Origin of the sequence: Alloyangia mangrovi (assembly GCF_002300555.2) — a bacterium.
In the GTDB taxonomy this organism is placed as follows: Bacteria; Pseudomonadota; Alphaproteobacteria; order Rhodobacterales; family Rhodobacteraceae; genus Salipiger; species Salipiger mangrovi.
In genome coordinates this window covers 53,716-110,614 of record NZ_NTHN02000005.1, presented here as the reverse complement: position 1 = coordinate 110,614, position 56,899 = coordinate 53,716, and the positions used below count along the sequence as shown (strand labels likewise).

48 protein-coding genes and 4 pseudogenes (2 of these 52 running past the window's edge) are annotated in these 56,899 nt (G+C 66.8%); 42 read left to right on the top strand and 10 right to left on the bottom strand.

Translation table 11 applies throughout. From position 1 onward, the window contains the following. Positions 1-573, bottom strand: the start of a protein-coding gene (locus CLG85_RS04540; protein ID WP_260348499.1) for a bifunctional 2-C-methyl-D-erythritol 4-phosphate cytidylyltransferase/2-C-methyl-D-erythritol 2,4-cyclodiphosphate synthase. It extends 585 nt beyond the left edge of the window; 573 of the gene's 1,158 nt are visible here — the first part of the coding sequence; its start codon is at positions 571-573; the stop codon falls past the left edge of the window. A gap of 175 nt (positions 574-748) precedes the next feature. On the opposite strand from CLG85_RS04540, the pseudogene dusB reads away from it, so the two are divergent. From dusB to hflX, 9 genes and pseudogenes are all read left to right on the top strand, one after another. Further along, a pseudogene (gene dusB / locus CLG85_RS04535) lies at positions 749-1,733 on the top strand (tRNA dihydrouridine synthase DusB). Beyond that, on the top strand, positions 1,730-2,821 hold the full coding sequence (locus CLG85_RS04530) for a two-component system sensor histidine kinase NtrB (RefSeq protein ID WP_095882713.1): 1,092 nt from the start codon (positions 1,730-1,732) through the stop codon (positions 2,819-2,821). Before dusB ends, CLG85_RS04530 begins: the two are co-directional and overlap by 4 nt. After that, positions 2,822-4,195: a response regulator gene (locus tag CLG85_RS04525; protein ID WP_095882714.1), complete on the top strand. Its 1,374-nt coding sequence runs from the start codon at positions 2,822-2,824 to the stop codon at positions 4,193-4,195. Between the two features lie 148 nt (positions 4,196-4,343). After that, a complete protein-coding gene (locus CLG85_RS04520; RefSeq protein ID WP_095882715.1) occupies positions 4,344-6,593 on the top strand; it encodes a sensor histidine kinase NtrY-like in 2,250 nt (749 codons plus the stop codon). After that, positions 6,590-8,008: a nitrogen assimilation response regulator NtrX gene (gene ntrX, locus CLG85_RS04515; RefSeq protein ID WP_095882716.1), complete on the top strand. Its 1,419-nt coding sequence runs from the start codon at positions 6,590-6,592 to the stop codon at positions 8,006-8,008. Before CLG85_RS04520 ends, ntrX begins: the two co-directional genes overlap by 4 nt. A gap of 154 nt (positions 8,009-8,162) precedes the next feature. Further along, on the top strand, positions 8,163-9,539 hold the full coding sequence (gene trkA, locus CLG85_RS04510) for a Trk system potassium transporter TrkA (RefSeq protein ID WP_095882717.1): 1,377 nt from the start codon (positions 8,163-8,165) through the stop codon (positions 9,537-9,539). Between the two features lie 3 nt (positions 9,540-9,542). Next, a complete protein-coding gene (locus CLG85_RS04505) occupies positions 9,543-11,057 on the top strand; it encodes a TrkH family potassium uptake protein (RefSeq protein ID WP_095882718.1) in 1,515 nt (504 codons plus the stop codon). Positions 11,058-11,210: 153 nt separating this feature from the next. Further along, positions 11,211-11,450 carry an RNA chaperone Hfq gene (hfq, locus tag CLG85_RS04500; protein WP_066100377.1) on the top strand — a complete coding sequence of 80 codons (240 nt, stop codon included), beginning with the start codon at positions 11,211-11,213 and terminating at the stop codon, positions 11,448-11,450. A gap of 17 nt (positions 11,451-11,467) precedes the next feature. Next, positions 11,468-12,721 carry a GTPase HflX gene (hflX, locus tag CLG85_RS04495; RefSeq protein WP_095882720.1) on the top strand — a complete coding sequence of 418 codons (1,254 nt, stop codon included), beginning with the start codon at positions 11,468-11,470 and terminating at the stop codon, positions 12,719-12,721. A gap of 49 nt (positions 12,722-12,770) precedes the next feature. On the opposite strand, the gene CLG85_RS04490 is transcribed toward hflX, so the two are convergent. After that, entirely contained in the window at positions 12,771-13,709 is a 939-nt protein-coding gene (locus CLG85_RS04490; protein WP_095882719.1) for a phosphotransferase family protein, read from the bottom strand. Continuing rightward, positions 13,706-16,172, bottom strand: a pseudogene (locus CLG85_RS04485) (penicillin acylase family protein). The gene CLG85_RS04490 and the pseudogene CLG85_RS04485 overlap by 4 nt, the downstream one beginning before the upstream one ends. A 128-nt stretch (positions 16,173-16,300) precedes the next feature. Here CLG85_RS04485 and CLG85_RS04480 point away from each other — a divergent pair. Next, complete coding sequence (locus CLG85_RS04480) at positions 16,301-17,173, top strand: NAD(P)-dependent oxidoreductase (RefSeq protein WP_095882756.1); 873 nt, start codon at positions 16,301-16,303, stop codon at positions 17,171-17,173. A gap of 3 nt (positions 17,174-17,176) precedes the next feature. Here the strand turns inward: CLG85_RS04480 and CLG85_RS04475 are convergent, their stop codons facing one another. Then, a complete protein-coding gene (locus CLG85_RS04475; protein WP_095882757.1) occupies positions 17,177-17,995 on the bottom strand; it encodes an HpcH/HpaI aldolase family protein in 819 nt (272 codons plus the stop codon). A gap of 606 nt (positions 17,996-18,601) precedes the next feature. Here CLG85_RS04475 and CLG85_RS04470 point away from each other — a divergent pair. The 6 genes from CLG85_RS04470 to CLG85_RS04445 all read left to right on the top strand — a co-directional run bounded on the left by CLG85_RS04470 (position 18,602) and on the right by CLG85_RS04445 (position 26,686). Beyond that, positions 18,602-21,427 carry an Rne/Rng family ribonuclease gene (locus tag CLG85_RS04470; RefSeq protein WP_260348497.1) on the top strand — a complete coding sequence of 942 codons (2,826 nt, stop codon included), beginning with the start codon at positions 18,602-18,604 and terminating at the stop codon, positions 21,425-21,427. A gap of 182 nt (positions 21,428-21,609) precedes the next feature. After that, on the top strand, positions 21,610-22,362 hold the full coding sequence (locus tag CLG85_RS04465; protein WP_260348496.1) for a cytochrome c biogenesis CcdA family protein: 753 nt from the start codon (positions 21,610-21,612) through the stop codon (positions 22,360-22,362). 94 nt (positions 22,363-22,456) lie between these two features. Further along, positions 22,457-23,701 carry a hypothetical protein gene (locus tag CLG85_RS04460; protein ID WP_095884021.1) on the top strand — a complete coding sequence of 415 codons (1,245 nt, stop codon included), beginning with the start codon at positions 22,457-22,459 and terminating at the stop codon, positions 23,699-23,701. 111 nt (positions 23,702-23,812) lie between these two features. Beyond that, positions 23,813-25,057: a cytochrome P450 gene (locus CLG85_RS04455; RefSeq protein WP_260348495.1), complete on the top strand. Its 1,245-nt coding sequence runs from the start codon at positions 23,813-23,815 to the stop codon at positions 25,055-25,057. 101 nt (positions 25,058-25,158) lie between these two features. Beyond that, complete coding sequence (locus CLG85_RS04450; RefSeq protein WP_095884023.1) at positions 25,159-26,064, top strand: fructose bisphosphate aldolase; 906 nt, start codon at positions 25,159-25,161, stop codon at positions 26,062-26,064. 166 nt (positions 26,065-26,230) lie between these two features. Further along, entirely contained in the window at positions 26,231-26,686 is a 456-nt protein-coding gene (locus CLG85_RS04445) for a baeRF12 domain-containing protein (RefSeq protein WP_095884024.1), read from the top strand. A gap of 93 nt (positions 26,687-26,779) precedes the next feature. Here CLG85_RS04445 and CLG85_RS04440 read toward each other — a convergent pair whose 3' ends face one another. Beyond that, positions 26,780-27,331 (bottom strand): LOG family protein, encoded by a 552-nt coding sequence (locus tag CLG85_RS04440; RefSeq protein WP_095884025.1) that lies wholly within the window; start codon positions 27,329-27,331, stop codon positions 26,780-26,782. A gap of 107 nt (positions 27,332-27,438) precedes the next feature. Here CLG85_RS04440 and CLG85_RS04435 point away from each other — a divergent pair, with 107 nt between their 5' ends. The 5 genes from CLG85_RS04435 to CLG85_RS04415 all read left to right on the top strand — a co-directional run bounded on the left by CLG85_RS04435 (position 27,439) and on the right by CLG85_RS04415 (position 34,590). After that, positions 27,439-28,716 (top strand): LysM peptidoglycan-binding domain-containing protein, encoded by a 1,278-nt coding sequence (locus CLG85_RS04435; protein ID WP_260348493.1) that lies wholly within the window; start codon positions 27,439-27,441, stop codon positions 28,714-28,716. 176 nt (positions 28,717-28,892) lie between these two features. Further along, positions 28,893-30,704 (top strand): ABCB family ABC transporter ATP-binding protein/permease, encoded by a 1,812-nt coding sequence (locus tag CLG85_RS04430; RefSeq protein ID WP_095882145.1) that lies wholly within the window; start codon positions 28,893-28,895, stop codon positions 30,702-30,704. Positions 30,705-30,996: 292 nt separating this feature from the next. Then, complete coding sequence (locus CLG85_RS04425) at positions 30,997-33,150, top strand: malate synthase G (protein WP_095882146.1); 2,154 nt, start codon at positions 30,997-30,999, stop codon at positions 33,148-33,150. 141 nt (positions 33,151-33,291) lie between these two features. Next, positions 33,292-33,720, top strand: coding sequence for a GlcG/HbpS family heme-binding protein (locus tag CLG85_RS04420; protein ID WP_095882147.1), 429 nt, complete (start codon positions 33,292-33,294; stop codon positions 33,718-33,720). Between the two features lie 75 nt (positions 33,721-33,795). After that, a complete protein-coding gene (locus tag CLG85_RS04415; protein WP_260348492.1) occupies positions 33,796-34,590 on the top strand; it encodes a gamma-glutamyl-gamma-aminobutyrate hydrolase family protein in 795 nt (264 codons plus the stop codon). Here CLG85_RS04415 and kynU read toward each other — a convergent pair. Further along, positions 34,583-35,791, bottom strand: coding sequence for a kynureninase (gene kynU, locus CLG85_RS04410; RefSeq protein WP_260348491.1), 1,209 nt, complete (start codon positions 35,789-35,791; stop codon positions 34,583-34,585). The two genes, CLG85_RS04415 and kynU, sit on opposite strands and share 8 nt — an antisense overlap. A gap of 238 nt (positions 35,792-36,029) precedes the next feature. On the opposite strand from kynU, the gene CLG85_RS04405 reads away from it, so the two are divergent. The 5 genes from CLG85_RS04405 to CLG85_RS04385 all read left to right on the top strand — a co-directional run bounded on the left by CLG85_RS04405 (position 36,030) and on the right by CLG85_RS04385 (position 42,212). Next, on the top strand, positions 36,030-36,482 hold the full coding sequence (locus CLG85_RS04405) for a methyltransferase family protein (RefSeq protein WP_095882150.1): 453 nt from the start codon (positions 36,030-36,032) through the stop codon (positions 36,480-36,482). Positions 36,483-36,618: 136 nt separating this feature from the next. After that, positions 36,619-38,196: a Re/Si-specific NAD(P)(+) transhydrogenase subunit alpha gene (locus CLG85_RS04400; protein ID WP_095882151.1), complete on the top strand. Its 1,578-nt coding sequence runs from the start codon at positions 36,619-36,621 to the stop codon at positions 38,194-38,196. A 15-nt stretch (positions 38,197-38,211) separates the two neighbouring features. Beyond that, positions 38,212-39,645 carry an NAD(P)(+) transhydrogenase (Re/Si-specific) subunit beta gene (locus tag CLG85_RS04395; protein ID WP_095882152.1) on the top strand — a complete coding sequence of 478 codons (1,434 nt, stop codon included), beginning with the start codon at positions 38,212-38,214 and terminating at the stop codon, positions 39,643-39,645. Positions 39,646-40,041: 396 nt separating this feature from the next. Further along, positions 40,042-41,373, top strand: coding sequence for a trigger factor (gene tig / locus CLG85_RS04390; protein ID WP_095882153.1), 1,332 nt, complete (start codon positions 40,042-40,044; stop codon positions 41,371-41,373). A gap of 155 nt (positions 41,374-41,528) precedes the next feature. Beyond that, positions 41,529-42,212 (top strand): DUF2270 domain-containing protein, encoded by a 684-nt coding sequence (locus CLG85_RS04385; RefSeq protein ID WP_095882154.1) that lies wholly within the window; start codon positions 41,529-41,531, stop codon positions 42,210-42,212. Between the two features lie 85 nt (positions 42,213-42,297). On the opposite strand, the gene rplI is transcribed toward CLG85_RS04385, so the two are convergent. Genes rplI through rpsF form a run of 3 tightly spaced genes read right to left on the bottom strand, consistent with a single transcriptional unit; the run spans position 42,298 to position 43,529 of the window. Then, positions 42,298-42,903 carry a 50S ribosomal protein L9 gene (gene rplI / locus CLG85_RS04380; RefSeq protein ID WP_095882155.1) on the bottom strand — a complete coding sequence of 202 codons (606 nt, stop codon included), beginning with the start codon at positions 42,901-42,903 and terminating at the stop codon, positions 42,298-42,300. A gap of 12 nt (positions 42,904-42,915) precedes the next feature. After that, positions 42,916-43,143, bottom strand: a complete 228-nt coding sequence (gene rpsR / locus CLG85_RS04375; RefSeq protein WP_089844216.1) for a 30S ribosomal protein S18 — start codon at positions 43,141-43,143, stop codon at positions 42,916-42,918. Between the two features lie 23 nt (positions 43,144-43,166). Then, positions 43,167-43,529: a 30S ribosomal protein S6 gene (gene rpsF, locus CLG85_RS04370; RefSeq protein ID WP_092420916.1), complete on the bottom strand. Its 363-nt coding sequence runs from the start codon at positions 43,527-43,529 to the stop codon at positions 43,167-43,169. 306 nt (positions 43,530-43,835) lie between these two features. Between rpsF and CLG85_RS04365 the strand changes: the two genes are divergently transcribed. From CLG85_RS04365 to CLG85_RS04350, 4 genes are all read left to right on the top strand, one after another. Then, entirely contained in the window at positions 43,836-44,054 is a 219-nt protein-coding gene (locus CLG85_RS04365; RefSeq protein ID WP_095882156.1) for a hypothetical protein, read from the top strand. Positions 44,055-44,338: 284 nt separating this feature from the next. Next, complete coding sequence (locus tag CLG85_RS04360) at positions 44,339-44,911, top strand: YceI family protein (protein WP_095882157.1); 573 nt, start codon at positions 44,339-44,341, stop codon at positions 44,909-44,911. 189 nt (positions 44,912-45,100) lie between these two features. Then, on the top strand, positions 45,101-45,442 hold the full coding sequence (locus CLG85_RS04355; protein WP_095882158.1) for an ArsR/SmtB family transcription factor: 342 nt from the start codon (positions 45,101-45,103) through the stop codon (positions 45,440-45,442). Next, positions 45,439-45,906, top strand: coding sequence for an SRPBCC family protein (locus CLG85_RS04350; RefSeq protein ID WP_095882159.1), 468 nt, complete (start codon positions 45,439-45,441; stop codon positions 45,904-45,906). Before CLG85_RS04355 ends, CLG85_RS04350 begins: the two co-directional genes overlap by 4 nt. 6 nt (positions 45,907-45,912) lie before the next feature. On the opposite strand, the gene CLG85_RS04345 is transcribed toward CLG85_RS04350, so the two are convergent. After that, entirely contained in the window at positions 45,913-46,575 is a 663-nt protein-coding gene (locus CLG85_RS04345) for a helix-turn-helix transcriptional regulator (protein ID WP_095882160.1), read from the bottom strand. A 248-nt stretch (positions 46,576-46,823) separates the two neighbouring features. On the opposite strand from CLG85_RS04345, the gene tatA reads away from it, so the two are divergent. The 12 genes and pseudogenes from tatA to CLG85_RS04285 form a co-directional block, all read left to right on the top strand. Next, on the top strand, positions 46,824-47,039 hold the full coding sequence (tatA, locus tag CLG85_RS04340; RefSeq protein WP_095882161.1) for a twin-arginine translocase TatA/TatE family subunit: 216 nt from the start codon (positions 46,824-46,826) through the stop codon (positions 47,037-47,039). Positions 47,040-47,043: 4 nt separating this feature from the next. Continuing rightward, positions 47,044-47,528, top strand: a pseudogene (tatB, locus tag CLG85_RS04335) (Sec-independent protein translocase protein TatB). Next, on the top strand, positions 47,525-48,451 hold the full coding sequence (gene tatC / locus CLG85_RS04330) for a twin-arginine translocase subunit TatC (RefSeq protein WP_095882163.1): 927 nt from the start codon (positions 47,525-47,527) through the stop codon (positions 48,449-48,451). Before tatB ends, tatC begins: the two are co-directional and overlap by 4 nt. A gap of 41 nt (positions 48,452-48,492) precedes the next feature. After that, complete coding sequence (locus CLG85_RS04325) at positions 48,493-49,290, top strand: ATP-binding protein (RefSeq protein WP_263619904.1); 798 nt, start codon at positions 48,493-48,495, stop codon at positions 49,288-49,290. 158 nt (positions 49,291-49,448) lie between these two features. Then, positions 49,449-50,132 carry an HAD family hydrolase gene (locus CLG85_RS04320; protein ID WP_260348489.1) on the top strand — a complete coding sequence of 228 codons (684 nt, stop codon included), beginning with the start codon at positions 49,449-49,451 and terminating at the stop codon, positions 50,130-50,132. A gap of 2 nt (positions 50,133-50,134) precedes the next feature. After that, the gene (locus CLG85_RS04315; protein ID WP_095883941.1) at positions 50,135-51,097 is read left to right on the top strand and encodes a sugar-binding transcriptional regulator; all 963 of its coding nucleotides are present in this window, start codon (positions 50,135-50,137) and stop codon (positions 51,095-51,097) included. A 131-nt stretch (positions 51,098-51,228) separates the two neighbouring features. Further along, positions 51,229-52,545: an ABC transporter substrate-binding protein gene (locus CLG85_RS04310; RefSeq protein WP_095883942.1), complete on the top strand. Its 1,317-nt coding sequence runs from the start codon at positions 51,229-51,231 to the stop codon at positions 52,543-52,545. Between the two features lie 295 nt (positions 52,546-52,840). Continuing rightward, a pseudogene (locus CLG85_RS04305) lies at positions 52,841-53,714 on the top strand (carbohydrate ABC transporter permease). Positions 53,715-53,799: 85 nt separating this feature from the next. Next, positions 53,800-54,630: a carbohydrate ABC transporter permease gene (locus tag CLG85_RS04300; protein WP_095883944.1), complete on the top strand. Its 831-nt coding sequence runs from the start codon at positions 53,800-53,802 to the stop codon at positions 54,628-54,630. 14 nt (positions 54,631-54,644) lie between these two features. Next, the gene (locus tag CLG85_RS04295; protein WP_095883945.1) at positions 54,645-55,649 is read left to right on the top strand and encodes an ABC transporter ATP-binding protein; all 1,005 of its coding nucleotides are present in this window, start codon (positions 54,645-54,647) and stop codon (positions 55,647-55,649) included. Then, complete coding sequence (locus tag CLG85_RS04290) at positions 55,646-56,422, top strand: L-iditol 2-dehydrogenase (RefSeq protein ID WP_095883946.1); 777 nt, start codon at positions 55,646-55,648, stop codon at positions 56,420-56,422. Before CLG85_RS04295 ends, CLG85_RS04290 begins: the two co-directional genes overlap by 4 nt. Before the next feature lie 11 nt (positions 56,423-56,433). After that, positions 56,434-56,899, top strand: partial view of a mannitol dehydrogenase family protein gene (locus tag CLG85_RS04285; protein WP_260348488.1) — the start only. The gene runs 1,001 nt beyond the window's last position; the window shows 466 of its 1,467 coding nt (coding positions 1-466); it begins with the start codon at positions 56,434-56,436; its stop codon lies beyond the right edge, outside the window.

Below are 56,899 nucleotides of genomic sequence, written 5' to 3'. Positions count from 1 at the left end.
GAGACCCGCGGCGCGGGCCACCTCGACATCATCGGCGGCACCGCCGGGATGGGCGGCATGGGCGGCGCGGATCTCTGCATAGCGGAACCCCTGCGGGGTCTGGGCGCGATAAAGGCCGGTGCGGTCCTGCGTGCCGGTCACCTGCGCCTCGGCGCCGGTCCAGAGCGCATCGGTCACGGTCAGCGCGGGCGCCGCGCCGGGAGCGGTGTCGAGCGCGGCCAGAACCGCCTCAATGGTGGCCCGCGAGACGCAGGGGCGGGCCACATCGTGGATCAGCACCTTGGCAGGCGGATTGCCCGCCAGCGCGTCGAGCCCCGCGCGGACCGAACCCGCGCGATCGGCGGCCCCCTCCACCAATGTCACCGGCAGGCCCTCGGCCACCGACTCGGCAATCGCCCGATCCTCGGGGTGAATCACCAGCACAATGGGGCAGAGCGGCGCGAAGGCCTCGAGCGTCCAGCGCGCCACCGGTCGTGCCGCCACGTCGCGCCACTGCTTCGGATACCCGCCACCCGCGCGGGTGCCGCGCCCTGCAGCGACGATGATTGCGGCTGTTTCCGCGGCTGTTTCCATGGTGTTGACCTCCGGCGCCCCTCTCTAGGCGCTGCTGCGAAGCGGTGCAATCACCGGTGGGGTGTTGCTTAATTTTTCAGCACTCGCGCATTGCGTGCGCCCGTAACGCTCCCAAATGATTGAACACGCGCCGCGCGCACGTTAACTCCCAAGCATCTGCACAAGGAATAGGCGCTTGAACTTCTCGCTGGGTGACAGACTCATCGACCCTCCGGTCTTGCTGGCCCCGCTCGCGGGAATCACGGATTTGCCCTTCCGCAGCCTCGTGTCGCGCTTTGGCGCGGGGCTCGTGGTGTCCGAGATGATCGCCAGCGGCGAGTTCCTCACCGCGCGTCCCGGGACGCGCGAGAAGGCGGAGCTGGGCGCCGGGATCGAGAACACCTCGGTGCAGCTTGCGGGGCGCGCTCCCGAGCCCATGGCCGAGACGGCCCGGCATGTCGCCGGCATGGGCGCGAAGGTCATCGACATCAACATGGGCTGCCCGGCCAAGAAGGTCACAGGCGGCTGGTCGGGCTCGGCGCTGATGCGCGAGCCGGACCACGCGCTGCGGCTGATCGAGGCGGTCGTCGAGGCCGTCGATCTGCCGGTGACGCTGAAGACGCGGCTTGGCTGGGACGGCGATTGCCTCAACGCCGCGCATATCGCGAAACGGGCGGAAGAGGCAGGGGTGCGGATGATCGTCATCCACGGGCGCACCCGCTGCCAGTTCTACAAGGGCGCCGCCGACTGGGCGGCGATCCGCGAGGTGGTCGAGGCCGTGTCGATCCCGGTGGTCGCCAATGGCGATATCGTGGACGCGACCAGCGCGCGGGCGGCCCTGAAGGCCTCAGGCGCGGCGGGGGTCATGGTCGGTCGGGGGGGCGCAGGGCGCGCCCTGGAAGCTGGCTCAGATCGCCGCCGAGCTTTACGGAACACCGGCACCCGACGTGCCGACAGGAAAGGCGTTTTATCAAATGGTCGCAGAGCATTACGAGGCAATGCTTTCGTTTTACGGCAAGGAGCTAGGAGGTCGTGTTTCGCGCAAGCACCTGGGTTGGTACATGGATCACGCCGCTCCCACGGCGGAGCTGCGCAAACGCGTTCTGACCACCCGCGAGCCGGCCGAGACGCTGCACCTGCTGGACGAGGCGCTGTCCTGCGATCTGAAGGTCGCCGCATGAGCACGAATACCGAACTGCTGACCCAGCTGTGGTCGTCGCTGCCCGTGCCTGCCGTGCTGCTCGACGCCGAGGAGCGCATCGCCGACATGAACCCCGCCGCCGAGGGCTTCATGAACAACTCGGCGAAATGGCTTGTCGGCCAGCCGATCTGGGACCGGCTCGCGGTGGATGCGCCGATCGAGGAAAGCCTCGCCCGCGCCCGCGAGCACGGCACGCCGCTCTTCGTCAACGACGTCGACGTCGGCACCGGCAACCGCCCGCCGCTGGTGTGCAACCTTCAGCTTGCGCCCGTGCAGAACTACCCGGGATGGTTCATCATGCTGATCAGCCCCCGCGAGCTGGCCGGACGCATGACCCAGAGCCATTCGGTAAAATCCGCCGCCAAGTCCGCCATCGGCATGGCCGAGATGCTGGCGCATGAGATCAAGAACCCGCTCGCCGGCATCACCGGCGCGGCGCAGCTCTTGTCGATGAACCTCACCAAGGACGATCTCGAGCTGACCGACCTCATCGTCGCCGAGACCCGCCGCATCGTGAAGCTGCTGGAGCAGGTCGAGCAGTTCGGCAACCTCTCGGCGCCCGAGCGCAAGCCGGTGAACCTGCACGACGTGCTCGACCGCGCGCGACGCTCGACCCAGCTCGGCGCCGGCGCCCACATGAAGTTCATCGAGGATTACGACCCCTCGCTGCCGCTGGCCTACGGTGACCCCGACCAACTGCTGCAGGTGGTGCTGAACCTGCTGAAGAACGCCGCCGAGGCCGCCGACCCCAAGGAGGGCGGCACGATCCGCCTGCACACCTTCTTCGAGCACAGCTTCCGCATGCGCCGCCCGGACGGCTCGACCCAGAAGCTGCCGCTGCAGATCGAGGTCATCGACGACGGCCCGGGCCTGCCCGAGGACATCAAGGGTGACGTCTTCGATCCCTTCGTGTCGGGCCGCGAGAACGGCACCGGGCTCGGCCTTGCGCTGGTGTCAAAGATCATCTCCGACCACGATGGCTGGATCTCGGTGGAATCCGTTCCCGGCCGCACGGTCTTTCGCATTTCGTTGCCGCGCGCCCCGCGCGAGATTGAGGAGAACAGGTAAATGGACGGCACCGTACTTGTCGCCGACGACGACCGCACCATCCGCACCGTGTTGACCCAGGCGCTGACCCGCGCCGGCTGCAAGGTGCACGCCACCTCGTCGCTGACCACGCTGATGCGCTGGGTCGGCGAGGGCAAGGGCGACGTGGTCATCTCCGACGTCGTCATGCCCGATGGCAACGGGTTGGAAATGCTGCCGAAAATTCATCAGGACCGGCCCGACCTGCCAGTCATCGTGATCTCGGCGCAGAACACCATCATGACCGCGATCCAGGCGGCCGAGGCCGAGGCTTACGACTACCTGCCCAAGCCCTTCGACCTGCCGGACCTGATGAAGCGCACCGCCAAGGCGCTCGACAACCGCAACCGCTCGGCCAAGCGCGAGGAAGTCACCACGATCGGTGCCGACGGGCCGGACGAGCTGCCGCTGGTTGGCAAGACGCCGGCGATGCAGGCGCTCTACCGGCTGGTTGCCAAGGTCATGAACACCGATCTTCCGGTGCTGATCTCAGGCGAGAGCGGCACGGGCAAGTCGCTGATCGCGCGTGCCATCCATGATTTCTCGGACCGGCGCACGCTGCCCTTCATCACCGTGACGGGCGCTGACCTGTCGGACCTCGAAGGCCCGGCGCGCGTGCTGGCGCGGGTCAAGGGCGGCACGCTGCTGATCGACGAAATCACCGATATCCCCGACGAGATCCAGGCGCGCGTCGTGCGCATGATGGACATCCCCGGCGAGCATGTGCCGCGCTTCATGGCCACCAGCCAGGGCGATCTGGCGCAGGCGATGGAAGAGGGTGCGGTGCGGCAGGATCTCTACTACCGCCTCTCGGGCGCCACGATCAACGTGCCGAGCCTGCGCGAGCGGGTCGAGGACATCGCGCTGCTGACCGAGCACTTCCTGCAGCGCGCCGAGCGCGAGGGCGCCTCCAAGCGCTGGCTGTCGAAGGACGCTGCCGAACTCTTCCGCGCCTATAGCTGGCCGGGCAACGTGCGGCAGCTGGAAAACGCCGTGCGCCGCCTGAGCCTGACCAGCCGCGCCGAGGAAATCAGCCGCGCCGAAGTCGAGGCGGTGCTGGGCAACCAGCCCGACACCGGACCGATCCTGCGCGGCGGCGACAGCGAAAAGCTCAGCACCTCGGTGGCCCGCCACCTGCGGCGCTACTTCGATCTGCATGGCAACATGCTGCCAGCGCCAGGGCTCTACACCCGCATCCTCAAGGAAGTGGAGGCGCCGCTCATCGAGATCGCGCTGGAAGCCACGGGCGGGAACCAGGCGAAATGTGCTGACCTGCTCGGCATCAACCGCAATACCTTGCGCAAGAAGATCACCGATCTTGATATTCGCGTGACACGGCGCCGCAAACTGATGTAAAACCGTCACAGGCATGTGGCCACCATGCGCCGCCCACGGGGCGGCGCATTCATGAGAAGCCACAGCATATGGCGATGCTGCCTCGAGCAGCCAATCAGTGTGAGGTGAATCTGTGGCCACCCGGGCACGGAGCACGACTTGGGCGCGCATGAACAGGCTGCGCCGCCAACGGCGCGTTCAGAACGTGGCGACCCTCGGGCTGGTTCTGCTCGGGCCGGTTCTGGCGGTGCTCACCTTCCTCGTGCTGGGCCCCCTCGGCAGCGGCGAGCGTGCGACGCAGCTGAGCCTTCGGCTCGTGCTGCTGGCGGACATGGTCTACGTGCTGCTGATCGCCACGCTGGTGTTGGCGCGGCTGGTGCGGATGATCTCGGAGCGGCGGGCGCAATCGGCGGGCTCGCGCCTCCACCTGCGTCTCACCGGGGTCTTCGCGCTGATGGCGCTGCTGCCCACGGTCACCGTCGCGGTCTTTGCCGTTCTCACCATCAACATCGGTCTCGAGACATGGTTTTCAAGCCGCGTGCAGAACGTGGTGGGCGCCTCGCTGGCCGCCGCCGAGGCCTATGAGGAAGAGCAGCGCGTCGGGCTGATCGAGGACGTGCAGGCGCTGGCACGCTTCATCGACGGCGCGCGGCGGTCCAACTTCGCGCTCGATGACGGCGACGTGCGGCAGGTGCTGGGGCAGGGGCAGGCGCAGATCCAGCGCGGGCTGCGCGAGGCCTATGTGATAGACGGCGGCGGCGAGATCCGCGCCCGGGGCGAGCGTTCCTATCTCTTCTACTACGAGCAGCCGACGCTCGAGCAGTTCAACCGCGCCCGGGCCGAAGGGCTGGTGCTGATCCCTGACTGGGACAACCACGAGCTCCGCGCGCTGGTGCCGCTCGCGGCCTTTGCCGACCGCTTCCTCTATGTCAGCCGCATCGTCGACGGCAACCTGCTGAACCTGCTCGACGAAACGCAGGAGACGGCGCGCTTTTACCAGCAGCAGGAGACCGAGCGCGGCCGGAGGCTCTTTGATTTCGCGCTGCTCTACCTCGGCTTCGCGCTGCTGCTGATCCTTGCGGCGGTCTGGCTGGGCCTGTGGTTCGCCGAGCGCATGGCGCAGCCGGTGGGGCGTCTCACCGGTGCGGCGCAGCGAGTCGGCGCAGGGGACCTTGATGTGCAGGTGATCGAGGGTGAGGGCGACGACGAGATCGCCATGCTCGGCCGCTACTTCAACCAGATGACCCGCCAGCTCAAGGGCCAGCGCGAGACGCTGCTGGAGAATACCCGCCAGATCGAGCGCCGCCAGCGGCTGTTCGACTCGGTGCTCTCGTCGATCACCTCCGGCGTGGTGGGGCTTGATGCCGAGGGCAAGGTGACCTTCGTCAACCGCCCCGCCGAGCGGCTGCTCGGCTGGCGCGAGCCGCGCGCCGATGTGCCGCTCACAGTGGCGGTGCCCGAGTTCGGTCCGCTCTACGACCGGCTGCGCGACACCGGGCTCGAGACCGCGCAGGAAGAGGTGAAAGTCAGCCGCGAGGGCCGGCTCGAGCACCTGCTGGTGCGGCTTTCCGTGCGGCGGCGGCAGGATGGCGCGCTCGAGGGCTACGTGGTGGCCTTCGACGACGTGACCGACCTTGTCAGCGCGCAGCGCATGGCCGCCTGGGGCGACGTGGCGCGGCGCATCGCGCATGAGATCAAGAACCCGCTGACCCCGATCCGGCTGTCGGCTGAGCGCATCACCCGCAAGTTCTCGCGCCAGCTCGAGGCCGAGGATGCCGAGAAGCTGGCGCAGATGACCGAGGTCATCGTGCGCCAGACCGAGGACCTGCGCCGCATCGTCGACGAGTTCAGCAAGTTCGCCCGCATGCCCGAGCCTCAGCGCAAGCCCGAGGATGTCGTGGCACTGCTGCGCGGCGCGGTGCTGCTGCAGGAGACGGGCCAGCCGGCGATCCGCTTCGTCAGCGACCTGCCGGCCCACGCCATGCCCGCCGAGCTTGATGCCACCATGGTCGGGCAGGCGCTGACCAACCTGATCAAGAACGCCGGCGAGGCGATCGAGAGCCTCGGCGAGCGGGGCGCGCCAGAGGGGCATTCCCCCGAGATCCGCGTCAGCCTGACCGAAGAGGATGGGCGCGCGGTGATCCGCATCATGGACAACGGCATCGGCTTGCCCGAGGACCGGGCGCGGCTGTTCGAGCCTTACGTGACCACCCGCGACAAGGGCACCGGTCTTGGCCTGCCCATCGTCAAGAAGATCATCGAGGAGCACGGCGGAACGCTGGCGCTCGAGGATGCGCCGCTGTTTGGCGGCGCCACCCATGCCGGGGCCATGGCGGTGATCCGCCTGCCGCTCGGCACAACCGGCGACAGGCCGGAGACTTCGGATAAAAGCATTTCGGAACTGGAGAGGCAGACATGAGCGACATCCTGATCGTCGACGACGAGCGCGACATCCGCGAGCTGATCGGGGACATTCTCGAGGATGAGGGCTACACCACCCGATTGGCCGGCAACTCCTCCGAGGCGATGAACGAGGTCAACTCCGAACCGCCCGCGCTGATGATCCTCGATATCTGGCTGAAAGACAGCAAGATGGACGGGATCGACATTCTCAAGACCGTCAAGCGCGACAACCCCGACATCCCGATCATCATCATCTCGGGTCATGGCAATATCGAGATCGCCGTCGCCGCCATCAAGCAGGGCGCCTACGACTTCATCGAGAAGCCGTTCAACATCGACCAGCTGCTGGTGGTCATCCGACGCGCGATGGAAACCTCGCGCCTGCGCCGCGAGAACAGCCAGCTGCGCCGCCGCGAGACCGAGGTCGCGCAGATGATCGGCGAAAGCGCCATGTTCCGCGGCCTCGTCAGCCAGATCGAGAAGGTCACCAAGTCCAACGGCCGGGTGATGCTCACCGGACCGGCGGGCTGCGGCAAGGAAGTGGCGGCGCGTTTCATCCACGCCAATTCCGGTCGTGCCTCGGCGCCCTTCGTCACCGTCAACTGCGCCGGCGTCGCGCCCGAGAACATGGAGCAGATGCTTTTCGGTCGCGAGAGCGCCGAGCGGGGTATCGAGCCGGGGCTGCTCGAGCAGGCGCACGGCGGGGTGATCTACTTCGACGAGGTGGCAGACATGCCGCTCGGCACCCAATCCAAGATCCTGCGGGTGCTGGTCGACCAGAGCTTCACCCGCGTCGGCGGCTCCGACAAGGTGCGGGTCGACCTGCGGGTGATCTCCTCGACCAACCGCGACCTCGAGGCCGAGATCGCGCTCGGCACCTTCCGGCAGGAGCTCTACCACCGGCTCAACGTGGTGCCGATCGCCGTGCCCTCGCTCGAGGACCGGCGCGAGGACATCCCGCTGCTCGCACGCCACTTCATCGCGTGTTTCAACCGCAGCCAGGGCCTGCCGCTGCGCGAGCTGTCGGACGATGCGGTCGCACTGCTGCAGACGATGATCTGGCCGGGCAATGTGCGCCAGCTCAAGAACCTCATTGAGCGCGTGCTGATCCTTGGCGACGGCACCGGCCCGATCGAGGCTCGCGAGCTGCCGCAGGACGGCCCGACGGGCGAGGACGAGGAGGGCCGCGTGGTGCTCTCGGGCACGCTGGCGACCCTGCCGCTGCGCGAGGCGCGCGAGGCCTTCGAGCGCGAGTACCTGCTCACCCAGATCAACCGCTTCGGCGGGAACATCTCGCGCACCGCCGCCTTCGTCGGCATGGAGCGCTCGGCACTGCACCGCAAGCTGAAGTCGCTGGGCGTGGTCACCGGGGCGAAATCCGGCGGGCGCATTGCCTATATCGAGGAAGACCAGGTGACCCCGGCGTCCTGAGAAGGGCGCCGCATAAAGGGTTAAATTCCGGGACAGTTCCGCCTCCGGGGCGGGGCTGGTGCCGCCTTGGGGGCGCCCGTGCATTGACCGCTCGCACCGGGCATGTCATGCCGGGCACACTCCGGGCCTCGGGCCAGCAATTTGGGCAGACGACATGAAGGTCATCATTTGCGGCGCGGGCCAGGTCGGCTGGCAGATCGCCCGTCATCTTTCGGGCGAGCGCAACGACGTCACCGTGGTGGACAGCAACCCCGACCTGGTGCGGCGGGCGACCGACACGCTCGACGTGCAGGGGATCGCGGGCTTCGCCTCCTATCCCGACGTGCTCGACAAGGCCGGCGCGCGCGACGCCGACATGATCATCGCTGCCACCTATTCGGACGAGGTCAACATGGTCACCTGCCAGGTGGCCCATTCGATCTTTGCCATTCCTCGAAAGATCGCCCGCCTGCGCTCGCAGAGCTACCTGACGGCGATCTACTCGGACCTCTACCGCCGCGACCACCTGCCGATCGACGTGGTGATCTCGCCCGAGAAGGAAGTCGCCGAGGCCGCGCTGCAGCGCCTGTCGGCCCCTGCGGCCTTTGACACCGAGCGCTTCCTCGAAGGCGGGGCGCAGCTCCTAGGTCTGACCATCGACGAGCATTGCCCGATCATCAACACGCCGCTGCGGCAGCTCTCGGACCTCTTCTCGACGCTGCGCTCGGTGGTCGTCGGCATCCGCCGCGAGGGCACGCTCTTCGCGCCCGAGCCACGCGACCAGATCTTTGCCGGAGATGCCTGCTACGTGCTGGTCCATGCCGATGACATCCAGCGCACGCTCGAGATTTTCGGCAAGGCGCAGCGCAAGCAGGAGCGGATCGTCGTGCTGGGCGGCGGCAACGTCGGCCTCGCCGTGGCCCGGGCGCTGGAAAGCCGGGCCGAGCGGATCCGCGCCAAGGTGATCGAGAAGGACCGCGCCGCCGCCGAACGCGCCGCCGACGCGCTGGAGCGCACCATCGTGCTGCATGGCGACGCGCTCGACACCGCGCTCTTGCGCGAGGCGGGCATCGGCCGCGCCGATGCCGTGCTCTGCGTGACCGACGACGAAAAGACCAACCTCCTGGCCGCGGTGCGCGCCAAGGCCGAGGGCTGCCCCATGGCCATCGCGCTGATCAACGATCCCACGCTGGTGCCGCTGATGGAACCGATGGGCGTGGATGCGCACATCAACCCGCGCGCCACCACCGTCAGCTCGATCCTGCGCCACATCCGCCACGGCCGGGTGCGTTCGGTCTATTCGATCGGCGACGCCGAGGCCGAGGTGATCGAGGCCGAGGTGCTCTCGACCTCCTCCATCGCCGGGCGGATGATCCGCGAGATCGAATTCCCCGAGGGCGTGCTGGTCGGTGCGGCGATGAAGGACGGCGAGGTGGTCAAGATCACCGGCGAGCTGCGCATCGAAGAGGGCGACCGCATCGTCATGTTCGCGCTGGCCAAGGACGTGCCGGAGGTCGAGAGGCTCCTGCAGGTCTCCATCGACTTCTTCTGATCCATGCTCACGCTCAGCCGCACGCCCCTCCTGATCCTGCTGGCGGGCATCGCCAGCGCTTCGATGATCGCCCCCGCTGCCGTGGCGCTGGCCCTTGAGGAGTTCCACGACGCCCGAAGCTTCTTTTACGCGGGCATCGTCGGGCTTGTGCTGACCACGCTGATCGGCATCGCCCAGGCGACCCGCACGCACAACCGCTCGGCGCCGCGCCAGCTCCTGGCGCTGCTCGCGGCCTTCCTGCTGTTGCCCGCCATGCTCGCCGTGCCCTTTCACGAGGCTGTGCGCACCACCAGCTTTCTCAACGCCTATGTCGAGATGGTCTCGAGCCTGACGACCACCGGCGCCACGCTCTTCGCCCCCGAGCGCCTTTCGGCGGCCGAGCACCTGTGGCGCGCGCAGGTGGGCTGGATGGGCGGGTTGCTGATCTGGGTGAGCTCGGCGGCTTTGCTGGCACCGCTGACGCTCGGAGGCTTCGAGGTCACCGCCTCGGGCGAGCCCGGGCAGAGCGTCGACGCGGGCGCGGCGCGACGCGACGTTTCGGATCCGGCGCTGCGGCTTGCCGCCTCGGCGCGGGTACTGGCACCGATCTACATCGGGCTGACGCTGGCGCTCTGGGTGATGCTGCTCATGGCGGGTGACCAGCCGCTGGTGGCGCTCAGCCACGCCATGTCGACACTCTCCACCTCGGGCATCTCTCCCATCGGCGGGCCGCAGACGGCGCAGAGCGGCATGGCTGGCGAGATGATCATCTTCCTGTTCCTGTTCTTCGCCCTGTCGCGGCTGACCTTCTCGGGCGACACCAAGGGGCTCGCCGGTTCGAAGCTGAGCCACGACCCCGAGTTCCGCATGGGGCTGCTGATCGTGCTGGTGCTGCCCGCGGCGCTCTTCCTTCGGCACTGGATCGCCTCCTTCGAGATCGGCACCGAGACCAACCTCGCCGCCGGGCTGCGCTCGCTCTGGGGCGGGCTCTTCACCGCGCTGTCGTTCCTGTCGACCACCGGCTTCCAGAGCGCGGACTGGGGTGCGGTGCGCGGTTGGTCGGGGCTGCAGACGCCCGGGGTGATTCTGCTCGGGCTCGCGATCATGGGCGGCGGCGTGGCGACCACGGCGGGCGGGGTGAAGCTGCTGCGGATCTACGCGCTCTACCTTGCAGGCGTGCGCGAGATGGAACGCCTGGTGCACCCGCATTCGCTGGGCCGCTCCGGGGTCATGGCGCGGCGCATCCGACGGCAGGGGGCTTTTGTCGCCTGGGTGTTCTTCATGCTCTTCGCGATGACCATCGCGGTCTTCTCGCTGCTCTTTGCCCTCTCTGGATTGGATTTCGAGAACGCCATGGTCACCACGGTCGCGGCGCTCACCAATTGCGGTCCGCTGATCCGCGCCGCCGCCGAGCAGCCGATTCCGCTGAGCGAAATGGGCGATCCGGCGAAGGGGCTTTTCGTGGCCGCCATGGTGCTTGGCCGGCTCGAGGTGCTGGGCATCATCGTGCTGCTGACACCTGACATCTGGCGCGATTGAACAGGGCCTTCAGGCGCCTTTGCGCTGAGGCTCGCGGGGGGCGCCGCGGGATCGATATTTTTGCTCTGGAAGTTCCGCAACTTGCGATACATACTCGCCCGGAACGAGGGAGCGCCTGAGAATGGCTGCAGCAAGAAAAAAAAGGCTAAATTAATGGCTTCGGACAGACAAAATCTACAGGACGCATTTCTTAACCATGTTCGGAAAACCAAGGTTCCGGTTACGGTTTTCCTGATCAACGGTGTAAAATTGCAGGGTGTCATCACCTGGTTTGACAATTTTTGCGTTCTCCTCCGCCGCGACGGTCAGTCGCAGCTCGTGTACAAACACGCGATCTCGACCATCATGCCGTCGCAGCCGATCAACCTTTATGACGGCGACGATAACGCTTGAACGAACATGATCCGCATGTGACCCGCGCCTGGGTCCTGCACCCCGATATCAAGGCAGACCGTGATCGCCGCGATGCGGAGATGGCGCTCGAAGAAGGCGTGGCCCTCGCGGCCGCGCTTCCAGAACTCGAGGTCGTGGGCAGTGAAATCGTGCCGCTGCGCGACCCGCACCCCGGCACGCTCTTCGGCTCCGGCAAGATTGCCGAGCTGAAGGAACGCCTCAAGGAGGCCGAGGTCGAGCTGGTGCTCGTCGACGGTCCCGTTTCCCCCGTGCAGCAGCGCAACCTCGAGAAAGAGTGGAAGGTGAAGCTGCTCGACCGGACCGGGCTGATCCTCGAGATCTTCTCGGACCGCGCCGCCACCCGCGAAGGTGTGCTGCAGGTCGAGATGGCGGCGCTGAGCTACCAGCGCACCCGCCTGGTGCGGGCCTGGACCCACCTCGAACGGCAGCGCGGCGGGCTCGGTTTCGTCGGCGGCCCCGGCGAGACCCAGATCGAGGCCGACCGTCGTGCCATCGACGAACAGCTGGTACGCCTGCGCCGGCAGCTCGACAAGGTGGTCAAGACCCGCGAGCTGCACCGCAAGGCCCGGGCCAAGGTTCCGTACCCGATCGTTGCGCTGGTGGGCTACACCAACGCCGGCAAGTCGACGATCTTCAACCGGCTGACCGGGGCCGAGGTGCTGGCCAAGGACATGCTCTTTGCCACGCTCGACCCGACCATGCGGGCGGTGCAGCTTCCGACGGGGATGGACGTGATCCTCTCCGACACGGTTGGCTTCATCTCCGACCTGCCGACCGAGCTGGTCGCGGCCTTCCGCGCCACGCTCGAAGAGGTTCTGGCCGCCGACCTCGTGCTGCACGTGCGTGACATCTCGCACCCGGGCACGATGGAACAGGCCGAGGACGTCTACGCCATCCTGCGCTCCTTGGGGGTGAAGGAAGACGTGTCGCAGATCGAGGTCTGGAACAAGATCGACCGACTCGATCCCGAGGACCGCGAGGCGGCGCTCGCCCGTGCGGCGCGCGACGAGGGCATCTTCGCGGTCTCCGCGATCACCGGCGAGGGGCTCGACGGGCTGCTCGAGGCGGTGACCGAGCGGCTGCAGGGGGCGTCCATCGACGAGGATCTGCGGCTCGGTTTCGGCGAGGGCAAGCGCCGGGCGTGGCTCTTCCAGAAGGGGCTGGTGCTGTCCGAGGAACAGGACGAGGAGGGCTACCTTCTGCACCTGCGCTGGACCCCCAAGGATCGCGCTCAGTTCGAGACGATCTGAGGCAAATCTCTTTGAAGAGATTTGCGACGTCCTTCCAAGGACGTTGTTCCTAGAACAGAGGTTTGTCGGCGGCGAGGATCATCTTCGCCGCCGCAAGCCGTGCGCCCTGGCGCAGGGACGGCTCGGCCGGTGTACGCGCCCAGGTGCCGAGCGCATAGGCGCGCTGCGCGAAGAGCCGGGCGGCAGGAGCGGTGATATCGTCTCTGTAGCCGCGCGCGAGAGCGGCGGCGAAGCGCGGGGCATCGGGCTCGGGCGCGGAGGCAAGCGCATCGATCAGCAGGGCGACCAGGTCGCGGTAGGGGGCGTCGGGCGCATCATTCTCGAAATCCAGCCCCCAGAGCGCGCCCTCGGCGCTGACCAGGTTGGCAAGGTGCAGGTCGCGGTGGGTGACGGCGCGGGTCGCGGGCAGGCTGCGGATCTCGGGGAAGAGCGTTTCAAGGTCCGAAAGTGCGCGGGAAAACTTCTCGACATCGGGAAGTCCGTTCCCGCCCTCGCGTGCCCGCTGAAGCAGCCTGGCGAGCCAGTCGAGCTGGCCGCGGGGGCGCAGCTTGCCCGGCTCCAGCGTCGGGCGGTGCAGGGCAGCGAGCCAGCTTCCCGCGGCCTCCAGCGTGGCATCGCGCTTTTCGGCAGGCAGTTGCGGCCAGAGCTCCGCGAGGCTCGGGCCCGGCGCATAGGCCATGCCCAGCACCAGCCGCAGCTCGTCGAAGAAGAGCACCTCGGGCGCGCGCCAGGGGCCGTCGCTCATCTGGGTCGCGACGGCGTGCTGACGGAGGGACTGCGCGCGGGCCTTCTCGGCAAAGGCGGGGGCAAAAACCTTGACCACCAGGTGTTCGCGGGGGTGGGCGGCGCAGAAGACCTGCGCGCGCATCGGACGGTCGAGGTTCTTCAGGCAGCCGAGCCCGTAGGAGAAGCCGGGGCGATGCTCTGCCAGGACCTCGCGCGCCAGCGCCTGCGCCTCGGGACGGGTCAGGCGCGCGGGGTCGGTCATGGTTTCACCAGATGCGTCACGCCGACCGAGGCGGCGCGGGCGAGATCCTCGTCCAGCGACATGGGAATGTATTCGCCGCGGCGCCAGAGCGTGCCCATGTCGTCGTAGTGGCGCGACAGCAGGTGGCCCGACTCTCCGGTCGAGATGACGAAGACCGAGCTGTCGGGGTCGGCGAAATCATAGACCCCGCGGTAGGTGGCGCCATGCACATTGGCAAAGGGGTCGGGGCCGATCCCCGCGGTGACGCCGCGCTGCAGGGTGAAATCTCCGCCCGAGGTGGTCTGGCGGATGTTCACGAAATAATTCAGCAGCGGCACGTCGCCCAGCACGCTGTGCTTGTGCGTGGCCTGGTGGGCATCCCCCCCAGCGCAGGCTCTCGAGCTGCGTTCCGTAGCGCTCGCCGACCCAGACCAGCGCGTCGTCCAGCGCCATGCGGGCGATGTCGGTGCAGGTCTCCTTGGGGGCCGAGCGCAGCACGTCGCACCATTTGCCGGCGCCGTCGATGTTGCGGAAGACGCGCTCGATGAACAGCGGGTCGACATGGGTGTATGCGTCGGCGAGCGGGCCGATCTCGTCGCGGATCAGCCGGTCCTGCAGGGCGCGCAGCCAGGCGGCGTAGATCAGCGGCTCGGGCATGTGCTCGTTCATCTCGCCATTCCACTCGGCCAGCAGGTCGAGCGCGCGCTCGCGCTGGCGCAGCGGGGTGCCCTCGGGGGCGGCCTCGCCGGTGAACCACAGGTCGCGGCCGATCAGCGGCAGGAGCGTGCGGGCGGCGGGCGAGACGGTGTCGAGCTGCGCCTCGATGAAGCTGTCGCGGGTGTGCACTTCGCGGCCCTGCATCAGCGCGCTCCAGCGCATGATCCGCTGGCTGTCACCCCAGTCGAAGCTGACGTGATGGGGGAAGGGGCGGTCCACGACCTTGTTGTTGGTATTGCCGAGAATGCCGCCCTTGGGATCCTTGAACACCGGGTTGTCGCTGTCCGGCAAGATGCCCTTCCAGCGGTTCGCCGCGATCCAACCCGGACTCGGCATCCGGCCCTGGGTCTGGCTCTGCGGGTCGCGCTCGGGCATGGCGCCGATCAGCTTCATCGCGATATGCGTGTCGTCGATCAACGTCAGCATCTGCGAGGGGGCGACGAAGGCCTTGCTGGCCTCCAGCGCCGAGTCCACGGTCTGTGCCTTCATGAGGCCGATGGCCGCGCTCATCGAACTGTCGCGGTCGCTGAGCGCGGTCCAGGCGAGCGAGACCACGTCGCCCTGCGGGGTGATCCGGTCGAGATCGAAGGCCTTGCGCGGCAGCACCGGACCGTTGTCGGTCCAGCGCAGGGTCAGCGTGACCGGCGGCGCGCCCTTGATGTCGACGATCGAGCGGCGGGTCCGGAAGGTCTTGAACCCGTCGGGGGTGCGGTAGCGCTCGGGGTTTTCGGGGTCCAGCTCCTCGATGTAAAGATCCTGATCGTCCAGGTAGGAGGAGGTCAGCCCCCAGGCGATATGCTCGGAGCGGCCCAGCATCACCGCGGGCACGCCGGGGATGGTGCCGCCGATGACGCCGCCGCTCGAGAGCTGCAGTCGCGCGAGATACCAGGTGGAGGGCGCGGTGAAGCCGAGGTGCGGATCATTGGCCAGCAGCGTGCCGCCGCCCGCCGAGCGGTCCGGCGCGGCGGCCCAGGCGTTGGAGGCGCCGGCCATGCCGCGCGGCGCGACCGGCATCATCGCGGGCGTGGGGCGGCTGGCCTCGGCGAAGCGCGGCAGCGGCTTTTCCGGGAAGAGCGCAGCGTATTCCGGCAGTTCGGCGATGGCCGGGCCGGGGATGTCGGGCAGGATGTCCTGGATCATCTCCGGCTCGGGCAGGGCAAGCGAGGTGCGGGCGCGCAGGATCTCGTCCTGGAACTGGCCCGAGAGCTGCAGCGCCATGAGTTTGACGATGGCCAGCGAATCCGCCGGTTGCCAGGGCGCGATCGGGGCGTTGAACAGGAAGAACTCGGGCGCGCCGCGACCAAGGCTGTCGGAGTTGATCTCTTCGATGCGCGCGTTGACCCCGGCGGCATAGGCTTCGAGAGCATCGCGGGTCTCGCCGTCCTGCGCCTCCACCGACAGGCGCGCCTGGGTGTAGAGATCGAGCCGGCGCATCAGCGTATCGGTCTCGACTGTGCGGCGGCCAAAGAGTTCGGACAGGCGCCCCTGCGCGGTGCGGCGCAGCAGGGTCATCTGCCACAGGCGGTCCTGCGCGTGCACGTAGCCGAGGCCGAAGAAGACGTCGCGGTCGACCGGCGCAAAGATATGCGGCACCCCGGCGTTGTCGCGGACGATCTCGATGTCACCGGCGGTGCCCGCCACCTCCAGCGTCTTGTCGTAATCGGGCAGCGAGCGCGACGCCAGGTAATAGGCCAGCGAGACGCCGATGATGGCCAGCAGGATCGCCACGCTGACGAGCCTGAGAAGCCAGCGGAAGAGTGTTGCCATGATCTGCCCCGAGATTGCCCGCTTGGATTGCCCGCTCTTGACGGGCTTACCCAAGACCCGCCCCCTTGCCAAGGGGCGGGCGAGGCGCGACAACTCCCGCAACGACAAACGTAACAGGAGGTTGATCCATGGCGAAATGCGCATTTCTGGGGCTCGGCGTGATGGGGTACCCCATGGCGGGACATATGGCCAAGGCCGGGCACGAGGTGACCGTCTACAACCGGACCGCCGCGAAAGCGGACAAATGGGTCGCCGAATTCGGCGGCAAGATGGCCCCGACACCGCGCGAGGCCGCCGAGGGCGCCGACTTCGTCATGGCCTGCGTCGGCAATGACGACGACCTGCGCGGGGTCTGCCTCGGCGCCGACGGGGCCTTTGCCGGCATGGGCGAGGGCGCGGCCTTCGTCGATCACACCACGGTGTCGTCGATGGTGACCCGCGAGCTCTGGGAAGTCGCCAAGGACAACGGCTTCGGCTTCGTCGACGCGCCGGTTTCGGGCGGCCAGGCGGGGGCCGAGAACGGCCAGCTTGTGGTGATGTGCGGTGGTGATCAGGGTGATTACGACGCCGCCGAGCCCGTGATCGCCGCCTATGCCAAGATGTGCAAGCGCCTCGGCGACAGCGGCGCGGGCCAGCTGTGCAAGATGGTCAACCAGATCTGCATCGCCGGGCTGGTGCAGGGCCTGTCCGAAGGTCTGGCCTTTGCCGAGAAGGCGGGGATCGACGGGCGCGCGGTGGTCGAGGTGATCGGCGGCGGCGCAGCGGGTTCCTGGCAGATGGTGAACCGTTTCGAGACGATGCTCGACGACAAGTTCGAGCATGGCTTCGCGGTGGACTGGATGCGCAAGGATCTCGGCATCTGCCTTGCCACCGGCAACGAGATCGGCGCCTCGCTGCCGGTGACGGCTCTGGTGGATCAGTTCTACAAGGACGTGCAGTCCATGGGCGGCGGCCGCTGGGATACCTCCTCGCTGATCAAGCGTCTCAAGGCCTTCGGCTGAGCCTCAGTAGCTCGCGCGCGGGGCGGTTTCCGGCGCCGCCTCGCCCAGATCTTCGGCGGCCTGCGCCTTTGCGGCGCGGGCGGCCCCGGCCAACAGGCCGACGTCATTCGGGCCGACGATGAAACGATAACCCGCCTCGCGCAGCTCGCCGTAGCCGCGACCGGGACCGGCAACACCGGTGATCGTGCCGAGCAGCAGCCCGCCGTCGAGCGCCGCCTTTTCCGCCTCGGCGATCTTGGCGCGCACCTCTGGGTGCTCGGTCTGCTCGAGCAGACCCATGGAGGCGGCAAAATCGTTCGGGCCGACGAAGGCCATGTCGATGCCCTCGACCTTGGCGATCTCGGCGACCTCGGCAACCGTGTCCACATGCTCGACCTGCGCCATCAGCAGCAGCTCCTCATGCGCGGTGGCGCCATAGCCGGGCAGGTTCCCCCAGTTGGTCGCCCGCACGATGGGCGCGGCGTAGCCCCGCCGTCCGCGCGGCGCGTAGAGGCAGTAGGACGCGATTTCGCGGGCCATCTCGGCGGTATGCACCATCGGCACCATGATCGAGCGCGCGCCGCGGTCGAGCGCCCGCTTCAGTGTCGCCTCCGAGGCGTCGGGCACGCGGATCACCGCCTCGCCACCTGCGCCCTCGACCGCGCGCAACAGGTTCAGCCCCGCCTCGAGCCCCGCAGAGCCATGCTCGCAGTCGATCACCAGGACGTCCCAGCCGCTGTAGACCAGCAGCTCGGCCACCTCGGGCGAGCCCAGCTCGAACCAGGCCGCGGTCACCGTTTCCCCGGCCTTGAGCCGCGCCTTGAGCCTGTTTCTTCCGGTCATGAAGTCCTCCTCGTCTGTGCCGCGGCGATGTCTCCGGGGCAGGTCGGCCCGAGTTGAATACGTCGCGCGACGCAAGGTCAATAGATATGGTATACCAAAAGTGCTGCGGCGGGATCGCCTGGGGCCGTGGCGGGGAAGGGTGGGTGGCTCCGGCAAGGGTGACGCGGCTGCGCGACATGGGGGCAGCCCTGTGGATGAATTCATGCACGCGTCACATTCCATATTGTCATTGGGGCGGCGATGCCCCTATGCTACCTGTTAGGCAAGTGTGTTTCACGCCACCCGCGTGACGCTGTGCCAAAGAGTTTCGCTGCTTCGGAGCCGTCCGCCACAGGACCCCGGGCAGACCGATCAGGCCGCAAGGCCAAGCACATTGCCCGGACCGCCCAAGGCGACGGGCCGCAACAAGGCACCGCGGGGCGTTCCGCCGCGACGGTGTCGGAGAAGAACCGCGATGAAGCGCGCGACGCAGATCAGGCACCCGGGCGAAGACAGATTGTCTTCCCGTGCCTGCGCGCCGCTCACCGCCCAGACAAGCCACGCCACATCACCTCGCAGCCCGGCTCCGCCCGGGCTTCTGGCGCATGTGTCGTGCATACGGAAAACATGGCAAAGAAAATGCTCATCGATGCCACCCACGCGGAAGAGACCCGCGTTGTGGTGGTCGACGGAAACAAGGTCGAGGAATTCGACTTTGAATCGGAAAACAAGCGTCAGCTAGCAGGCAATATCTACCTGGCGAAAGTCACCCGGGTCGAGCCCTCGCTGCAGGCGGCCTTCGTGGACTACGGCGGAAACCGTCACGGCTTCCTCGCCTTCTCGGAAATCCACCCCGACTATTACCAGATCCCCGTCGCCGACCGTCAGGCGCTGATGGAGGAAGAGGCGGCTCTGGCGGCCGAAGAGGACGAGGACGACAAGGAAAAGTCGCGCTCGAAGAACTCGCGCTCCCGCACCCGCCGCTCGCGCTCGCGCAGCAAGGCGGAAAAGGCGAGCACCGGTGACAAGCTGGTGACCGGCGAGGTCTCGGGCGAAGTGTCCGAAGGCATCTCGGGCATGGAAACCATCGACCTCGGGGATGACGTCCTCGATGCCCGCGACGACGAAGGTCTGTCGCCGATGGAAACCGTGGCCGAAACCCCGGTCGAAGAGCCCGCCGCAGCAGAGGCAGACGAGACCGAGCTGAAGGCCCCCGAAGAGGCGCCCGAGGCCGACGATCACGATGACCACGTGCACGAGCTCGACGCGGCCAAGTCCGATGACAGCATCGAGTCGGTCGCCGATGACGACACCGAGGAAGACATCCGCCCGGCGCGCAAGCCCCGCGCGCGGAAGTATAAGATCCAGGAAGTCATCAAGGTCCGCCAGATCCTGCTCGTGCAGGTCGTCAAGGAAGAGCGCGGCAACAAGGGCGCTGCGCTGACCACCTACCTCTCGCTCGCCGGCCGCTACTGCGTGCTGATGCCGAACACCGCCCGTGGCGGCGGCATCTCGCGCAAGATCACCAATGCCGCCGACCGGTCGAAGCTGAAGGAAATCGCGCAGAGCATCGACGTGCCGAAGGGCGCGGGGCTGATCATCCGGACCGCGGGCGCCAAGCGCACCAAGACCGAGATCAAGCGCGACTACGAATACCTGCAGCGCCTCTGGGAGCAGATCCGCGAGCTGACGCTCAAGTCGGTCGCGCCCGCGAAGATCTACGAAGAGGGCGACCTCATCAAGCGCTCGATCCGCGACCTCTACAACCGCGAGATTGACGAGGTTCACGTGGAAGGCGAACGCGGCTACCGCAACGCCAAGGACTTCATGAAGATGATCATGCCGTCCCACGCGAAGAACGTGAAACACTACCTCGACCCGATGCCGCTCTTCGCGCGCTACCAGGTCGAGAGCTACCTCGGCGGCATGTTCAACCCGACCGTGCAACTGAAGTCCGGTGGCTACATCGTGATCGGCGTCACCGAGGCGCTGGTGGCGATCGACGTGAACTCGGGCCGGGCCACCAAGGAAGGCTCGATCGAGGAAACCGCGCTGAAGACCAACCTGGAGGCCGCCGAGGAGGTGGCCCGCCAGCTGCGTCTTCGCGACCTCGCTGGCCTGATCGTCATCGACTTCATCGACATGGAAGAGCGCAAGAACAACGCCGCCGTCGAGAAGAAGCTGAAAGACAAGCTGAAAACCGACAGGGCCCGCATCCAGGTCGGCCGCATCTCGGGCTTCGGCCTTCTCGAGATGTCGCGCCAGCGCCTGCGCCCGGGCATGATCGAGGCCACCACGCAGCCCTGCGCGGCCTGCCACGGCACCGGCCTGATCCGCTCGGATGACAACATGGCGCTGAACATCCTGCGCCAGATCGAGGAAGAGGGCGTGCGCCGCCGCTCCCGCGAGGTTCTGGTGAAATGCCCGGTCGGCATCGCCAACTACCTGATGAACCAGAAGCGTGAGCACGTCGCCCAGATCGAGGCGCGCTACGGCATGGCCGTGCGCATCGAGGGCGACCTGCATCTCGTCAGCCCCGATTTCTCGATGGAGAAGTTCAAGACCGCCACGCGCAACGTACCCGAGGTGGTCGCGCCGGTGGTTTCGGCGACCGCCTCGCTGATGGACCAGGTCGACGAGGATTACGCCGGCGAGGAAGACGAGGACGAAGATCTGATCGAGGCGGAGGCAGAGGTCGAAGCCAAGGCAGACGCCCAAGCCGACGCCGAGAATGGTTCGGGCGACGAGGATGCCGACGGCAAGCCCAAGAAGCGCCGCCGCCGTCGCCGTCGCTCGCGGTCGAAGAACCGGGATGGCCAGAACGGCGAGACCGGGGATGAGACCGGCTCCGACGACGAGGGCAACGAGGAGGGCAGCGGCGAGGCCGAGCCCGAGGCGGAAGCCCAGCCCGAAGCCGACGCGGTGAGCGAAGTGGCCCCGGCAGAGGCGGCTGAAGCGCCGGCGAAGGCTCCGGCCGAAGCCGAAGTCAGCGACTCCCCCGCAGCCGAGGAAGCGCCCGCCGAAAAGCCCAAGCGCACCCGCCGCTCGCGCAGCCGCAAGAAGGCCGAGCCCGAGGTGACCGAGGCCCCCGCCGAGGACAGCCCGGCAGAGGCGCCGGTCGAAGCCGAAGCCCAGCCCGAGCCGGTTGTGGTGGAGGCCCCGGTCGAAGCCGAGGCGCCTGCAGAGGCTCCGGTTGAACAACCGGTCGCCGAAGAGGTGGCAGCCCCGGCAGAGGTGACCAAAGCCCCCGTCGAGGCGCCGGTCGCGGAAGCCCCGGTCGCACCCGAGGTTGAAGCCCCGGTGGCGGAAGAGCCCGCAGCGGAAGAGCTGACCGAAGTGCCCGTCGCCGAGGCGGCCCCGGTCGAGCCGGAGCCCGAGCGCACCCCTGAGCCCGTCGCCGCCGAGGCGGATGAGGCATCCAAGCCCAAGCGCAAGGGCTGGTGGAGCCGCTGAGGCCCCGCTGACAGAGCTAGAGAGAACGCCCCGGCCCCAGCGCCGGGGCGTTTTCCATTTTGAGCCGCGGCTCTGCATCCCAAGCCGCGGGGGCGTGGCGCTGGCACATCATTTCAGCCGGGGAACGCAGACGTGAGACGCCGCCGGGTGACGGGGCCCTCGGGATCGCCTATTCGAAAGGCATGTTCGGAATCGAGATCATCGACGCAAGCCTGCTCCCCGCCATGATCGTGGCGCTCTTCGGGGGCGTGATCTCGTTCCTCAGCCCCTGTGTTCTGCCCATTGTGCCGCCGTATCTCGCCTTCATGTCGGGCGTGTCGCTGCAGGAGATGCAGGCCGGCGGCAGCGCCCGCTGGCGTGCCTTCACCGCGGCGCTCTTTTTCGTGCTCGGGCTCTCGACGGTCTTCATCCTGCTCGGCTTCACCGCCTCCTGGCTCGGCAGCTTCTTCCTGCAGAACCAGATCCTTCTGGCGCGGATCTCGGGCGTGGTGGTGATCGTCTTCGGGCTTCACTTCCTGCATGTCTTCCGCATCCCCTTCCTCGACCGCGAGGCGCGGCTGGATGCGGGTGAGGCAGGGGGGTCGGCCTTTGGCGCCTACCTTCTTGGGCTCGCCTTCGCCTTCGGCTGGACGCCCTGCATCGGCCCGCAACTCGGCGCGATCCTGTCGCTCGCCGCGACCGAGGCCTCGGTCGCGCGTGGCACGCTGCTGCTCGGCGTCTACGCGCTGGGGCTGGGGTTGCCCTTCCTGCTGGCGGCGGTCTTCCTGAGCCGTGCCATGGGGCTGATGAACCGGCTCAAGCGCCACATGAAGACCATCGAGCGGATCATGGGCGTGCTGCTCATCGTCGTCGGCCTCGCGCTTCTGACCGGTGCCTTCTCGGCCTTCTCCTTCTGGCTTCTCGAAACCTTCCCGGCGCTCGGCCAGCTCGGCTGATCCCGCGCCACACCCGCGCCTTCTCGTCTCGTCACGGTCTTGCCCTTGGCGCCCGCCACGGGCATCGTCCGGGCAGGGGAACAGGGGCCGTGGTATGAGTGACAGCGATAGCGTGGCGCGCAGGCGGGTGGTCTACATCCCCGGCTACGACCCCATTCACCCGCGCCGCTACCGCGAGCTCTACCGGAAGGAGGGCGCGGCGCAGGCGGCGATCTCCGGCTACAGCCTGACCCTGAGCCCGAAGACCGGCGGCGGCGCCTACGGCTGGCATGTCGAGGCCGAGATGGACGGCGCGCAGGTCACCGCGGATGTCGAGGTGCTGGTCTGGTCCGATATCGTGCGCTCGAGCATGTCGAATTCCATCCCGGCAACCTACCTGCAACTGGTGCGCACGGCGTGGGAATACGTCTCTACCGGCGCGCTCTTCCGACTGATGAAGCTGCGCAAGGGGCCGGTGATCGCGGCGCTCTACCCGGTGGGGATGCTGCTGCTGCAACTGGGGCTGGCGATCGGTGTTGGATCGGCTGTTTATGCGCTGACGGCGCTGGCCGCGCCATGGCTCGGTGTCGCGGCACGGTTGCTCGGCGGTGTGCTGGGTCTGGCGGCGGTCTGGACGCTGCTGCGCTGGTTCCAGCGCAAGGACGGCAAGATCTTCGCCTATTACCTGATGCACGACTACGCCTATTCCGCGCGCCACAGTGGCGCCAATCCGCCGGAGCTCGAGGCGCGCATGGCGCAGTTCGGCGAGACCATCGCGGCGGCGCTGCGTGAGGATGTCGACGAAGTTCTCGTGGTCGGCCACAGCTCGGGAGCGCATCTGGCTGTGTCGATCCTCGCCGATCTGATCCGCTCGGGCAGGGTGCCCAAAGGCGGGCCGAAGCTCGCGTTCCTCAGCCTCGGGCAGGTGGTGCCGATGGTCTCCTTCCTGCGCGGGGCATGGCGGCTGCGGGCGGACCTTGCCTATCTTTCGACCCGGACCGAGCTGACATGGGTCGACGTCACCGCCCCCGGCGACGGCTGCGCCTTTGCGCTCTGCGATCCGGTGGCGGTCTCGGGCGTGGCACCCGAGGGCAAGCGCTGGCCGCTCGTCTTCTCGGCGCAGTTCACCCGCTCGCTCAGCCCCGCGCGCTGGAAGGCGCTGCGCTGGCGCTTCTTCCGGCTGCATTTCCAATATCTCTGCGCCTTCGACGCGCCGCTGGACTACGACTATTTCCGCATCACCGCCGGGCCGCGGACGCTGGCCGCGCGCTATGCGCAACGTCCACCCTCGGCCAGCCGGCTGGAGGCGCCGGTGAACCGCTTCACCTCGACCGAGCCCGCGTCGGGCCGCGCCGCATGATCCCCCCCGAAGCCGAAATCCCGGCCCGACAGGGTCTCGCTGCTGCGCTACCTGAAGCTCTTCCGGGCGGACCTCCTGTCGGCGCAGCCGGCGCGGCTCTACCGGGCTTGGATGGCCGAGTTTCGCACGCCCTTCTTCCGTTCCTACATGATCAATCAGCCCGAGCTGGTGAAGACCGTGCTCAAGGACCGCCCCATGGACTTCCCCAAGTCCGGGCGCATCGCCGAGGGGCTGCGGCCCTTGCTCGGCAATTCGGTCTTCCTCAGCAATGGCGAGACGTGGCTGCGGCAGCGGCGGATCATCGACCCGGCCTTCGAGGGCGGGCGGCTGAAGGAGACTTATCCGGCCATGTGGGAGGCGGCGCAGGCGGCGCTGGCGCGGCTGAAGGTCGAAGCGGGCGCGGGCGCCGAGGTGGAGATCGAGGAACACACCAGCCACGCCGCCGCCGACGTGATCTTCCGCACGCTCTTCTCTCTGCCGATTGAGCACGACGTGGCGCAGGCGGTGTTCCACGAGTTCCGCGCCTACCAGCGCACGCAGCCTATCCTCAATCTTGCAGCCTTCCTGCCGCTGCCGCGCTGGATGCCTAGGTTTCATCGGCGCTCCACCAGGGGCGCGGCGAAACGCATCCGGGCGCTGATCACCGAGTTGACCGCCGCGCGGCAGGCCGAGATCGTGGCGGGACGGGCGCCGGACGATCTTGCGACCAAGATCCTGACCACCGCGGACCCGCAAACCGGCGAGACCTTCTCGACCGAGGAGATGGTCGACCAGGTGGCGATCTTCTTTCTTGCCGGGCATGAAACCTCGGCCTCGGCGCTGGCCTGGGCTCTCTGGCTGGTGGCAGCGTACCCCGAGTGGCAGGAGCGGCTCGCCGCGGAGGCGCAGCTGCTCGGCGACGTGCCGGACTTTGCGGATATCGCCAAGCTGCGCCTCTCGCGCGACGTCTTCCGCGAGGCGCTGCGGCTCTATCCGCCCGTGCCGATGATGGTGCGCGAGACCACCTGTCCCGAGCGCTTCCGCGACCGCGACGTGCCGAAGGGCGCGCAGGTGGTGCTGAGCCCGTGGCACCAGCACCGGCACGAGCGGCTCTGGGAGAATCCCGACGGCTTTGATCCGGCGCGCTGGGGCACCGGCAACGGCAAACGATGCGCGCGCGAGGCTTACATGCCCTTTTCCGCGGGGCCGCGGGTCTGCACCGGGGCAGGATTTGCCATGGTCGAGGGGGTACTGCTGCTTTCGCTGATCCTACGGGACCTGAGGCTCGAGATCGTGCCCGAGAGGATCCCGGAGCCGGTCGCCTTCCTGACCGTGCGTGCGCGCGACGGCATATGGCTGCGCATCTTGCCCCGCTAGCGCTAATGGTAGCGTTAAAGGCGCGCTTCGATCTATCCAATCCCCGCGCCTTGGTCTAAGCCTTTGGTAAACCGATTTTAACGATCTACAGAGGATCCTCCATGGCACAGGACAAGGCCGTTTTTGCAAAGCAAAAAGACCAGATGGCATCGGGCAAGGGCTTCATCGCCGCGCTCGACCAGTCCGGCGGCTCGACTCCCAAGGCGCTGCTGCAGTACGGCGTCGAGGAGAGCGAATACAACGGCGAAGCCGAAATGTACGGCGAGATCCACAAGATGCGCACCCGCATCATCACCGCGCCCGACTTCACCAATGACAAGGTGCTTGGCGCGATCCTCTTCGAGCGCACCATGCGCGGCGAGATCGAAGGCCTGCCGACCGCCCAGTACCTGTGGGAAAAGCGCGGCGTGGTGCCCTTCCTGAAGATCGACAAGGGTCTTGAGGACGAAGCGAACGGCGTGCAGCTGATGAAGCCGATGCCGGGCCTGGCGGAGTTCCTCGACGAGGCCGCGCAGGAATTCGGCATCTTCGGCACCAAGGAGCGTTCGGTGATCCACGAGGCGAATGCCGAAGGGATCGAGGCCGTGGTGGCGCAGCAGTTCGAGATCGGCCGCATGGTCATCGCTGCCGGCATGGTGCCGATCCTCGAGCCCGAGGTGAACATCCACTCCGCGACCAAGGAAGAGGCCGAGGCGATCCTCGAGGCCTCGCTGGCCAAGCACCTCGACACGCTGGCCGAGGGCGAGGATGTGATGATCAAGCTGACCATCCCCTCGGTTCCGGGCCTCTACGACGGTCTCGCCGATCACCCGCGCGTGGTGCGTGTCGTGGCGCTCTCGGGCGGATACTCGACCGACGACGCCTGCGAGCGACTGTCGAAGAACACCAAGATGATCGCCTCCTTCAGCCGCGCGCTGGCAGAGGGCCTGTCGAAGAAGCAGTCGGACGATGAGTTCAACGCGCTTCTGGGCAGCAACATCGAGAAGATCTACCAGGCGTCGCTCTGAACGCAGCCTGATCCGGATCGGCCCTCGCGGGGCCAATGCGCCCGGCCTCCATCGAGGGGCCGGGCGCTTTCGTTTCGTGATATCCTGTGAGGCGCGCCGCGCCGCGCGCAGGGAACGCCGGTCGGCGCCGGACGTTGGGTCCCCGAACGAAACAGGAGGAAGCATCATGGCGATTCTCACCAATGGCACATGGGTTCTGGTCGCGGACGGCGAAAAAGCGCTGTTCCTGCGCAACGACGTGGATGCGCAGGATCCCGACCTGAACGTTGTTCGCATCGAGACGCAGGAGAACCCCTCGGATCGCGAGCAATCGGCCAATCGGCCGGGCAGAATGGCCGATGGCGGGCCGGGCCAGAAGTCGGCGCTCGACGACACGGACTGGCATGAGCTGGCCAAGGAACGCTTCGCGGACGAGCTGGCGGACATCCTCTACAAGCTGGCCCACAAGGGCCGCTTCGAGCGCATCGTCCTGGTCGCACCGCCCGCTACTCTGGGCGAGCTGCGGGCCAAGCTGCACAAGGAAGTGGCCGACAAGGTGGTGGCCGAAGTGGACAAGACACTGACCAATCACCCGCTCGACAAGATCGAGAAACTGCTGCGCGCCGAGTTCGCGCCAGCCTGATCCGCCCCCTCGACCGAATACGAAACGCCGCTCTTACCGAGCGGCGTTTCATTTTCTTATCAGTTAATTGACGGCCATTCTTAACGCGGAACCTCAGGCCAGTTCGCGCGAGAGAATCTCCATCACCCCCTCGGGGCTGCTTGCGCTGTGCACGAAGTCCAGCAACGAGGCCTCGGCGAATCCCTGCGCCACGACGTGATCGAGCAGCGTCTTCAGCGGCCCCCAGAACCCCTCGGTGTCGAGCAGCACGATCGGCTTGTCATGCAGACCAAGCTGGCGCCAAGTCAGCGCCTCGAAGAACTCGTCGAGGCTGCCTGCGCCGCCGGGCATCAGCACCACCGCGTCGGCGTTCATCAGCATGACCTTCTTGCGCTCGTGCATGGTCTCGGTGATCACGAAACGGGTGAGGTCGGTCTTGCCTACCTCGCGAGACAGAAGGTGCGTCGGGATCACGCCGAAAGTCTCGCCGCCGACCTCCTGTGCTGCGCGGGCGACCTCTCCCATCAGCCCGACGTCGCCGGCGCCATAGACAAGTCGCCATCCTTGTTGTGCAATGGAAGTGCCGAGCAATTTGGCATCGGCAGCGTAGCTGGATGCAGCACCGTGGCGCGAGCCGCAATAAATGCAGACAGATCTGGCGGTCATGTGGATAATCCAAAAAAATGCTGTTTTGACGGGTGATAACGGGATTGTTATAGGTTCTCAACCGCGCTCATGTGGATGGGTGGAGCGCCGTGTGTGGGATATCGAAGATGAACGAGAAACTCTGGGTCTGGATCGGCGTGGGTGCGGCGGCAGTGGTCGGCGCGCTCTACGTGAGCGGGGTGATCGGGCTGAAACCCACCGAGGTGAGCCTCCCGGCGGCGACACCGGTGACCGAACAACCCGCCGCGGCCAAGCTCGGAGATAGCGCTCCGGCCGCAGACGCACCAGCCACCGTGCCCGCGCCGACCGCGGAGGCTTCTGCATCCGTTTCCGAGGGAGAAGCCGAGACCGCCGCGCCGGCCGAGACCGCAGAGGCGGAGGGCGCAGAGCCCAATACCCCCGAGGAAGAACTCGCGATGGTCGCGCCCGCTGAAGGCGAGGCAACCGCAGAGGACACCCCGAACACCGACACACCCTCCGCCAGCGCAGATGCCGTAGCCAGTCCCGCCGTGCCGACCTTCGATCTCGTGCGCGCCGAGCCCGGCGGTCTCGTGACCGTGGCGGGCCGCGCCGAGCCGGGCAGCGAGGTCGTCCTGCTGCTCGACGGCAAGGAAGAGCTCTCCAGCCCGGTCGGCGGCGATGGGCGTTTCGCCGCCTTCTTCGACCTTCCCGCCGCGACCGAGCCGCAGGTGCTGCGCCTGTTGATGCGTTGGAACGGCAAGGAAATCGAGTCCGAGCAGGAGGTGATCCTCACCCCGCCCGCGCCGCCGCTGGTGGCAGAGGAGGGTGCGCAGACGGGCGAGGGCCGCGAGCTTGCCGCCGCCGGGAGCGGCGCCAGCCAGGAGCAGGCCGCGCCCACCGTGCTTCTGCAGGACGCCGGCGGCGTCGAGGTGATGCAGAGCGCGCAGGCCATGGCGCCGGGCGGCGTGGCCATCGACGCGATCACCTATGACGCCGAGGGCGGTGTCGCGCTCTCTGGCCGTGGAAGTGGCGAGGCTTTCCTGCGCGTCTATCTTGACAATAGCGAGGTCACCACGCTGCAGGTTGCCGCGAACGGTCGCTGGCAGGTCGCGCTGCCGCAGATCGCGGCGGGCACCTACACGCTGCGCGTCGACCAGATCGGCGGTGATGGCAAGGTCTCGGCCCGCGCCGAGAGCCCTTTCCGCCGCGAGCCGCCCGAGAAGCTCGCCGCCGCAGCCGCCGAGCTGCCGGGCGCCGAGGAGATCACTGCGGTGACGGTGCAGCCGGGCAACACGCTTTGGGCCATCGCCCGCGAGCGCTACGGCGACGGCATGGCCTACGTGCGGCTCTTCGAGGCCAACAAGACGCAGATCCGCGATCCCGACCTGATCTACCCGGGCCAGATCTTCGCCTTTCCCGAGTGATCCCGGCCTCTGACCCCGGCACCGGGGCGCCGGGGATCGGGCGTCCTGACAGGGTTTTCCGGCGCTGCCATCGAAATCACACCCGAAGCGCACAGGCCCCTGTGCGCTTCGGTCCTCTGGCTTTCGGGCGGTGGCCGCGATAAGGGCATGCTCCGCCAAGCCAAGAGAGCCGAGCCATGCCTCCCGAGACCGATCAGACCGCCATCGAAGACGCAGAGCGCCGCTCAGCCCTGCGCACCATGCGCCGTGTCGCCCCCTACCTCTGGCCCGAGGGTGAGGCGTGGGTGAAGCGCCGCGTGGTGATCTCGCTTCTGATGCTGGTCGCCGCCAAGTTGATCGCGGTCGGCACGCCGATGCTCTACAAGCAGGCGGTGGACAGGCTGGGTGGCGAGACCCCGACGCTGCTTCTGGGCGCGGTCGGGCTGACGCTGGCCTATGGCATGGCGCGCATTCTCAACGCCGCTTTCCAGCAGGCGCGGGACGGCATCTTCGCCAAGGTGGGCCAACGGGCGCTGCGCAAGCTGGCGCTCGAGACCTTCACCCACATCCACAAGCTTTCGCTGCGCTATCACATCACCCGCAAGACCGGCGGGCTGAGCCGGATCATCGAGCGCGGGGTGAAGGGCGTCGACTTCCTGCTGCGCTTCATGCTGTTCTCGGTCGGCCCGCTGGTGCTCGAGCTGCTGCTCGTGGGCATCGTGCTCTTCTGGCTCTTCGACGTCTGGTATCTGGCGGTCGTCGCCGTGACCATCGCGCTTTACGTCTGGTTCACCTTCGCGGTGACCGAATGGCGCGTGCGCCTGCGCCGCAAGATGAACGCGCAGGACACCGACGCCAACCAGAAGGCCATCGACAGCCTGCTCAACTTCGAGACAGTGAAATACTTCAACGCCGAGGGCCGCGAAGCGGCGCGCTATGACCATGCCATGGAGGGCTACGAGGACGCCGCGGTGAAGACCGCGACCTCGCTCGCCATGCTGAACTTCGGCCAGGCGCTGATCATCAACCTGGGGCTGGTGGCGGTCATGGTGATGGCGGCGATCGGCGTGCAGAACGGCAGCCTGACCGTGGGCGATTTCGTCATGGTCAACGCCTACATGATCCAGATCACCATGCCGCTGAACTTCCTCGGCACGGTCTACCGCGAGATCCGCCAGAGCCTCGTCGACATGGGGCAGATGTTCGACCTGCTCGACCAGCCCGCCGAGGTCTCGGACAAGCCCGGCGCGCCGGCGCTGTCCGTTCGTGGCGGCGCGGTGGAGTTCGACAAGGTGCGTTTCGGCTACGACCGCGAGCGGGAGATCCTCAAGGGCATCTCGCTCAGCGTCGGCGCGGGCGAGAGCGTGGCGCTGGTCGGACCCTCGGGCTCGGGCAAGTCCACCATCGGGCGGCTGATGTTCCGCTTCTACGACGTCTCGGGCGGGGCGATCCGCATCGACGGGCAGGACCTGCGCGACGTGACGCAGGACAGCCTGCATGGCGCCATCGGCGTCGTGCCGCAGGACACCGTGCTGTTCAACGACACGATCCGCTACAACATCGCCTACGGCAAGGACAACGCCACCGAGGCAGAGGTCATCGCCGCGGCGAAATCGGCGCAAATCCACGAGTTCATCAGCTCGCTCCCCGAGGGCTACGAGACCATGGTGGGCGAGCGTGGGCTGAAGCTCTCGGGCGGCGAGAAGCAGCGCGTCGGCATTGCCCGCACGCTGCTCAAGGATCCGCCGATCCTGCTGCTCGACGAGGCGACCTCGGCGCTCGACACCGAGACCGAGGCCTCGATCCAGAGCGCGCTGCGCCGCGCGGGCGAGGGGCGCACCGTGCTGACCATCGCGCACCGCCTGTCGACCATCGCCGACGCCGACCGGATCGTGGTGCTGGAGAAGGGCGAGGTCGTCGAGGAGGGCACCCACGAGGCTCTGCTCGCCCGCGCCGGGCGCTACGCCCAGCTCTGGGCGCTGCAGCAGGCCGAGGAGCGCGCCGCCTGAGGGCAGCGGGACCTCGCCGGAGAGATGAAAGAAGGGGCGCACGCGGCAAGCGTGCGCCCCTTTGCCGTTTCGGGCAGCGTCCATTCGACGCCACGGGCTTGGCGTCTGCTCCGGCCCGCGCCTATCATTTGCGCCGAGGGAAACGCGCCACGGGAAACGGCAAGGGGTGGGCAATCGGCTCAGTGAATGGCGAGCGGCGCATTTTGGTTAGATTTTTTTGACCACGCTTGTTGCCTATCGGAAACTTGTTTCCTAAACGTGACATGATCAAGATTCCGAAGGAGGAGTTCCCATGACTGCCAGCACGTCTGCCCGCATCGATCGCCACGGCCTGCAGATCGACCCGGTGCTCTGCACATTCGTCGAGGAAAAGGCCCTGCCGGGCTCCGGCGTGGAAGCGGATGCCTTCTGGGCGGCCCTGTCGCAGCTGGCGCATGAGTTCGGGCCGCGCAATGCGGCGCTGCTGGCCAAGCGCGACGCGCTGCAGGAGAAGCTTGACGCCTGGCACAAGGCCAACCCCGGCGTGCCCGACCTGCAGAGCTACACCGCCTTCCTCGAAGAGATCGGCTACCTGCTGCCCGAGGGGCCGGACTTCGAAATCGAGACCGAGAACACCGACCCCGAGTTTGCCTCGGTGCCCGGCCCGCAGCTGGTGGTGCCGATCACCAATGCCCGTTACGCACTGAACGCCGCCAACGCCCGCTGGGGCTCTCTCTATGACGCCTTCTACGGCACCGACGCCATGGGCTCGCTGCCACCGAAGGGCGGCTTCGACGCGGCGCGCGGCAAAGAGGTGGTGGCCAAGGCCAAGGCCTTCCTCGACGAGAACTTCCCGGTCGCGGGCGGCAGCCACGCCGAGGCGGCGGGCTACGCCGTCGAGGGCGGCGCTCTGCTGGTGGGTGGCAAGCCGCTTGCCAAGCCCGAGCAATTCGCCGGCTACCGTGGCGAGGCTGCCTCGCCGGAAGCGGTGCTGCTGGTCAACAACGCGCTGCACGTCGAGCTGGTCATCGACCGCACGCATTTTATCGGCAAGGACGACGCCTCGGGCCTCGCCGACGTGCTGATGGAGTCCGCGGTCTCGGCGATCATGGATTGCGAGGACTCGGTCGCCTGCGTCGACGGCGAGGACAAGGCGCTGGCCTACACCAACTGGCTGGGCCTGATGAAGGGCGATCTGGCGGACACCTTCGAGAAGGGCGGCAAGCAGGTCACTCGCACGCTCAACGCCGACCGGAGCTACACCGCGCCGGACGGCTCGGAACTGGTGCTGAAGGGCCGGGCGCTCATGCTGGTGCGCAACGTCGGCCACCTGATGACCAACCCGGCGATCCTGCTGAAGGACGGCTCGGAGATCTTCGAGGGGCTGATGGATGCGATGATCACCACGCTCATCGCCAAGCATGACCTCGCCAAGGACACCGGCCCGCGCAACTCGGTGAAGGGCTCGGTCTACGTGGTCAAGCCGAAGATGCACGGGCCGGAAGAAGTGGGTTTTGCCGACGAGATCTTCAGCTTCGTCGAGAAATCGCTCGGCCTGCCGCAATACACCGTGAAGCTTGGCATCATGGACGAGGAGCGCCGTACCTCGGCCAACCTCAAGGAGTGCATCCGCGCCGCCAAGAACCGCGTCGCCTTCATCAACACCGGCTTCCTCGACCGCACCGGCGACGAGATGCACACGGCGATGGAAGCGGGCCCGATGCTGCGCAAGGGTGATATCAAGGGCACCAAGTGGATCGCCGCCTACGAGGATCGCAACGTCGACATCGGCCTCGCCTGCGGGCTGCGCGGCAAGGCGCAGATCGGCAAGGGCATGTGGGCGATGCCCGACCTGATGGAAGCGATGCTCGAGGCGAAGATCGGCCACCCCAAGGCGGGCGCCAACTGCGCCTGGGTGCCGTCGCCCACCGCCGCCACGCTGCACGCGCTGCACTACCACATGGTCGACGTGCTGGCGCGCCAGGCGGAGATCGCCGCAGGCGGGCCGCGCGGCACGCTCGAGGATCTTCTGACCATCCCGGTCGCCGCCGGGGCCAACTGGTCCGACGAGGAAATCCGCGAGGAGATCGAGAACAACGCGCAGGGCATTCTCGGCTACGTGGTGCGCTGGGTCGACCAGGGCGTCGGCTGCTCGAAGGTGCCGGACATCCACGACGTCGGGCTGATGGAGGACCGCGCGACCTGCCGGATCTCCTCGCAGCATCTGGCCAACTGGCTGCATCATGGCGTGGTCTCTGCCGAGGAAGTGCGCGGCGTGATGGAGAAGATGGCCGCAGTGGTGGACCGCCAGAACGCCGGGGATGCCGCCTATACCCCGATGGCGCCGGGCTTCGACAGCGTGGCCTACAAGGCCGCCTGCGACCTGGTGTTCGAAGGCCGGGTGCAGCCCTCGGGCTACACCGAGCCGGTGCTGCACAAGCGGCGGCTGGAGCTGAAGGCGGGCTGAGCGCCGCCTGATCGGGGCCCGGCGCCAGTGAGATGCGCCGGAGCGAGGGGGCTGTCTGCCCCCTCGCGCTCCCCCGAGGATATTTGAACCTAGAAGAAAGGGCGGGCGCCGCGCGTCTGCCGAAGGTGAGGGAGAGAGACGATGGCTGGAATTTCGCTGAGCCGGGCGCGGACGATCATCCGCAAGGCGCTCGAGGCCGGGAAAGAGGCGGGCATGGCGCCGCTGTCGGTGGTGGTGCTGGACGAGGGCGGCCACGTACAGGCTTTCGAGCGGCAGGACGGCGCCGCGCCGGGCCGCTTCGAGATCGCCTTCGGCAAGGCCTATGGCGCGGTCATGCTGGGCATGCCGGGCTCGGCGCAGATGGCGCGGGCCGAGAGCCAGGCCTATTTCATCGCCGCCGCCAACGGCGCCTTCGGCGGCAAGCTGATCCCGGTGCCGGGCGGCGTGCTGGTCAAGGATGCCAAGGGCCGCACGCTGGGCGCCGTGGGGGTCACGGGTGACAGCTCGGACAATGATGCCGCTGCCGCAAAAGCGGGCATCGAGGCGGTGGGGCTGACCGCGCTCATCTGAGCCACCTTTCTAAGTGCCTCTCCGTGCCTTATGTTTGACCTAAACAGGCCCAAACAGGCAAGGAGAGGCATGCAAATGACCCGTCCCGTCGTCGGCATCATCGGCAATCAGCACCTGATCAACGAGACCTATCCTGCCCATGCGGGTGGGGTGATGAACACCGAGGCCGTGTCCTGCGTCTCGGGCTGCCTGCCGATGCTGATCGCGGCGGACCCTCGGTTTGTCTCGGTCGAGGAGCTGATGGAGACCTGCGACGGCTTCCTGCTCACCGGCGGGCGGCCCAACGTGCACCCCGAGGAATACGGCGAGGAGCCGACCGAGGCGCATGGCGCCTTCGATCGCGCCCGCGACGCCATCGTGCTGCCGCTTGTGCGGGCCTGCGTCGAGCGCGGCCAGCCGTTCCTCGGTATCTGCCGGGGTTTCCAGGAGGTCAACGTGGCCATGGGCGGCACGCTTTATCCCGAGATCCGTGATCTGCCGGGGCGGATGAACCACCGGATGCCGCCCGATGGCACGCTCGAGGAAAAATTTGCCCTGCGCCACAAGGTGACGCTGACGTCGGGCGGGCGGTTCCATCGCCTCTTCGGGGCGACCGAGGTGATGACCAACACGCTGCACGGGCAGGGAATCAATCGCCCCGGCGCGCGCATCGTGATCGAGGGCCATGCCCCCGACGGCACGCCCGAGGCGCTCTACGTCAAGGGCGCTCCGGGCTTCACCATGGCGGTTCAGTGGCACCCCGAGTGGGATGCCGCCAACGATCCGGTCTCGCGGCCGCTGTTCACCGCCTTCGGCGACGCGGTGCGGGCCTGGGCGGGCGGGGCCGAGGGGCACCAGGCCCCCCCGGGTCGCCTCGGCCTGATCAGGTGACCCGCTTGCGCTGCTGGTACTTGGGCTGATCCCAGAGCGCGCCGCGCAGGATGCGGGCGAGGATCTCGACCGCCTCGCGCACCTCGTCCTCGCCGATGTAGAGCGGGGTGATGCCGAAGCGCATGATGTCCGGCGCGCGGAAATCGCCGATCACGCCCTGGTCGATCAGCGCCTGCATCGCCGCGTAGCCATGCTCGAAGCGGAAGCTGACCTGGCTGCCGCGCAGGTCGGTGTCGCGCGGGGTGGCCAGCTTCAGGCCCGGGCAGTGGGTCTCGACCTCTTCGATCATCAGCCCGGTCAGCGCCAGCGAGCGCTTGCGGACCTCCGCCATATCCAGCCTGTCCCAGACGTCGAGCGCCGCATCGAGCGCTGCCATCTGGATCACCGGCGGCGTGCCGACGCGCATCCGCTCGATGCCGGGGGCGGGGCGGTAGCTGCGCTCGAAGGCGAAGGGCGTGTCATGGCCCAGCCAGCCCGAGAGCGCGGGTTCGGCATGTTCGGCATGGCGCGGGGCCACGTAGATGAAGGCGGGCGCGCCGGGGCCGGCGTTGAGGTACTTGTAGGTGCAGCCGACGGCGAAGTCGGCCTTGCCGCCGGCCACGTCGACCGGCACCGCGCCCGCCGAATGCGCGAGATCCCAGATCGCCAGCGCACCCATCTCATGCGCTTTGGCGGTGAGCGCGGCGACGTCGTGGCGGCGGCCGGTGCGGTAGTCGACCTCGGTCACCAGCAGCACGGCGACCTCTTCGGTGATCTCCTCCTCGAGGCGGTGCGGCTCGGCGAGGCGCAGCTCGTAGTCCTCGCCCAGCAGTTCGATCAGCCCCTCGGCCATGTAGAGGTCGGAGGGGAAGTTGCCGGTGTCCGACAGGATCACCTTGCGGCCGGGGTTCAGCGCCACGGCGGCGGCCAGCGCCTGGAAGACCTTGATCGACAGCGTGTCGCCAACCACCGTGTGCCCGGTCTCGGCGCCGATCAGCCGGCCGATGCGGTCGCCGAGGCGGGTCGGCATTTCCATCCAGCTGCAGGCGTTCCAGCCGGTGATCAGGTGCTCGCCCCATTCCTCGGTGAGCATCTTCTGGATGCGGGCCGGTGTCGCCTTGGGCAGCGGGCCCAGCGAATTGCCGTCGAGGTAGATCATCCCGAGGGGAAGGTGGAACTGCTCCTTGGTCCAGTCGAAGATGGAGCCTGTAGGGGTGGTCAAGATGCGCCTCCTGCAATGCGGGGCCGGTCTCCGCCGCGGGCCGGGAGACCGGATGTCCGCGCGGTGCCTCCTTTGGCCCCTTGAGTGTCGGCGGGGAAAGTGGCCGGGATTTGCGGGGGAGGCAAGATCGGGCTGCGGCATATCGCCCGCGCGACGTGGCGGCAACGCCGCGCTAGACATCGAAAAGCCCTATCGGACCCGCGAGTTGGACAAGCCGAAGCACAGGAGGCGAGACAGGATGTTCAGGAAATTCGATCTGCCGCCGCTCTGGCTTCTGGCCTGCCTGTGCCTTGCCTGGATGCAGAAGAGCGCGCTGCCGCTGGGGCTGGGCTTCGGTCCGGTCTGGGCGGACCTTCTGGGCGGGCTTCTGGTGGGCGGCGGCGTGCTGATGGCGGTGCTGGCGCTGGTGGAAATGCGGCGCGCGCGCACCACCTTCATGCCGCACGAGGAGCCGGACAGCCTCGTCACCTCGGGTGTGTTCCGCCTGTCGCGCAATCCCATCTACCTGGGAGACGTGATGATTCTGGCCGGGTTCATCCTCTTCTGGGATGCGGTGCCGTCGCTTGTCTTGCTGCCGATCTACGTCTGGCTGCTCGAAAAGCGCTTCATCGAACCCGAGGAGGCGCGCTTGCGGCGAAAGTTTGTTGCGTCATTCCGCAAGTATGAGACACAAACTAGAAGGTGGCTTTGAATTTTCTTCGCCATGTGTTTAACCGGGTCGTTCCGGTTGTGAGCATGGCGCCTCGCAGGTAGACCATACGTCAACCGAACACCAAACAAGAGACCATGAAGGGTCGGATACTCGGCCTAAAAGGGGGACGAATTACGTGAAGATCGGAACGCCGACAGAGATTTTCGAGGGAGAGGCGCGCGTCGCCATGACCCCGGACTCGGCGCTGCAACTGCAGAAGCTGGGATATGATTGCCTGATCCAGTCAGGCGCCGGCGCGAAGGCAGGCTTTGCCGACGCGGCCTATGAGGCCGCAGGCGTGACCGTGGTGGCGGATGCTGCGGCCCTTTGGGCGCAGGCGGACATCATTGCGAAGGTGCGCCCGCCGAGCGAAGAGGAAGTGGCGCATCTGACGCCCGAGAAACTGCTGATCTCCTTCTTCTACCCCGCCTCGAACGAGGCGCTGATGAAGCAGGCCGCCGATCTCGGCGCCAGCGTGATCGCGATGGACATGGTGCCGCGGATCTCGCGCGCGCAGAAGATGGACGCGCTGTCGTCCATGGCCAATATCGCCGGCTACCGCGCGGTGATCGAGGCCGGCAACAACTTCGGCCGCTTCTTCACCGGCCAGGTGACCGCCGCAGGCAAGGTGCCGCCCGCCAAGGTGCTGATCGTCGGCGCCGGCGTGGCCGGTCTTGCGGCCATCGGCACCTCGACCTCGCTCGGCGCGATCACCTATGCCTTCGACGTGCGCCCGGAAGTGGCAGAGCAGGTCGAATCCATGGGTGCCCAGTTCGTCTACCTCGACTTCGAGGAGGAGCAGGCCGACGGTGCCTCGTCCGGCGGCTACGCCTCGGTTTCCAGTCCCGAGTTCCGCGAAGCCCAGCTCGCCAAGTTCCGTGAACTTGCCCCCGAGATGGACATCGTCATCACCACCGCCCTCATTCCGAACCGGGAAGCCCCCGAGCTCTGGACCGAGGACATGGTGAAGGCGATGAAGCCCGGCTCGGTGATCGTCGACCTCGCGGCAGAGCGCGGCGGCAACTGCAAGCTGACGGTGATGGACCAGAAGATCGTCACCGACAACGGCGTGACAATTATCGGCTACACCGACTTCCCCAGCCGCATGGCGACGCAGAGCTCGGCGCTCTACGCCACCAACATCCGGCACATGATGTCCGACCTGACCCCCGGCAAGACCGATGGCACGGTCGTGCACAACATGGACGACGACGTGATCCGCGGCGCGACCATCGCGCATGCCAAGGATGTCACCTTCCCGCCGCCGCCGCCGAAGACCAAGGCGATCGCGGCGCAGAAGCCGAAGGAAAAGACCCCCGAGCTGACGCCGGAGCAGAAGCGCGCGCAGGAAGTCGCCGCCTTCAAGGCGCAGACGAAACAGCAGGTGACCCTGCTGGGTGTCGGCGCGGTGCTGCTGCTTGCCGTGGGCCTTGTCGCCCCCGCCAGCTTCATGCAGCACTTCATCGTCTTCGTGCTCTCGGTCTTCGTCGGCTTCCAGGTGATCTGGAACGTCTCGCATTCGCTGCATACCCCGCTGATGGCCGTCACCAACGCCATCTCCTCGATCATCATCCTTGGCGCGCTGATGCAGATCGGCTCGGGCAACTGGCTGGTGATCATCCTTGCCGCGCTCTCGGTTTTCATGGCCGGGATCAACATCTTCGGCGGCTTCCTCGTGACACGGCGCATGCTCGCCATGTTCCAGAAATCGTAAGGAGAGGTGGGGACTATGGAATTCGGATTCACGACGGCGGCCTATGTGGTCGCGGCCGTTCTGTTCATCCTGTCGCTCGGCGGCCTCTCGGGGCAGGAAAGCGCCAAGCGCGCCGTGTGGTACGGCATCGTCGGCATGGGCCTCGCGGTCTTCGCCACGCTGATCGGCCCGGGCTCGGGGCTCTGGCTGCTGTCGGTCATCCTGATCGCGGCGGGGGGCATCATCGGCACCTATGTGGCCAAGAAGGTCGAGATGACCGAGATGCCGCAGCTGGTCGCCGCCATGCACTCGCTGGTGGGCCTCGCGGCGGTCTTCGTCGGCTTCAACGCGCATCTCACCATGCGCAGCGTCGAGAAGGCGCGCGCTGCCGGTGAGGCGGTGCATGGCACCTTCGCCGAGCTGGTCGCCCACAAGGCGCCGGTCGAGCTCAGCATCCTGCAGGTCGAGCTTTTCCTGGGCATCTTCATCGGCGCGGTGACCTTCACCGGCTCGGTGATCGCCTACGGCAAGCTGGCGGGCAAGGTGTCCTCGAAGGCCGAGAAACTGCCCGGCGGGCACATCCTGAACGCGGGCGCCGCGGCGCTCTCGGTGATCTGCCTGATCTGGTACATGAACACCGGCGGGCTCTTCCCGGTGCTGATCATGACGCTCTGCGCGCTCTTCATCGGCTACCACCTGATCATGGGCATCGGCGGCGCCGACATGCCGGTGGTGGTCTCGATGCTGAACAGCTACTCGGGCTGGGCCGCGGCGGCCATCGGCTTCTCGCTGTCGAACGACCTGCTGATCGTCGTCGGTGCGCTGGTGGGCTCCTCGGGTGCGATCCTGAGCTACATCATGTGCAAGGCGATGAACCGCAGCTTCGTGTCGGTGATCCTCGGCGGCTTCGGCGGCACCTCGGGTCCGGCCATGGAGGTCGAGGGCGAGCAGGTTGCGATCGATGTCGACGGCGTGGCCTCGGCGCTCGAGGAAGCCGACAGCGTCATCATCGTGCCGGGCTACGGCATGGCGGTGGCACAGGCGCAGCAGAACGTCGCGGAACTGACGCGCAAGCTGCGCGCCAAGGGCAAGGAGGTGCGTTTCGCCATCCACCCCGTGGCGGGCCGCCTGCCGGGCCACATGAACGTGCTGCTGGCCGAGGCGAAGGTGCCTTACGACATCGTTCTGGAAATGGACGAGATCAACGAGGACTTCCCCGAGACCGATGTGGTCATCGTCATCGGCTCGAACGACATCGTGAACCCCGCGGCGCAGGAAGACCCCAACTCGCCCATCGCCGGCATGCCGGTTCTGGAAGTGTGGAAGGCCAAGCAGGTCTTCGTCTCCAAGCGCGGCCAGGGCACCGGCTATTCGGGCATCGAGAACCCGCTGTTCTACAAGGACAACACGCGGATGTACTACGGTGACGCGAAACAGTCGATCGGCGAACTGCTGAACAAGATCAGCTGAGCCGCTTGATCGACCGACAGACACGGGGCCCCGCCAGAGATGGCGGGGCCTTTGTCTTTGCCGCCTCGCGCAGGTCCCAGCGCGCGGCAAATGGCGGGTTCCGAGTGCGTATTTGGAAAGAGAAGAAGGGGCAGAGAGAGCGCCCGGGGCTTCTTCTCTTTCCAAATACGCATGGCGGCGCGGTGCCGCAGCGCGGCATCGGGGCAGGGCGCGGCACCGGTCCCGGGCCGCTTCCGGAGGAAATCGGCGGTTTGTGCGCTTCGGGGCGCCATGGCCCGCCATACAAGAGCGTTTCCGCCTTGCAAGGGCCCTCCGGGACGCATAGAAGACCGCAAATTCGAATTTCGCGGTGGGCCGGATTCCGTGCCCTCGCATCACGACCACAAGGGAATTGGCATGCAGGTCAACGAGACGCTGAACGAAGGTCTGAAGCGCGCCTACGAACTCATCCTCACCGCGGAAGAGCTCGATGCGAAGGTGAACGAAAAGCTCGTCGAGGCGCAGCCGGAAATCGAGATGAAGGGCTTCCGCAAGGGCAAGGTCCCCATGCCGCTGCTGAAGAAGCAGTTCGGCCAGCGCGTGCTGGGCGAAAGCATGCAGGAAGCCATCGATGCTGCGATGAACGAGCACTTCGAGAAGACCGGCGACCGCCCGGCGCTCCAGCCGCAGGTCAAGATGACCAACGACGACTGGAAAGAGGGCGACGACGTCGCCGTCGAGATGAGCTACGAGAAGCTGCCGGAAGTTCCGGAAATCGACGCGTCGAAACTGTCGCTCGAGAAGCTCGTGGTGAAGGCCGATGACGCCGCCGTCGACGAGGCGCTGTCGCAGCTCGCCGAGAACGCGCAGGACTTCAAGGACCGCCGCAAGGGCTCCAAGGCGAAAGACGGCGACCAGATCGTCATCGACTTCGTCGGCAAGGTCGACGGTGAAGCCTTCGAGGGCGGCTCGGCGGAAGACTACCCGCTGCTGCTCGGCTCCGGCTCCTTCATCCCCGGCTTCGAAGAGCAGCTGGTCGGCCTGAAAGTCGAGGAAGAAAAGGCCGTGGAGGTCACCTTCCCGGAAGAATACGGTGCAGAGCACCTCGCCGGCAAAGCCGCCGTCTTCGACGTGACCGTCAAGGCCGTCAAGGAGCCGGTTGCTGCCGAGATCGACGACGAGCTGGCCAAGAAGTTCGGCGCAGAGGACCTCGAGTCGCTGAAGGGCCAGATCCGTGAGCGTCTCGAAGCAGAATACGCCGGTGCATCGCGCCAGGTGCTGAAGCGCGCCATGCTCGACGCCCTCGACAAGGAAGTCAGCTTCGAGCTGCCGCCGAGCCTCGTTGAAGCCGAAGCCAAGCAGATCGCGCACCAGCTCTACCACGAAGAGCACCCGGACGATCACGGCCACAACCACGGCGAGATCGAGCCCACCGACGAGCACAACAAGCTTGCCGAGCGCCGCGTGCGCCTTGGCCTGCTGCTCGCCGAGATCGGCCAGAAAGCCGAGGTCGAGGTGACCGACCAGGAGATGACCCAGGCGATCATGATGCAGGCGCGTCAGTACCCGGGCCAGGAACGTGCCTTCTTCGACTTCGTGCGCCAGAACGCCCAGATGCAGCAGCAGCTGCGCGCGCCGATCTTCGAAGACAAGGTCATCGACCACATCGCCGCAGGCGCGACCGTGACCGAGAAAGAGGTCTCCAAGGACGACCTCATGAAGGCCGTCGAAGCGCTCGACGAAGAGTAATTCCGCGCCTCATCGCCGGAACGAAGGGCCGCCCTCCGGGCGGCCCTTTTGCATGTGCGGCATGGTGGGGCGCTGGCGAGGCTGCAGCTGCGGCGGGGATTTTCCTTGCCGCCGCGCGCGCTTGCGTGTGATCCTGAGTGCAGGGAGGGCGCCCGATGGAGTCAACGCACGCAGGCGACGCGCGCCGCAAGGTGCTGGATGCATCCGAGATCGGGGCGCTGGCACATCTCTACCGCGGCGAGGTCTACCGCTCGACGATCTGGCGTACCCGGCTCGACACCACGACGAACTGGGCGGTGGTCACCCTCGGCATCGCGCTCTCGATCTCCTACAGCTCGCCCGCCGCCTCGCCGCTGCCGCTGATCCTCGTCGGGATCCTCATCCTCTTCTTCCTGATGCTCGAGGCGCGGCGCTACCGCTACTTCAACGTCTGGCGCGCGCGCTGCCGCTGGATGGAGACGCATTTCTTCGCCCCCATGCTGCATGACGGCGACCTGCACATGGAGGAGGGCTGGCAGGAGGTGCTGGCGCAGGACTACTGGAAGCCGCGCTACCATGTCTCGGTCTGGGTGGCGATCGGCCGGAGGATCCGCCGCAATTACGTGTGGATCCTGCTGATCCAGAGCATCGCCTACATCGGCAAGCTGCTGGTCCACCCCGAGCCGCTGACCTCGGCCGCGGACTTCGTGGCGCGCGCGGGCGTGGGGCCGATCCATGGCGGCTTGGTTCTGGCCGCCGGACTGCTCTACTGCCTGATCTGGGGCGCTGCGGCGCTCTGGAGCTGGCGCGACGACCAGCGCCGCGCCGGGATGCGCCACGACAAGACCAGCATGGGCTGAGCCCGCTGCGATCTGGGAAAAGGAAAAGCCGCGCCGGAAGGACCGGCGCGGCTTTCTGTTCTCAAAGCGGTGATCCGAAAGTGGATCAGGCCTCTTCGTCGTCCGATGCCGGAGCGGCTTCGTCTTCGTCGGAGGCGGCGCTGCCGAGATCGTCGAAGAGTTCCGAGATCTCGAATTCGGCCTGGGCCTCTTCCTCGGCGGCGAGTTCCTGGATCGACTTGCCCGATGCCTGGAGCTCTGCCTCTTCGGGCGAACGTGCGACGTTGAGGTTGATGGTGACCATCACCTCGGGGTGCAGGTGCACCTCGACTTCGTGCACGCCGAGTTCCTTGATCGGCAGGCGGATGACCACCTGCTTGCGGTCCAGCGAGAAGCCTTCGGCGGTGGCGACATCTGCGGCGTCACGGGTGGTGACCGAGCCGTAGAGGTTGCCGCCGTCCGACGCCTGGCGAATCACGACGAACTGCTGGCCGTCGAGCTTCGCGCCGAGCGCTTCTGCTTCTTGCTTCGACTCGAGGTTGCGGGCCTCGAGCTGGGCTTTCTGTGCTTCGAAGGAGGCGATGTTCTCTTTCGAGGCGGTCAGCGCCTTGCCCTGCAGCAGCAGGTAGTTGCGGGCATAGCCGGGTTTGACGTCGACGACATCGCCCATCTGGCCGAGCTTGGCCACGCGCTCCAGAAGAATGACTTGCATGGGTCTCTCTCCTTATTTCACGACGTAGGGCAGCAGGGCGAGGAAGCGGGCGCGCTTGATGGCACGGGCCAGTTCACGCTGCTTCTTTGCCGACACTGCGGTGATGCGGGACGGGACGATCTTGCCGCGCTCGGAGATGTAGCGCTGCAGCAGACGGGTGTCCTTGTAGTCGATCTTGGGTGCATTGTCGCCCGAGAAGGGGCAGACCTTGCGGCGGCGGAAAAACGGTTTTGCAGCCATGGTTTTAGCTCCTCTCGTTCAGATCAGTTGCGGGGACGGCGTTCGCCGCGGCCCTCGCGCTCGTCGCGCTTCTGCATCTGCACCGAGGGGCCCTCGGCATGCTCTTCGACCTTGATCGTCAGAACGCGCATGACGTCGTCATGCAGGCGCATCAGACGCTCCATTTCCTGCACGGCCGATGCGGGTGCATCGGTCTTGAGGAAGGCGTAGTGGCCCTTGCGGTTCTTGTTGATCTTGTAGGCCATGGTCTTCACGCCCCAGTACTCGGATTCGACGACCTTGCCGCCGTTGTCCGACAGGACGGTGCCGAAATGTTCGACGAGACCTTCAGCCTGCGCGTTGGAAAGGTCCTGACGCGCAATGAAAACATGCTCATAAAGCGGCATGTGTGCTCCATTTCTATCCGGGCGCATTTCATAGGGCAGGCGATCCACTCCGCTCCTGCCCACGAGAGTCTGCGCGGTTCACATCATCTTGCAGAGGGATGGTGCTCTATACACTCTCAGCCCGCGGATACAAGCCTCGATCGGGGGCTGGCGGCCTGATTAATGGTTTCTCAAGACTTTGGCCGGATAACCTTGCGGCAGAGCTGAAAATGGCCGGAACCGCTTCGCGGAATTGCCCCAATCCTGTCGCGATTGGGCGTCAGTTCTGGGGGCGGAACGGCGTGACGAGTGAAGGAGTTTGGCGCAATGTCCTTGGGCAGTTTTCATACACCCGAAGGGGAGGCTACGGCCCATCTGCTCCGGCTCGGTGGCCAGTTCGTCGGATTTGCACTGGCGCTCTCGGCGTTCGCCCTCTGGCTGGTACCAGAGGCCGAGCACGGGCTGTCGCTTGGGCGGTTGATGCTCTCGCTGCTCCTGCTGCTCAGCGGGGTGAGCGCAGTGCTGGTCTGTGCCGAGCGGCGCTAGGGGGCGTTCAGGCGGGCGAGGTGCAGGGCGGGTAGCCCGGACGATGATACGGACGCCCAGGCGAACACGAAAGGCTCGGGGCTTCCCGGGCCTTTTGGTTTTCGTGCAGGTGCCTCGGGGGGCGGAGAGGGCGGTTTTCGGGGGTCGTCTTCCGACCTGTGCGCGGGCTGCGAGTGCAACTGTTCGATTTTCCACAGACCCTGTGGAGGCAGGCCGGATTGCCGCGGCGCGGCGAATGACGACATGGTCGGGCATCGCAACGCATCCTCCCGGAGATATCCGACATGAAAACCCTCCTCCTTGCCAGCGCCGTCGCGCTCGCCCCGATCGCCGCCGTCGCCGCGCCCGAGACCTATGTCTTCGACGCCAGCCACACGCAGATCGTCTTCTCCTACAACCACCTCGGCTTCTCGACCGGCTACGGCATGTTCGGCGGCTTCGAAGGTGAAATCCAGTACGACGCGGAAGACCCGGCGGCGTCCAGCGTCACGACCTCCTGGGATGTGACCACCATGCTCACCGGCTGGGAAGGTCGCTACGAGCACTTCATGAGCGACGACTTCTTCGGCGCGTCGGATGACAAGACCGTCTCCTTCACCTCGAAATCCATCGAAGTGACCGGAGACGACACCGGCCTGATCACCGGCGACCTGACGCTGAACGGCGTGACCAAGGAAGTCGTGCTCGACGCGGTCCTGACCCAGGCCGGCGATCATCCGATGGAAGGCAAGCCCTGGCTGGGCTTCCACGCCACCACCACGCTGATCCGCTCGGACTACAACCTCGGCATGTTCGCCCCCTACGTCAGCGACGAGGTCGAGGTGGAGATCTCGATCGAGGCGATGAAGGCCGAGTGACCCGTTTCAGCCCTGTCCCCGCGGGGACAGGGCGTCCTTGGTAACGAGTGACCCATCAATATCGGTACAAGTGCACCCCCGCTGCTGATGGCAGCGGGGTTTGTCGTTCCGGGGCCGGACCTTCTGGACAGTTAGCTTGGAGGCTAAGTTTTCGTTGGGGGCGACGCGCAGGCATGTATAGTTAGCTACATGGCTAAGTTTGATTCCCTGCTCGACCTGCATTTCGCGGCCCTGGCCGATCCGACGCGGCGCGCGATCCTCGCGCGGCTGGCGCGGGGCAGGGCGAGCGTGAGCGAACTGGCCGCGCCGCACGACATGGCCTTGCCGTCGTTCATGGCGCACCTGAGGAAGTTGGAAGACGCCGGCCTCGTCATTTCGACAAAGGAAGGCCGGGTGCGCCATTGCGAGTTGTCGCCGGAGGCCTTCGCGCCGGTGCAGGACTGGCTCGGTGCGCAGCGCGCGATCTGGGAGGGCCGGCTCAACCGGCTCGACGACTACGTCACAAGGCTCATGAAGGAGCGCAAGACATGATCCTCGACCCCGAAACCGACCTGTCCTTCACCCGCACCATCGCGGCCCCGCCCGAATTGCTCTGGGAGTGCTGGACGACGCCTGAACACATCAAGCAGTTCTTCGTTCCGAAACCGCACAGCGTGACCTCCTGCGACATCGATCTGCGGGTCGGCGGGCGGTTCAACACCACCTTCAACGTCGAGGGCAACGAGATGCAGAACAACGGTGTCTGGCTCGAGGTGGTGCCGCAGCGGCGGCTGGTGTTTTCAGATGCCTATTCAGAGGGTTGGAAGCCCGCGCCCGATCCCTTCATGACTGCCATCGTCGAATTCGAGAGCGACGGCAACGGCGGCACGCGCTACACTGCCACCGCCCGGCACCGGAGCGCGGAAGCGCGCCAAACGCATGAGCAGATGGGCTTCTACGACGGCTGGGGCACCGTGGCGACCCAGCTTGAGGAATACGCCAGGACGCTGCTCTGAGCCCCCTCAGCCGCGCCCGGCGCGGAAATCGGCGAGGCTCTTGCCGGGCTCATCGACGAAGAGCCCGGACAGGGGTGTCACTCCGGTCACCTGGTCGATGCGGACAGTCTCGAAGCCGCGCAGGGTCTCGTTCCAGGTGATGCAGGTCCAGATGCGGCCCCAGTAGTCCATGTGCAGTGGGCGCAGGTCCTGCGGCGCGGCGCGGTCCTTCAGCGTCACCCGCAGCTTCTGCCGCGCGCGGATCGCGGCGCGGAAGTCGGGCATGAAGCGGAAGCCCTCGGCGGCGTCGCGGAACGGGTAGGTGGCAAAGCCGAAGGCGCCGCCCGTGGTGCCATCCTCGGGCAGCAGAGCGTCGATCCGGGCCGAGAGCGCCTCGGCCGCTTCGGCAAGATCGGCCATGCCGCCCTGTCCGACGGCGGCGAGCCCGAGGTGCAGCGCCTCCAGTTCCAACTCAGTCAGGTTCAGCGGCGGCAGGGTGAAGGCGGCGCGCGCGGTGTAGCCCCGGCCGCGCTCGCCCTCAACCGGCACGCCGGAGGCGGCCAGCGTGTCCATGTCGCGGTAGATGGTGCGCACCGAGACGCCCAGCTCTTCGGAAAGCGCCTCGGCGGTGTGCAGCGATCCGTCCTTGAGCCTCTGCATGAGGGTGGCGAGTCGGTCCGTCTTCTTCATTCGTGGCGCTCCGGGCATGGGCGATTCGCGAGATCGGCGGGGAGAGGTCAGCACTCCAACTGACAGATTTATGTCACCTGACAGGATAGTGTCAAAAAGCCGAAAGAAAACCCCCTCTGGCGCCCGCCCGCCCCGGCTTTGCGACTTCCGCGCCGCGGGGAAGGATCCTACAACCCGGGAACAGATTTCGACGTGCCGCTTCGGGGACGCCCGCACTGGGTTGGAGCGGCCAAAGGGAGACTAAGGACATGCTCAACAACATCGGCCTTCCGGGCCTTCTTCTGATCGCCGTCGTGGTGCTGGTTCTGTTCGGCCGCGGCAAGATTTCCAACCTCATGGGCGAGGTCGGCAAGGGCATCACCGCCTTCAAGAAGGGCGTGAACGACGGCGCCAAGGAACTCGAGGACGAAAAAGCTGCCGAGGCCAAGGACGTGACCCCGGAGAGCGAGAAGGACAAGGTCTGATCCCATGTTCGATCTTGGCTGGTCGGAACTCATGGTCATCGGGATCGTGGCGCTCATTGTCGTGGGCCCCAAGGATCTGCCGGTGCTGTTCCGCAATGTAGGTCGCTTCATGGGCAAGGCGCGCGGCATGGCGCGCGAGTTCAGCCGCGCGATGAACGACGCGGCGGACGAGGCGGGCGTGCGCGACGTGGCCAAGACGCTCAAGACGGCGACCAACCCGGTGAGCTCGGCCATGGACGGGGTGCGCGATGCCGCCAAGTCGATGACCGACCCGACGCCCCCCCAAAAAAAACGGAGGGGCTGAAAGAGGATCCCGGCGCGCTCGAGGCCGAGCGGGCGGGGAACAAGCAGAAGATCGAGGCCGGTGCCGCCCGCGCCGCAGCCGAGCGCCAGAAGCGCGAGGCAGAAGCGGCGATGAAGCGCGCAGAAGAGTCCGCGAAGAAGGCCGAGGAGCTGGAAGCGCAACTTAAGAAAGACGGTGACGCATGAGCCAGCTGGACCATGACGATATCGACGACAGCTCGGCGCCGCTGATCGAGCACTTGGCGGAGCTGCGCACGCGGCTCATCCGGGCCGTTCTGGCGTTCATCGTGGGCATCGTGCTGGCCTTCACCGTGGCCGAGCCGCTGCTGCAGTTCCTGCTGGGCCCGATCGAGGAGACGCTGCGCGCGCTCGGCGATCCGTCGCCCACCATGCAGTACACCTCGCCGCAGGAATACCTGTTCACCCTGTTCCGCATTTCGATGGTCTTCGGTTTCGGGCTGGCCTTCCCGGTGATCTCGTTCCAGCTCTGGCGCTTCGTCGCGCCGGGGCTCTACAAGTCCGAGAAGAACGCCTTCCTGCCGTTCATGATCGCCTCGCCGATCATGTTCCTGCTGGGCGCGAGCTTTGCCCATTTCGTCGTGACGCCGCTGGCGATGCAGTTCTTCCTCGGCTTTGCCGACGTGAGTTCGATCTTCGCCGACCTTCTGCAGCGTGCGACCGATGGCATGCCCGCCGATCTTCCGGCGGATACCGCCGTGGTCCCCGAGACCGCCGAGGGGATGAAGATCACCTTCTTCGGCAAGGTCAACGAGAGCCTCGACATCACGCTCAAGTTCATCGTCGCATTTGGCCTCTGCTTCCAGCTGCCGGTGCTGCTGACGCTGATGGGCAAGGCTGGGCTGGTCTCGGCCGAGGGCCTGTCATCGGTGCGCAAATACGCCGTGGTGGCGATCCTCGTGCTGGCCGCGCTGGTCACCCCGCCCGATGTCACCACGCAGGTGATCCTCTTCGTGGTGGTCTACGGCCTCTACGAGATCTCGATTTTCCTCGTCCGCCTGGTCGAGAAGAAGCGCGAGAAGGAGCTGCGTGCCCAGGGCCTCTGGTTCGAAGATGACGAGGAAGAGGTCGAGGAGGACCGCACCACGTGACGAAGAAAGCGTTGAAACGCATCGCGGAGGCGCTGGAGCGAATGGCTCCGGCGCCTCTTGCCGCCCCGGAGTTCGGTGCGGCGGATGCCTTTGTCTGGCACACCGAACCGGACCGGCTGGAGCCGGTGCCGCAGGTGAACCGGATCGACCTGAAACTGCTGGTGGGCATCGACCGCTCGCGCGATACGCTGCTGTCGAACACCCTGCAGTTCGCCCGCGGGCTGCCCGCCAACAATGCCCTTCTGTGGGGCGCGCGCGGCATGGGGAAATCCAGCATTGTCAAGGCAGTGCACGCCGAGGTTCGCGCGCGGGGACAGGCGCTGAAACTGGTCGAGCTGCAGCGCGAGGACCTGCCCTCGGTGGGCCGGCTGCTGAATCTGCTGCGCGGCGCGCCCGAGCGTTTCGTGCTGTTCTGCGACGACCTGTCGTTCAGCCATGACGACCAGCATTACAAAAGCCTCAAGGCGGTGCTGGACGGCGGCATCGAGGGGCGGCCCGAGAATGTGCTCTTCTACGCCACCTCGAACCGCCGGCACCTGATGCCGCGCGACATGATCGAGAACGAGCGCAGCACCTCGATCAGCCCCTCCGAGGCGGTGGAGGAGAAGGTCTCGCTCTCGGACCGCTTCGGGCTCTGGCTCGGGTTTCATCCGTGCTCGCAGGACGAGTACCTGGCGATGATCCACGGCTATTGTGCCGAGCACGGCGTCGAGATCGACGACGAGACGCTGCGCGCCGAGGCGATCGAATGGCAGGCCACGCGCGGCGCCCGCTCGGGCCGGGTGGCCTGGCAGTATTTCCTCGATCTCGCGGGCCGCAAGGGCGTGAAGATCGGCTGAGGCCGGGGTCGGCTATTCGAAGAATGAGGATGGGGCCGGGGATATTCCCTGGCCCTTTTCCTGTGGCCCGCGCCGTCATCTCTCCGGAAAAACGCGACTCCAAGGTTGCAGCCGGATGTCCCTTCGGGCGAGATGCGCAAAACTCTGGGGGAGCAGGCATGTCGCAGCCGATAGAGCTGGTGCTGTTCGATTTCGACGGCGTTGTCGTGGACAGCGAGATCATCTCGCTGCGCATGCTGGTGGCAGAGCTGGCGCAGCAGGGCGTCGCGGTGGACATCCCCTATGTCGCGCGGCATTTCCTCGGTCGCAGCTACCCCACGGTGATCGCGCAGATCCGCGAAGAATTCGGCATCACGCTGCCCGAGGGCTTCGAGGCCGACTACCGCGCCCGGCTCATTGCCGCCTTCGAGGCGGAAGGGCTGAAAGTCATGCCGCATCTGCGCGAGGTGCTGGCCCGGCTTGCGGTGCCCTATGGTCTCGCCACCAGTTCCAGCCCGGCGCGGGTGGCCTCGAGCCTTGCGATGACTGGGTTGACCGAGGCCTTCGAAGGGCGGATCACCACCGCCTCGGAAGTCACGCGCGGCAAGCCCGCGCCCGACCTGCCGCTGCGCGCCGCCGAAAAGGCCGGGGTGCCGCCCGAGCGCTGCCTGCTGATCGAGGATTCGCTGGCCGGGATCGGCGCGGGGCTGGCGGCGGGCATGGCGGTCTGGCAGTTCACCGGCGGCAGCCATCTTGCGGACGGGGATCTGCCGCAGGATCCCGAGACGGTGCCGCACCGTCAATTTGCAAGTTTCGCGGAACTCCCGCATCTTGCCCCTGACCTCTTTCTCACAGGCACGTGACCATGGCCCTGCGCACCCTCGACAGCGATGACGCCTCTCCCGACGATCTGGCGGCACGCGCGGCCTGGCTCTACTACGTCGGCGGGCTGCGGCAGGACCAGATCGCCGACGAGCTCGGCATCTCGCGCCAGCGCGCGCAGCGCCTCGTGGCCCGGGCCGTGGCCGAGGGGCTGGTGAAGGTCCGCATCGACCATCCCATCGCCGAGTGTCTCGAGCTGGAACGCGGGCTGCGCCAGCGCTTCGGGCTGGTGCGGGCGCGGGTCGCGCCGCGGGCGGATTCGGGGCAGGACGCGCTGCGCGCCATCGCTCCCTTTGCCGCCGCCGAGATGGAGCGCATCTTCGCGCAGGAGACGCCGCAGCTCATCGCGCTCGGCACCGGGCGTACCCTGCGGGCAATGATCGACCAGATGCAGACCATCTCGGCCGGACAGCACCGCATGGTCTCGCTGATCGGCAATGTCGCGCCGGACGGCTCGGCGTCGTTCTACGAGGTCATCATGCGCATCGCCGACAAAACCGGCGCGCCGCACTACCCGATGTCGGTGCCGGTCATGGCGCGCGACGCCGAGGAGTTTGCCACCTACCGCAACCTGCCGCATGTGGTCAGCTCGCGCGCGCTCGCCAAGGAGGCCGATGTGACCGTGGTCGGAATCGGCCAGATGGCGGATGACGCGCCACTCCTCGTCGACGGGTTCATCACCGCAGAGGAGCTCGCCAGCCTGCGCGCGGCGGGCGCAGCCGGGGAACTGGGTGGCCACGTCTTCGATGCCGAGGGGCGCTACCTCGATCATCCCGTGAATGAGTTCATGGTCGGCGTGCGCGTGCCGCAGAACCAGAATCCGGTGATCTGCGTTGCCGGAGGTGTCAGCAAGATCAAGGCGTTGCGGGCCGCTCTTAAGGGGCGTCTGATCCAGGGTCTGATCACCGACGAACTCACCGCCGCCGAAATCCTCAGCACTTCCTAAAGGCTTTGCGCCGAAATTGGGCTTGACTCGACTCATGGCTTTGAGTGAGCATTTGCCCATCACGCGGGCAGTTGCTCATCCAGAGGAGAGCGAGCGCAAAGCCCAGTGTCGGAATTCAGGGAGGATTTCTCATGTCAGTTACCATCCGCGCGCTCATGGGCGCGTGCGCTCTCGGTGCCCTCGGCACCGCGGCGCTTGCAGAGACCACGATCACCGTCGCGACGGTGAACAACGGCGATATGATCCGCATGCAGGGTCTGATGGACGCCTTCTACGAGGCGCACCCCGACATCAAGGTCGAATGGGTGACGCTTGAAGAGAACGTGCTGCGCCAGCGCGTGACCCAGGACGTGGCCACCAAGGGCGGCCAGTTCGACGTGATGACCATCGGCACCTACGAGGTTCCGATCTGGGGCGAGCGCGGCTGGCTGGTCAGCCTCGACGACCTGCCCGAAAGCTACGATGCGGACGACATCCTGCCGGCGATCCGCGGCGGCCTGACCGTGGACGATCATCTCTATGCCGCGCCCTTCTACGGCGAGAGCTCGATGGTCATGTACCGCAAGGACCTGATCGAGGCCGCCGGGCTCGAGATGCCCGAGGCGCCGACCTGGGACTTCATCAAGGAAGCCGCGGCGGCGATGACCGACAAGGACAACGAGGTTTACGGCATCTGTCTGCGCGGCAAGGCCGGCTGGGGCGAGAACATGGCCTTCCTCACCGCCATGTCCAACTCCTACGGCGCGCGCTGGTTCGACATGGACTGGAAGCCCCAGTTCGACAGCGAGGCCTGGAAGGCGACGCTGACCGACTACCTCGACCTGATGAACAACTACGGCCCGCCGGGTGCCTCGTCGAACGGCTTCAACGAGAACCTCGCGCTGTTCCAGTCGGGCAAATGCGGCATGTGGATCGACGCCACCGTGGCGGCCTCCTTCGTGACCAACGCCACCGACAGCACCGTCGCCGACAAGGTCGGCTTCGCGCTGGCGCCCGACAAGGGTCTCGGCAAGCGCGGCAACTGGCTCTGGGCCTGGAACCTCGGCATTCCCGCCGGCACCCAGAAGGAAGACGCGGCCAAGGCGTTTGTCGAATGGGCCACCTCCAAGGAGTACCTCGAACTGGTCGCCTCGAAAGAGGGCTGGGCAAACGTGCCGCCGGGCACCCGCACCTCGCTCTACGAGAACCCCGAGTACCTCGAGGCCGCGCCCTTCGCCAAGATGACGCTGGACTCGATCAATGCCGCGGATCCGCAGAACCCGACGGTCGACGAGGTGCCCTACGTGGGGGTCCAGTTCGTCGCCATCCCCGAGTTCCAGGGTCTCGGCACGGCGGTCGGCCAGCAGTTCTCTGCCGCGCTCGCGGGGCAGGTGACGGCCGAACAGGCGCTGCAGTCGGCGCAGATGCTCACCGAGCGTGAGATGATGAAGGCCGGCTACATCAAGTAAGCCTGCCTCGGGAACAGCCACGGACCGGCGGGCCCTCCGGGGATCGATGGGGCCCGTCCTCCTCCAGGTCCGATGGCGCACCCGGCCCGGCCGACCCCGGAAACGCGGCGCAAGATCGCGCCCCGGGGCAGCGCGCCTTCCGTCCTCACCCGGGGGCGGCGGCCGATCCGGGTCCTCTGCTTCCGGGGCAACGCCCGCAGGCCCCCCCTCCGCGCGGGCGCCCCGGAAGCGCTCATTCCCAAGCCTCAAGACCCAAACCCCCAGACCCACGCCCCAAGTCCCAGGGAGACCGGCCATGGCCACCAAAGCTTCCCGCGCCGCTGCCCGGCTCATGATCTCGCCCGCGGTCCTGCTGCTGCTCGGCTGGATGATCGTGCCGCTGTCGCTGACGCTCTACTTCTCGTTCCTGCGCTACAACCTGCTGATGCCGGGGATGGAGGAGTTCACCGGCTGGACCAACTACAAGTTCTTCCTGACCGATCCCGCCTTCACCGCCGCGCTGTGGAACACGCTTCTGCTGGTCGGGGGGGGTGCTGCTGATCACCACCGTCGGCGGCACGCTGCTGGCGCTGCTGATGGACCAGCCGTTCTGGGGGCAGGGCATCGTGCGCATCCTGGTGATCGCGCCCTTCTTCGTCATGCCCACCGTCTCGGCGCTGGTCTGGAAGAACATGTTCATGAACCCGGTGAACGGGCTTTTCGCGCATCTCGCCAAGTTCTTCGGCCTGCAGCCCTATGACTTCCTCGCGCAGGCGCCGCTCGGCTCGATCATCTTTATTGTCAGCTGGCAATGGCTGCCATTCGCCACGCTGATCCTGCTCACCGCGCTGCAGTCGCTGGACCAGGAACAACTCGAGGCCGCCGAGATGGACGGGGCAGGGCCGCTGTCGCGCTTCTTCTACATCATGCTGCCGCACCTCGCGCGCGCCATCACCGTGGTCATCCTGATCCAGACCATTTTCCTGCTGTCGGTCTTCGCCGAGATCCTCGTGACCACCAACGGCGGGCCGGGCGTGGCCTCCACCAACCTGACCTACCTCATCTACATGCAGTCGCTGCTGCAGTTTGATGTGGGCGGCGGCTCGGCCGGGGGCGTGGTGGCGATCATCCTGGCCAATATCGTGGCGATCTTCCTGATGCGGATGATCGGCAAGAACCTGGAGGCCTGAGCGATGCCGGCACCTGCAAATTTCCGCGCGGGCGTTGCCGCCAAGGCCCCGCAAATTTTCGAAAAACTGAGTGGGAGGGGCTGAGATGGCACGCAAAGTGACGAACCGTCGCAAGGCCGTGGTGACCGTGCTGGCCTGGCTCGTGGGGCTCGCGATCTTCTTCCCGATCTTGTGGATCTTCATCCTCTCGTTCAAATCCGAGGGCGATGCGATCAAGACCCCCTTCGAGGTGCTGGGCTCGGCCTGGACCTTCGAGAGCTACGCCACGGTGCAGGAGCGGTCGAACTACTTCCGGCACTTCTGGAACTCGGTGGTGATCTCGCTCGGCTCGACGCTGATCGGCCTCCTGATCGCCATCCCGGCGGCCTGGGCCATGGCCTTCGTGCCCGGCAAGCGCACCAAGGATGTGCTGATGTGGATGCTCAGCACGAAGATGCTGCCCCCGGTCGGCGTGCTGGTGCCGATCTACCTGATCTTCCGCAACCTTGGGTTGCTCGACACGCGCATCGGTCTCGTCATCGTGCTGACGCTGATCAACCTGCCGATCATCATCTGGATGCTCTACACCTACTTCAAGGAGATCCCCGGCGAGATCCTCGAGGCGGCGCGCATGGACGGGGCCTCTCTGAAGAACGAGCTGATCCACGTGCTGACGCCGATGGCGGTGCCGGGGATCGCCTCGACCCTGCTGCTCAACATCATCCTGGCGTGGAACGAGGCCTTCTGGACACTCAACCTGACGGCGGCCAAGGCGGCACCGCTCACCGCCTTCATCGCCAGCTACTCGTCCCCCGAGGGCCTGTTCTACGCCAAGCTCTCGGCGGCTTCGACCATGGCCATCGCGCCGATCCTCATCATGGGCTGGTTCAGCCAGAAGCAACTTGTCCGCGGCCTGACCTTCGGCGCGGTGAAATAAGGAAGGAACCAGACATGGGACGCATTACCCTCGACAAGGTGACCAAGAGCTTCGGCGAAGTGAACGTCATCCCGCCGCTGGATCTGACCATCAACGACGGCGAGTTCGTGGTCTTCGTCGGCCCCTCGGGCTGCGGCAAGTCCACGCTGCTGCGGCTGATCGCAGGGCTCGAGGACGTGACCTCGGGCCAGATCCGCATCGATGGCGAGGACGCCACGGACATGCCCCCCGCCAAGCGCGGGCTGGCGATGGTGTTCCAGAGCTATGCCCTTTACCCGCACATGTCGGTGCGCAAGAACATCGCCTTCCCGATGAAGATGGCGGGGGTGCCGCAGGACGAGCAGAACCGCCGTATCGAGGCAGCGGCGAAATCGCTCAACCTGAGCGACTACCTCGACCGGCGGCCGGGTCAGCTCTCGGGCGGGCAGCGCCAGCGGGTCGCCATCGGCCGTGCCATCGTGCGCGAGCCTTCGGCCTTCCTCTTCGACGAGCCGCTGTCGAACCTCGACGCGGCGCTGCGGGTGAACATGCGGCTCGAGATCTCGGAACTGCACAACGCGCTGAAGACGACGATGATCTACGTGACGCACGACCAGGTCGAGGCGATGACCATGGCCGACAAGATCGTCGTGCTGCGCGCCGGCAACATCGAACAGGTGGGCTCGCCGCTGGACCTGTACCACAGGCCGCAGAACGAGTTCGTCGCGGGTTTCATCGGCTCGCCGAAGATGAACCTGATCCGCGGCGCGGAGGCGGCCAAGCATGGTGTCGCGACCATCGGGATCCGTCCCGAGCACCTCGCCGCCTCGACCGAGGGCGGGCTGTGGCAGGGGACCGTGGGCGTGGCCGAGCACCTCGGCTCCGACACCTTCCTGCACGTGCATGACCACGGGCTTGGGGACGAGCCGATGACCGTACGGGTCGACGGCGAGATGCCGGTGCGCCACGGCGATCGCATCTTCCTGACCCCGGATGAGAGCAAGCTGCACCGCTTCGACAAGCAGGGGCTGCGGGTATGAGCCTTCGTCTGCAGGGCAAATGCGCCCTGATCACCGGGGCGGCGCGTGGCATCGGCGCAGCCTTTGCCGAGGCTTACCTGCGCGAGGGGGCGAAGGTGGCGATTGCCGATATCGACCTCGCGCGGGCCGAGGCCACGGCCGAGGCGCTCGGCGAGGGGGCGATCGCGGTGCACATGGACGTCACCGACCAGGCCAGCATCGACAGCGCGGTGGCCGAGACCGTCGCCCGCCTTGGCCGCATCGACATCCTGATCAACAACGCCGCGCTCTTTACCGCCGCGCCGCTGGTCGAGATCACCCGCGCCGACTACGCCCGGGTCTTCGACATCAACGTCGCAGGGGTGCTCTTCACCATGCAGGCCGTTGCCGGGCACATGATAGAACGCGGTGGAGGCGGGAAAATCATCAATATGGCCAGCCAGGCGGGCCGCCGCGGCGAGCCGCTGGTGGCGGTCTACTGCGCCTCCAAGGCGGCGGTGATCAGCCTGACGCAATCGGCGGCGCTGAACCTCGTCGAGCATGGCATCAACGTCAACGCCATCGCCCCCGGCGTGGTCGACGGCGAGCATTGGGACGGCGTCGATGCCTTCTTCGCCAAGTATGAAAACAAGCCGCTCGGCCAGAAGAAGCGCGAGGTCGGCGAGGCCGTCCCCTATGGCCGCATGGGCCGTGCCGAAGACCTCACCGGCATGGCCGTCTTTCTCGCCTCGGATGAGGCCGACTACATCGTCGCCCAGACCTACAACGTCGACGGCGGCCAATGGATGAGCTGACGGAGACTCCCATGAAACTCCACACCGGCGCGCTTGACGCGCTTGATCCCCGCATCTCCCGCCCCGCCTACGACCGGTCCTCCCTGACGCCGGGCATCGTGCACGTCGGCCTCGGCAACTTCCACCGCGCGCATCAGGCGGTCTATCTCGACGATCTCTTCGCCAAGGGGCTGGACCACGACTGGGCGATCTGCGGCGCGGGCGTGCGCGCGCCCGACGGCAATATGCGGGATGCGCTGGCGGCGCAGGACTACCTGTCGACGGTGATCGAGCTCGATCCCTCGGGCCCGCGCCCGCGGATCATCGGCGCCATGGTGGATTTCTGCCCGGTTGACCCCGAGAATGGCCCGCTCATCGGCCGCATGGCCGACCCGGCGACCCGGATCGTCTCGCTGACGGTGACCGAGGGCGGCTATTACGTCGATGCCGCCACCGGCACCTTCGATCCCGCGCATCCCGATATCCTTGCCGACGGTG

What these genes read in the sequence shown, in the direction of transcription:
- CLG85_RS04425 (WP_095882146.1), top strand. Translation starts at nt 30,997, where the DNA reads ATGACTGCCAGCACGTCTGCCCGCATCGATCGCCACGGCCTGCAGATC.
- CLG85_RS04325 (WP_263619904.1), top strand. Translation starts at nt 48,493, where the DNA reads ATGGCTCCGGCGCCTCTTGCCGCCCCGGAGTTCGGTGCGGCGGATGCC.
- CLG85_RS04395 (WP_095882152.1), top strand. Translation starts at nt 38,212, where the DNA reads ATGGAATTCGGATTCACGACGGCGGCCTATGTGGTCGCGGCCGTTCTG.
- CLG85_RS04480 (WP_095882756.1), top strand. Translation starts at nt 16,301, where the DNA reads ATGGCGAAATGCGCATTTCTGGGGCTCGGCGTGATGGGGTACCCCATG.
- CLG85_RS04430 (WP_095882145.1), top strand. Translation starts at nt 28,893, where the DNA reads ATGCCTCCCGAGACCGATCAGACCGCCATCGAAGACGCAGAGCGCCGC.
- CLG85_RS04385 (WP_095882154.1), top strand. Translation starts at nt 41,529, where the DNA reads ATGGAGTCAACGCACGCAGGCGACGCGCGCCGCAAGGTGCTGGATGCA.
- tig (WP_095882153.1), top strand. Translation starts at nt 40,042, where the DNA reads ATGCAGGTCAACGAGACGCTGAACGAAGGTCTGAAGCGCGCCTACGAA.
- rpsF (WP_092420916.1), bottom strand. Translation starts at nt 43,529, where the DNA reads ATGCCGCTTTATGAGCATGTTTTCATTGCGCGTCAGGACCTTTCCAAC.
- CLG85_RS04420 (WP_095882147.1), top strand. Translation starts at nt 33,292, where the DNA reads ATGGCTGGAATTTCGCTGAGCCGGGCGCGGACGATCATCCGCAAGGCG.
- CLG85_RS04440 (WP_095884025.1), bottom strand. Translation starts at nt 27,331, where the DNA reads ATGACCGCCAGATCTGTCTGCATTTATTGCGGCTCGCGCCACGGTGCT.
- CLG85_RS04310 (WP_095883942.1), top strand. Translation starts at nt 51,229, where the DNA reads ATGTCAGTTACCATCCGCGCGCTCATGGGCGCGTGCGCTCTCGGTGCC.
- CLG85_RS04355 (WP_095882158.1), top strand. Translation starts at nt 45,101, where the DNA reads ATGGCTAAGTTTGATTCCCTGCTCGACCTGCATTTCGCGGCCCTGGCC.
- CLG85_RS04315 (WP_095883941.1), top strand. Translation starts at nt 50,135, where the DNA reads ATGGCCCTGCGCACCCTCGACAGCGATGACGCCTCTCCCGACGATCTG.
- CLG85_RS04525 (WP_095882714.1), top strand. Translation starts at nt 2,822, where the DNA reads ATGGACGGCACCGTACTTGTCGCCGACGACGACCGCACCATCCGCACC.
- ntrX (WP_095882716.1), top strand. Translation starts at nt 6,590, where the DNA reads ATGAGCGACATCCTGATCGTCGACGACGAGCGCGACATCCGCGAGCTG.
- CLG85_RS04470 (WP_260348497.1), top strand. Translation starts at nt 18,602, where the DNA reads ATGGCAAAGAAAATGCTCATCGATGCCACCCACGCGGAAGAGACCCGC.
- CLG85_RS04505 (WP_095882718.1), top strand. Translation starts at nt 9,543, where the DNA reads ATGCTCACGCTCAGCCGCACGCCCCTCCTGATCCTGCTGGCGGGCATC.
- CLG85_RS04455 (WP_260348495.1), top strand. Translation starts at nt 23,813, where the DNA reads ATGGCCGAGTTTCGCACGCCCTTCTTCCGTTCCTACATGATCAATCAG.
- CLG85_RS04350 (WP_095882159.1), top strand. Translation starts at nt 45,439, where the DNA reads ATGATCCTCGACCCCGAAACCGACCTGTCCTTCACCCGCACCATCGCG.
- CLG85_RS04460 (WP_095884021.1), top strand. Translation starts at nt 22,457, where the DNA reads ATGAGTGACAGCGATAGCGTGGCGCGCAGGCGGGTGGTCTACATCCCC.
- CLG85_RS04365 (WP_095882156.1), top strand. Translation starts at nt 43,836, where the DNA reads ATGTCCTTGGGCAGTTTTCATACACCCGAAGGGGAGGCTACGGCCCAT.
- CLG85_RS04405 (WP_095882150.1), top strand. Translation starts at nt 36,030, where the DNA reads ATGTTCAGGAAATTCGATCTGCCGCCGCTCTGGCTTCTGGCCTGCCTG.
- CLG85_RS04450 (WP_095884023.1), top strand. Translation starts at nt 25,159, where the DNA reads ATGGCACAGGACAAGGCCGTTTTTGCAAAGCAAAAAGACCAGATGGCA.
- CLG85_RS04360 (WP_095882157.1), top strand. Translation starts at nt 44,339, where the DNA reads ATGAAAACCCTCCTCCTTGCCAGCGCCGTCGCGCTCGCCCCGATCGCC.
- CLG85_RS04520 (WP_095882715.1), top strand. Translation starts at nt 4,344, where the DNA reads ATGAACAGGCTGCGCCGCCAACGGCGCGTTCAGAACGTGGCGACCCTC.
- CLG85_RS04300 (WP_095883944.1), top strand. Translation starts at nt 53,800, where the DNA reads ATGGCACGCAAAGTGACGAACCGTCGCAAGGCCGTGGTGACCGTGCTG.
- CLG85_RS04295 (WP_095883945.1), top strand. Translation starts at nt 54,645, where the DNA reads ATGGGACGCATTACCCTCGACAAGGTGACCAAGAGCTTCGGCGAAGTG.
- CLG85_RS04475 (WP_095882757.1), bottom strand. Translation starts at nt 17,995, where the DNA reads ATGACCGGAAGAAACAGGCTCAAGGCGCGGCTCAAGGCCGGGGAAACG.
- hfq (WP_066100377.1), top strand. Translation starts at nt 11,211, where the DNA reads ATGGCTTCGGACAGACAAAATCTACAGGACGCATTTCTTAACCATGTT.
- tatA (WP_095882161.1), top strand. Translation starts at nt 46,824, where the DNA reads ATGCTCAACAACATCGGCCTTCCGGGCCTTCTTCTGATCGCCGTCGTG.
- CLG85_RS04290 (WP_095883946.1), top strand. Translation starts at nt 55,646, where the DNA reads ATGAGCCTTCGTCTGCAGGGCAAATGCGCCCTGATCACCGGGGCGGCG.
- rpsR (WP_089844216.1), bottom strand. Translation starts at nt 43,143, where the DNA reads ATGGCTGCAAAACCGTTTTTCCGCCGCCGCAAGGTCTGCCCCTTCTCG.
- CLG85_RS04415 (WP_260348492.1), top strand. Translation starts at nt 33,796, where the DNA reads ATGACCCGTCCCGTCGTCGGCATCATCGGCAATCAGCACCTGATCAAC.
- CLG85_RS04445 (WP_095884024.1), top strand. Translation starts at nt 26,231, where the DNA reads ATGGCGATTCTCACCAATGGCACATGGGTTCTGGTCGCGGACGGCGAA.
- rplI (WP_095882155.1), bottom strand. Translation starts at nt 42,903, where the DNA reads ATGCAAGTCATTCTTCTGGAGCGCGTGGCCAAGCTCGGCCAGATGGGC.
- CLG85_RS04530 (WP_095882713.1), top strand. Translation starts at nt 1,730, where the DNA reads ATGAGCACGAATACCGAACTGCTGACCCAGCTGTGGTCGTCGCTGCCC.
- CLG85_RS04435 (WP_260348493.1), top strand. Translation starts at nt 27,439, where the DNA reads ATGAACGAGAAACTCTGGGTCTGGATCGGCGTGGGTGCGGCGGCAGTG.
- tatC (WP_095882163.1), top strand. Translation starts at nt 47,525, where the DNA reads ATGAGCCAGCTGGACCATGACGATATCGACGACAGCTCGGCGCCGCTG.
- CLG85_RS04320 (WP_260348489.1), top strand. Translation starts at nt 49,449, where the DNA reads ATGTCGCAGCCGATAGAGCTGGTGCTGTTCGATTTCGACGGCGTTGTC.
- CLG85_RS04490 (WP_095882719.1), bottom strand. Translation starts at nt 13,709, where the DNA reads ATGACCGACCCCGCGCGCCTGACCCGTCCCGAGGCGCAGGCGCTGGCG.
- trkA (WP_095882717.1), top strand. Translation starts at nt 8,163, where the DNA reads ATGAAGGTCATCATTTGCGGCGCGGGCCAGGTCGGCTGGCAGATCGCC.
- CLG85_RS04345 (WP_095882160.1), bottom strand. Translation starts at nt 46,575, where the DNA reads ATGAAGAAGACGGACCGACTCGCCACCCTCATGCAGAGGCTCAAGGAC.
- CLG85_RS04465 (WP_260348496.1), top strand. Translation starts at nt 21,610, where the DNA reads ATGTTCGGAATCGAGATCATCGACGCAAGCCTGCTCCCCGCCATGATC.